Source organism: Geomonas sp., from assembly GCF_035254065.1.
In the GTDB taxonomy this organism is placed as follows: Bacteria; Desulfobacterota; Desulfuromonadia; order Geobacterales; family Geobacteraceae; genus Geomonas.
In genome coordinates, this window is the sequence record NZ_DATFBA010000167.1 from 1 (window position 1) to 45,493 (window position 45,493).

The 45,493-nt window shown below is 62.4% G+C and carries 42 protein-coding genes; 19 read left to right on the plus strand and 23 right to left on the minus strand.

Features of this window, described 5'->3' with window-relative positions; translation table 11 throughout:
* The 8 genes from VJ604_RS07990 to VJ604_RS08025 form a co-directional block, all read left to right on the plus strand.
* Window positions 1-1,276 (plus strand): efflux RND transporter permease subunit (locus VJ604_RS07990; RefSeq protein ID WP_324081375.1); only part of this gene is annotated, 1,276 nt, incomplete at its 5' end.
* A gap of 2 nt (window positions 1,277-1,278) precedes the next feature.
* Window positions 1,279-2,706 carry an efflux transporter outer membrane subunit gene (locus VJ604_RS07995; protein ID WP_324081376.1) on the plus strand — a complete coding sequence of 476 codons (1,428 nt, stop codon included), beginning with the start codon at window positions 1,279-1,281 and terminating at the stop codon, window positions 2,704-2,706.
* A 282-nt stretch (window positions 2,707-2,988) separates the two neighbouring features.
* Entirely contained in the window at window positions 2,989-4,653 is a 1,665-nt protein-coding gene (locus VJ604_RS08000) for a 6-pyruvoyl-tetrahydropterin synthase-related protein (protein ID WP_324081377.1), read from the plus strand.
* A 95-nt stretch (window positions 4,654-4,748) separates the two neighbouring features.
* Complete coding sequence (locus VJ604_RS08005) at window positions 4,749-4,922, plus strand: hypothetical protein (protein WP_324081379.1); 174 nt, start codon at window positions 4,749-4,751, stop codon at window positions 4,920-4,922.
* 181 nt (window positions 4,923-5,103) lie between these two features.
* Window positions 5,104-5,622 carry an Hsp20/alpha crystallin family protein gene (locus tag VJ604_RS08010; RefSeq protein ID WP_324081380.1) on the plus strand — a complete coding sequence of 173 codons (519 nt, stop codon included), beginning with the start codon at window positions 5,104-5,106 and terminating at the stop codon, window positions 5,620-5,622.
* Window positions 5,623-6,148: 526 nt separating this feature from the next.
* Window positions 6,149-8,335, plus strand: coding sequence for a polyphosphate kinase 1 (gene ppk1, locus VJ604_RS08015; protein ID WP_414652401.1), 2,187 nt, complete (start codon window positions 6,149-6,151; stop codon window positions 8,333-8,335).
* 112 nt (window positions 8,336-8,447) lie between these two features.
* Window positions 8,448-8,726 carry a hypothetical protein gene (locus VJ604_RS08020; protein WP_324081382.1) on the plus strand — a complete coding sequence of 93 codons (279 nt, stop codon included), beginning with the start codon at window positions 8,448-8,450 and terminating at the stop codon, window positions 8,724-8,726.
* A gap of 367 nt (window positions 8,727-9,093) precedes the next feature.
* Window positions 9,094-10,533, plus strand: a complete 1,440-nt coding sequence (locus tag VJ604_RS08025; RefSeq protein WP_324081383.1) for an SH3 domain-containing protein — start codon at window positions 9,094-9,096, stop codon at window positions 10,531-10,533.
* 240 nt (window positions 10,534-10,773) lie between these two features.
* On the opposite strand, the gene hcp is transcribed toward VJ604_RS08025, so the two are convergent.
* Window positions 10,774-12,399, minus strand: a complete 1,626-nt coding sequence (hcp, locus tag VJ604_RS08030; protein WP_324081384.1) for a hydroxylamine reductase — start codon at window positions 12,397-12,399, stop codon at window positions 10,774-10,776.
* Window positions 12,400-12,936: 537 nt separating this feature from the next.
* On the opposite strand from hcp, the gene VJ604_RS08035 reads away from it, so the two are divergent.
* Window positions 12,937-14,295, plus strand: coding sequence for a TAXI family TRAP transporter solute-binding subunit (locus VJ604_RS08035; RefSeq protein WP_324081385.1), 1,359 nt, complete (start codon window positions 12,937-12,939; stop codon window positions 14,293-14,295).
* 27 nt (window positions 14,296-14,322) lie between these two features.
* Here the strand turns inward: VJ604_RS08035 and VJ604_RS08040 are convergent, their stop codons facing one another.
* Together VJ604_RS08040 and VJ604_RS08045 are read right to left on the minus strand one after the other, a co-directional pair.
* Complete coding sequence (locus VJ604_RS08040; RefSeq protein WP_324081387.1) at window positions 14,323-14,595, minus strand: hypothetical protein; 273 nt, start codon at window positions 14,593-14,595, stop codon at window positions 14,323-14,325.
* A gap of 77 nt (window positions 14,596-14,672) precedes the next feature.
* Complete coding sequence (locus tag VJ604_RS08045) at window positions 14,673-15,908, minus strand: MFS transporter (protein WP_324081389.1); 1,236 nt, start codon at window positions 15,906-15,908, stop codon at window positions 14,673-14,675.
* Between the two features lie 112 nt (window positions 15,909-16,020).
* Here VJ604_RS08045 and VJ604_RS08050 point away from each other — a divergent pair, with 112 nt between their 5' ends.
* The gene (locus VJ604_RS08050; protein WP_324081392.1) at window positions 16,021-16,905 is read left to right on the plus strand and encodes a LysR family transcriptional regulator; all 885 of its coding nucleotides are present in this window, start codon (window positions 16,021-16,023) and stop codon (window positions 16,903-16,905) included.
* A gap of 34 nt (window positions 16,906-16,939) precedes the next feature.
* Here the strand turns inward: VJ604_RS08050 and VJ604_RS08055 are convergent, their stop codons facing one another.
* The 9 genes from VJ604_RS08055 to VJ604_RS08095 all read right to left on the minus strand — a co-directional run bounded on the left by VJ604_RS08055 (window position 16,940) and on the right by VJ604_RS08095 (window position 24,898).
* Window positions 16,940-17,506: a CheB methylesterase domain-containing protein gene (locus VJ604_RS08055; protein ID WP_324081394.1), complete on the minus strand. Its 567-nt coding sequence runs from the start codon at window positions 17,504-17,506 to the stop codon at window positions 16,940-16,942.
* Complete coding sequence (locus tag VJ604_RS08060; RefSeq protein WP_324081396.1) at window positions 17,503-17,889, minus strand: response regulator; 387 nt, start codon at window positions 17,887-17,889, stop codon at window positions 17,503-17,505. Before VJ604_RS08060 ends, VJ604_RS08055 begins: the two co-directional genes overlap by 4 nt.
* A complete protein-coding gene (locus VJ604_RS08065; protein WP_324081398.1) occupies window positions 17,886-18,485 on the minus strand; it encodes a histidine kinase in 600 nt (199 codons plus the stop codon). Before VJ604_RS08065 ends, VJ604_RS08060 begins: the two co-directional genes overlap by 4 nt.
* A 5-nt stretch (window positions 18,486-18,490) precedes the next feature.
* A complete protein-coding gene (locus tag VJ604_RS08070) occupies window positions 18,491-19,354 on the minus strand; it encodes a CheR family methyltransferase (protein WP_324081400.1) in 864 nt (287 codons plus the stop codon).
* The gene (locus tag VJ604_RS08075) at window positions 19,339-21,096 is read right to left on the minus strand and encodes a methyl-accepting chemotaxis protein (RefSeq protein ID WP_324081402.1); all 1,758 of its coding nucleotides are present in this window, start codon (window positions 21,094-21,096) and stop codon (window positions 19,339-19,341) included. Before VJ604_RS08075 ends, VJ604_RS08070 begins: the two co-directional genes overlap by 16 nt.
* Before the next feature lie 28 nt (window positions 21,097-21,124).
* Window positions 21,125-21,613, minus strand: coding sequence for a chemotaxis protein CheW (locus VJ604_RS08080; RefSeq protein WP_324081405.1), 489 nt, complete (start codon window positions 21,611-21,613; stop codon window positions 21,125-21,127).
* Window positions 21,614-21,634: 21 nt separating this feature from the next.
* Entirely contained in the window at window positions 21,635-23,731 is a 2,097-nt protein-coding gene (locus VJ604_RS08085) for a chemotaxis protein CheW (protein WP_324081407.1), read from the minus strand.
* The gene (locus VJ604_RS08090) at window positions 23,728-24,066 is read right to left on the minus strand and encodes an STAS domain-containing protein (protein WP_324081409.1); all 339 of its coding nucleotides are present in this window, start codon (window positions 24,064-24,066) and stop codon (window positions 23,728-23,730) included. Before VJ604_RS08090 ends, VJ604_RS08085 begins: the two co-directional genes overlap by 4 nt.
* Before the next feature lie 247 nt (window positions 24,067-24,313).
* The gene (locus VJ604_RS08095) at window positions 24,314-24,898 is read right to left on the minus strand and encodes a hypothetical protein (protein WP_324081411.1); all 585 of its coding nucleotides are present in this window, start codon (window positions 24,896-24,898) and stop codon (window positions 24,314-24,316) included.
* A 10-nt stretch (window positions 24,899-24,908) separates the two neighbouring features.
* On the opposite strand from VJ604_RS08095, the gene VJ604_RS08100 reads away from it, so the two are divergent.
* Together VJ604_RS08100 and VJ604_RS08105 are read left to right on the plus strand one after the other, a co-directional pair.
* The gene (locus tag VJ604_RS08100; RefSeq protein WP_324081413.1) at window positions 24,909-25,031 is read left to right on the plus strand and encodes a hypothetical protein; all 123 of its coding nucleotides are present in this window, start codon (window positions 24,909-24,911) and stop codon (window positions 25,029-25,031) included.
* A gap of 549 nt (window positions 25,032-25,580) precedes the next feature.
* A complete protein-coding gene (locus tag VJ604_RS08105) occupies window positions 25,581-25,868 on the plus strand; it encodes a hypothetical protein (RefSeq protein ID WP_324081415.1) in 288 nt (95 codons plus the stop codon).
* A gap of 39 nt (window positions 25,869-25,907) precedes the next feature.
* Here VJ604_RS08105 and VJ604_RS08110 read toward each other — a convergent pair whose 3' ends face one another.
* From VJ604_RS08110 to VJ604_RS08155, 10 genes are all read right to left on the minus strand, one after another.
* Window positions 25,908-27,497, minus strand: coding sequence for a hypothetical protein (locus VJ604_RS08110; protein WP_324081417.1), 1,590 nt, complete (start codon window positions 27,495-27,497; stop codon window positions 25,908-25,910).
* Between the two features lie 80 nt (window positions 27,498-27,577).
* Entirely contained in the window at window positions 27,578-27,919 is a 342-nt protein-coding gene (locus VJ604_RS08115) for a DUF192 domain-containing protein (RefSeq protein ID WP_324081419.1), read from the minus strand.
* A gap of 223 nt (window positions 27,920-28,142) precedes the next feature.
* Window positions 28,143-29,051 carry a type II secretion system F family protein gene (locus tag VJ604_RS08120; RefSeq protein ID WP_324081421.1) on the minus strand — a complete coding sequence of 303 codons (909 nt, stop codon included), beginning with the start codon at window positions 29,049-29,051 and terminating at the stop codon, window positions 28,143-28,145.
* Window positions 29,052-29,060: 9 nt separating this feature from the next.
* Window positions 29,061-30,023, minus strand: a complete 963-nt coding sequence (locus VJ604_RS08125) for a type II secretion system F family protein (protein ID WP_324081423.1) — start codon at window positions 30,021-30,023, stop codon at window positions 29,061-29,063.
* A 10-nt stretch (window positions 30,024-30,033) separates the two neighbouring features.
* Entirely contained in the window at window positions 30,034-31,344 is a 1,311-nt protein-coding gene (locus VJ604_RS08130) for a TadA family conjugal transfer-associated ATPase (RefSeq protein WP_324081425.1), read from the minus strand.
* Window positions 31,345-31,438: 94 nt separating this feature from the next.
* Complete coding sequence (locus tag VJ604_RS08135; RefSeq protein ID WP_324081427.1) at window positions 31,439-32,563, minus strand: CpaE/TadZ family protein; 1,125 nt, start codon at window positions 32,561-32,563, stop codon at window positions 31,439-31,441.
* A gap of 55 nt (window positions 32,564-32,618) precedes the next feature.
* Window positions 32,619-34,010, minus strand: coding sequence for a type II and III secretion system protein family protein (locus VJ604_RS08140; protein ID WP_324081430.1), 1,392 nt, complete (start codon window positions 34,008-34,010; stop codon window positions 32,619-32,621).
* A 35-nt stretch (window positions 34,011-34,045) separates the two neighbouring features.
* A complete protein-coding gene (cpaB, locus tag VJ604_RS08145; protein ID WP_324081432.1) occupies window positions 34,046-34,951 on the minus strand; it encodes a Flp pilus assembly protein CpaB in 906 nt (301 codons plus the stop codon).
* Between the two features lie 258 nt (window positions 34,952-35,209).
* Entirely contained in the window at window positions 35,210-35,395 is a 186-nt protein-coding gene (locus tag VJ604_RS08150; protein ID WP_324081434.1) for a Flp family type IVb pilin, read from the minus strand.
* A gap of 115 nt (window positions 35,396-35,510) precedes the next feature.
* The gene (locus tag VJ604_RS08155; protein ID WP_324081436.1) at window positions 35,511-35,693 is read right to left on the minus strand and encodes a Flp family type IVb pilin; all 183 of its coding nucleotides are present in this window, start codon (window positions 35,691-35,693) and stop codon (window positions 35,511-35,513) included.
* Window positions 35,694-36,118: 425 nt separating this feature from the next.
* Here VJ604_RS08155 and VJ604_RS08160 point away from each other — a divergent pair, with 425 nt between their 5' ends.
* The 3 genes from VJ604_RS08160 to VJ604_RS08170 are packed head-to-tail and all read left to right on the plus strand — an operon-like array spanning window position 36,119 to window position 39,037.
* Entirely contained in the window at window positions 36,119-37,369 is a 1,251-nt protein-coding gene (locus VJ604_RS08160; protein ID WP_324081438.1) for a DUF8689 domain-containing protein, read from the plus strand.
* A 12-nt stretch (window positions 37,370-37,381) separates the two neighbouring features.
* A complete protein-coding gene (locus VJ604_RS08165) occupies window positions 37,382-37,918 on the plus strand; it encodes a TadE family protein (RefSeq protein WP_324081441.1) in 537 nt (178 codons plus the stop codon).
* Window positions 37,919-37,948: 30 nt separating this feature from the next.
* Window positions 37,949-39,037: a pilus assembly protein TadG-related protein gene (locus VJ604_RS08170; RefSeq protein WP_324081443.1), complete on the plus strand. Its 1,089-nt coding sequence runs from the start codon at window positions 37,949-37,951 to the stop codon at window positions 39,035-39,037.
* Between the two features lie 40 nt (window positions 39,038-39,077).
* Here the strand turns inward: VJ604_RS08170 and VJ604_RS08175 are convergent, their stop codons facing one another.
* Window positions 39,078-41,300 carry a thioredoxin domain-containing protein gene (locus VJ604_RS08175; RefSeq protein ID WP_324081445.1) on the minus strand — a complete coding sequence of 741 codons (2,223 nt, stop codon included), beginning with the start codon at window positions 41,298-41,300 and terminating at the stop codon, window positions 39,078-39,080.
* Between the two features lie 335 nt (window positions 41,301-41,635).
* On the opposite strand from VJ604_RS08175, the gene VJ604_RS08180 reads away from it, so the two are divergent.
* The 4 genes from VJ604_RS08180 to hisG all read left to right on the plus strand — a co-directional run bounded on the left by VJ604_RS08180 (window position 41,636) and on the right by hisG (window position 45,120).
* Window positions 41,636-42,355, plus strand: a complete 720-nt coding sequence (locus VJ604_RS08180) for a Crp/Fnr family transcriptional regulator (RefSeq protein ID WP_324081447.1) — start codon at window positions 41,636-41,638, stop codon at window positions 42,353-42,355.
* 59 nt (window positions 42,356-42,414) lie between these two features.
* The gene (locus VJ604_RS08185; protein WP_324081448.1) at window positions 42,415-43,599 is read left to right on the plus strand and encodes an AAA family ATPase; all 1,185 of its coding nucleotides are present in this window, start codon (window positions 42,415-42,417) and stop codon (window positions 43,597-43,599) included.
* Between the two features lie 177 nt (window positions 43,600-43,776).
* Window positions 43,777-44,154, plus strand: coding sequence for a phosphoribosyl-AMP cyclohydrolase (gene hisI, locus VJ604_RS08190; RefSeq protein ID WP_324081450.1), 378 nt, complete (start codon window positions 43,777-43,779; stop codon window positions 44,152-44,154).
* A gap of 90 nt (window positions 44,155-44,244) precedes the next feature.
* Window positions 44,245-45,120 (plus strand): ATP phosphoribosyltransferase, encoded by an 876-nt coding sequence (hisG, locus tag VJ604_RS08195; RefSeq protein WP_324081452.1) that lies wholly within the window; start codon window positions 44,245-44,247, stop codon window positions 45,118-45,120.
* The last annotated feature ends 373 nt before the right edge of the window (window positions 45,121-45,493 follow it).

Consider the following 45,493-nt stretch of genomic DNA (forward strand, 5'->3'; position numbering starts at 1 on the left):
CCTGCGCACCAAGGCGGTGGTGGGAAGGGCGATGGGGGCCTTCTCCAAGTTCAGGGACGGCCTCGCCTTCGCCTTCGCGCCCCCCGCGGTGGTCGAGCTCGGTCAGGCCAACGGCTTCGACTTCCAGCTGCAGGACAGGGGCGCCGTCGGCCACGCCAAGCTGATGGAGGCCAGGAACCAGCTGTTGGGCATGGCCATGAAGAACCCCAAGCTGGTTGGCGTGCGACCTAACGGCCAGGACGACTCCCCCGAGTTCAAACTCGACATCGACGACGTCAGGGCTGGCGCCCTCGGGGTCTCCCTGGACGACGTCAACAACGCCCTCTCCAGCGGCTGGGGTAGTTCCTTCGTCAACAACTTCATCCAGAACGGCCGCGTCAAGAAGGTCTACCTGCAGTCCGACGCCCAGCACCGCATGGTGCCTGAGGACATCAACCGCTGGTACGTCCGCAACAACCTGGGCGCCATGGTCCCCTTCTCGGCCTTTGCCACCGCCCACTGGCGCTACGCCTCTCCGCGCCTGGAGCGCTACAACGGCATCCCGTCGGTGGAGATCATGGGGCAGGCCGCTCCCGGGGTGAGCACCGGCGAGGCCATGGCCGAGCTGGAGAAGATGGCGGCCAAGCTGCCGCCGGGGATCGGCTACGAATGGACCGGCCTCTCCTACGAGGAGAAGAACGCAGGGGCGCAGGCGCCGGCCCTCTATGCCATCTCGCTGCTGGTGGTGTTCCTGAGCGTGGCGGCCCTCTACGAGAGCTGGACCATCCCCTTCGTCAACCTGCTCATGCTGCCGCTTGGCCTGGTGGGCGCGGTGGCCGCGGTCAAGTTCCGCATGCTGCCCAACGACGTCTACCTGCAGATCGGCCTCTTGACCACGGTCGGCCTCTCCACCAAGAATGCCATCCTGATCATCCAGTTCATCAAGGAGCAGATGCACCAGGGGCTGGGGCTGATGGAGGCGACCAAGGCGGCGGTCAGGATCAGGCTGCGTCCGGTCATCATGACCTCGCTCGCCTTCTTCTTCGGCACCCTGCCGCTCGCCCTCACCAAAGGGGCCGGCGCCGGTGCCCAGAACGCCATCGGTACCGCGGTCACCGGCGGCCTCTTGTCGGCGACCTTCATCGACCTGATCTTCATCCCCTTCTTCTTCGTGCTGGTCTCCCGGATCTTCGCCAAGAAGGCGCCCGCTCTCCAACCGGCCCAGGCCGGACATGCGGAGGGGGGTGCGGGAGAAGGAACGGCGAAACCAGCGGTATCCGCCTCGGAGGTTAACTAGCTATGAATCGTAGAGTAGCTCTCTCGCTCGCCATGGGTGCGGTGCTGGCCGTGACCGGCTGCACCATGGCGCCTAAATACACCCGGCCGGCGCTCCCGACACCGAGCGCCTTCCCCACCGGCGCGGCCTACCAGGGGACCGCCGCGCAGGGCCCGGCCCTGGGGGACATCGCCTGGCAGGAGTTCTTCGTGGACCAAAACCTGCGCAAGGTCATCGAGCTCGCCCTGAAGAACAACCGCGACCTGCGGGTGGCCACCCTCAACATCGAGCGCTCGCAGGCCCTGTACCGGGTCCAGCGCGCCGCCCTTTTCCCGGCGGTGAACGCTAATGCCTCTTACGCCGCGCAGCGGCTGCCGCGCACCATCTCCGGCAACGGGAAGCCGGCGGTCACCCACGCCTACAACCTGGGGGTGGGGGTGAGCTCCTACGAGGTCGACCTGTTCGGGCGGGTGCGCAGCCTGAACGAGCAGGCGCTCCAGCAGTACTTCGCCACCGAGCAGGCGCAGCGTGCGGTGCAGATCAGCCTGGTGGCCGAGGTGGCCAACAACTACCTGATCCTGGCCGCCGACCGTGAGCGGCTGAAGATCGCCCAGGACACCCTGGCCGCTCAGGAGGCCTCCTACGAGCTGACCAAGAGCCGCTTTAACATGGGGGTCGCCACCGCACTCGACTTGAGCCGTGCCGCGACCACCGTGGAATCGGCGCGGGTGGACATCGGTCAGTACACCGAGCAGATCGCGGCAGACATCAACGCCCTCGAGCTGGTGGCCGGCTCTCCCGTGCCGACCGAACTGCTGCCCAACGGCCTCACCGCGGTAACCGCGCTGAAAGAGGTGGCGCCGGGGCTTCCTTCCGAACTGCTCGCCCGGCGTCCCGACGTGCTGCAGGCGGAAAACCTCCTGAGAGGGGCCAACGCCAACATCGGTGCCGCCCGCGCAGCCTTCTTCCCCCGCATCACGCTGACCACCGCCATCGGTACCTCCAGCAACGAGCTGGTAGGCCTCTTCTCCGGCGGTTCCGGGGCCTGGTCGTTCCTGCCGCAGATCAGCGTGCCGATCTTCAACGGCGGCCAGAACCGGGCCAACCTGAAGGTGGCCGAGGTCGACACCAGCATCGCGGTGGCCGAGTACGAGAAGGCCATCCAGGTCGCCTTCCGCGAGGTGGCCGACGCCCTGGCGCGCTACGGAACCGTGGGCGGCCGGCTGACCTCGCAGCAGGCACTGGTCGATTCCAGCGCCGAGAGCTACCGTCTCTCCAGCGCCCGCTTCAGCGGCGGGGTCGACAACTACCTCTCCGTGCTGGACGCCCAGCGCTCGCTGTACACGGCCCAGCAGGGCCTGGTCACCCTGCGCCTCTCCAAGCTCGCCAACATGGTCAACCTCTACAAGGTGCTGGGTGGCGGCGCCGAGCCGGTAAAAGAGGGGATGTAGCCGAAACACCACAGGTCGTTCAGAAAGCAAAAAGGGAGCGGGGATATGGATCCTGCTCCCTTTTTCTTTCGAAACCTCTTCGCCGTGCTCTCCTTGCACCAATCCAACCCCATGCCAGCACTCCCTCCCCCTCCGGCGGAGGGTCGGGGTGAGGGAAGCCCCGCATCTTCGCAGACGTGCCGCTCGTCCCGCCTTCCTTTTTGTTTCAGCCACCAGCTGTTCTCGCCGATAATTTAATACTATTAATCTTGTCAGGGGTGATCACTGTTGACTGGTGAGATAATGAGAAAGCCGTCCCACCTCTACCTCTGTCTCCTCTTCATGGTAACTGCGCTGCTGGCGGCGAAGCAGTTCCTGGTCGGAGGCTACTACTGCGTAATACTCCTCGACGATACCCGCGTCTATGTGGGGTGGGCCCGCCAGTTCCTGCAGGGACTGGGGGAAGGGGTGTTCTATCCGCGCTGGCTCCCGGACGAATGTAACGGCTATGGCAGCCCCACCTTTCTGCTCTACCCGCCTCTTTTCTTTTATGCGACCGCAGCGATGGCCGAATTGACCGGGTCACTGCTGGTGGGGATGAACCTGGTCCGGTGGCTGTCGCTTTTCCTCACCGTCGCCGGCGTCTTCTGCCTCTTGAGGGAGATCTTTACGACCAGAAGCGCATTCATGGCCGCGCTCTGCTACCTCCTTTTTCCGCTCACCATCTTGCAGCAGTACATCTGCGGCTCTTTCGCCGCTACGGTCTCCACCGTCTGGTACGCACCGCTGCTCCTCCAGCTTTTGCGCCACCACCGTGGCCGGAAGGCTTCTCCGCTCATATGGGGTGGTCTCTGTTATGGAGGGCTACTGCTCACCCACCTGATCAACGCCTACATGTTCGTTTTGGTCATGGCCGCTCTGCTCCTGGCCCTGGCGCTCGTAGCCAGGCGACCCGCCGAGCTTTGGGCCCTGCCGGTGGTGGTCGGTTTAGGTGCCCTGGTCTCCGCCGCCTACCTGCTGCCGGTTGCCTTCGAACGAAGCCACCTGCAGGTAAGCGCCTTCGTCACCCAGGGCCCCGGCTTTCTCTACAGCTACTTCTTCTTTTACCCCAACCGCCTCCACCTCATACCTCCCCACGTCATCAAATTCTGGCAGGGGTTCCATCGCATGTACCTGGTGTACGAACTGCTGCTGGTCGCTGTACTGGCCTGCTCGCTGCTTCGGCTGGTACGAAGCCGTGCGAGGCAGTTGTCGACGGAGAAGGCCGCTTCGCTGACCGCCGCCTTTCTGGCAGTGGCGCTGCTTACCATGTATCCGACGGTCGGGGCTTCGGAGTGGATGTGGCGCAGCATTCCGTTTTTCAACTACATCCAGTTCCCGTACCGCTGGGTGCCGCTTACCGCCCTGCTCTGCACACCGGCTGCCGCCTGGCTGTGGGCTAAGCAGGAGGAGGCTCTGCCGGCAGCCAACTTTGTCAAGGCGGCGACAGTGACCGTCCTGGCCATGGCTGCTGTTGACCTCTGTTACATATGGGAGGCACGTGGGGTGACGGAGGCCGAGCTGAGCGCCCAGACATCGCCATCGCCGCGCGAGCACATGCCGGCAGGGGCGGCGGTGGCAGGACTGTTGTCTTCTGGAAAGGCCGAGGTGACGGCGGGAAGGGGCTCGGCCTCGGTGGTGCGCTGGCAGTCCACCCGCAGGGAAGTGGCGGTCATCGCCGACGGGGCTGTCACCATCAGGTTACGCACCTTCTACTTCCCCGGCTGGCGGAGCTACCTCGATGGCAGCCCCGCCGCCGTTGGCATCGAGCCCGGCTCCGGCGCATTGCTGGCGCAGGTGCCGCCCGGCAGGCACCGCCTCGAACTGGTCTTCGAGGACACCCCGGCCAGGAAGCTCGGCAAGGCGCTCTCGCTGGCTTCTCTGCCGGCGCTGGCCGTCTTGCTGCTGATATTTCGCCGCCCGCGATAGCCAGGCCGGGTCCGACCGATTTCGGCTGACTGCGGTATCATAATAACTGTTTCAGCGAGCCACCGGCAGCTGCCCCGCGGGGCGAGGAGGTCGACATGGATGACGACGAACTGGCGAGGCGGACGAACCCGCTGATAATGGTGCTCGAGCGGCGCAAGGAGGAGAAGGAGTGGAACTCGGCCGAGGTGATGCGGATACTCAGGAAGAGGGCTGCCAAGAGGAGGCAGGGGGAAACGGCGGAGTCCGCTGGGATCAAGGAAAAGGAATAGTGTCTTTCATGAGGAATGGCACCACCGATGCGGTGCCCTTTTTTGTTGGGAGGGAAGGGCAGCAGCTCGCGCAGCCCCTGTAGACCAGCCTTCGGCAGGCAGGCCGCAGACCTGTTGACTAGATATAGTTAATTGAATTATCATAAAAAGTGTAGGAAGGAATGAAGTCGGGAGGTGCCTTATGTTTGAAAAGAACGAAAAAAGCATCCTGGAAGGGCAGCAAGGTCAACAGAGCAGCCAGCTGCAGCAGACCCGGGGGAGCCGTGGGGCTGTTTCTCCGTTCGCGCAGATGGATCGCCTCTTTGACGAGATGTTCAAACGGCCGTTCTTCTCGCTCTGGTCTCCGCACATCAGTGGCGAGACTTCCGAGCGTCTCTACGTCCCGGTGGACATCTACGAAGACGGCGAGTCGGTGATCGTCAAAGCCGAGATACCTGGCATGAGGAAAGAAGACCTCAACGTCCAGCTGACCCCTGACAGCATCACCATCTCGGGCGAGAAAACCACCCAGAACAAGGTGCAGGAAGGGAACTACTACCGGTGCGAAACCTCTTCCGGTTCCTTCAGCCGGACCTGCCAGCTGCCGGTGGAAACCCTTTCCGACAAGGCTCGGGCCACCTTCAAAGACGGCATCCTGGAAGTGAGGATTCCGAAGAGCGAAGAGGCTGCCAAGCGCGTCAGGAAGCTGAACATCGAGTAACGCGCGAGAAAAACAGAATAAGCAGTAACGGCTTTGTGCCGGTCATCAATGGCTGCGGCGGTTGTCGCGGCCATTGTTTATTTATTTGAGAACGGCATGTTGAGTATCCAACGCCGACCTATCAAGCTCTCAACGGATGCCGACTATAGGTTTCCTCGCAATTCCCATTGTCACATGGCTGTAACTTGCGAGGGAGCGGAAAGTAGTGTAATCATTATATATGTCAAATCTGTCGGAGATTTCCGTGATAGCCAAGAAAACCGCGTTGTCGGAAGGTTCACACCACGAGCTCACCGCTGTAGCTCCTCCCAGGGAATACGAAATCTTTGCCGTGGCCGAACCGGCAGACTCGCCCGTCCAGGCTGCCTCGCATGCTGCGCCGGAGGTGGGAGTATCCCAACCTGCGCATCCGTCGCAGCCGCCGCTTCCCGCCAGCGTAAGCACGGCCGACGAAGTGGTCCCTCATCCGCATCGGGACAGGAAGGGTAAGGCCAAGGCTGCCAAGGAGAAATCAGCCAAGGCTCCGGTGAAGCCGAAGATCTTGAAGGGGGCCGAGAAAGCAGCCAAGGCCGCCACCGCGAAACACAAGGAGTCGGTGGCGGAGGAGGCATGTCCCTTCGACCTCACCGACAGCGAATGGTTTCTGAACAGGGAGCTTACCTGGCTGGAATTCAACCGGCGCGTGCTGCACGAGGCGGTCGACGAGCGGACGCCGCTTCTGGAGCGGCTCAAGTTTATCGCCATCGTCAGCTCCAACCTCGACGAATTCGTGATGAAGAGGATCGGCGGCCTCAAGCAGCAGATCGGCGCCGGCATGCACGACCTGACGCTGGACGGGCGCACCCCCCGCCAGCAGGTGCTCGAGTCCCAGATGGTGCTGCGCGACATCAATGCCCATATCAAGGAGGCGTTCAGCAAGGTGCGGGCGCTTCTGGAGCAGAAGGGCATCATCATCGAGAGCTACCAGACCCTCACCGCCAAGCAGAAGAAGCAGTTGAGGGAGCACTACTACGACAACATCTACCCGCTCCTGACACCGCAATCCATCGATCCCGCCCACCCCTTCCCCTTCATCTCCAACCTGTCGCTGAACCTGCTGGTCACCCTGCGCTACCCCAAATCCCGGGAGCTCTCGCTGGCCCGCGTGAAGGTGCCGGTCGGCCTCGGTTCTCCCCGCTTCATCCGGATCGGGAAGGCGGATCACTTCATCCCCTTGGAAGAGGTGATGATGAACAACCTGGACATGCTCTTCCCGGGGATGACCATCGTCTCCTGCGAGATCTTCAGGGTGACCCGCAACGCCAACACCGAGAAGGACGAGGAGGAGGCGGACGACCTGATGGCGATGATCGAGTCCGAGCTCAAGGAGCGCAAGTTCGCGCCGATCGTGCGCCTGGAGGTCGCGGCCGGCATGGAGCCGATGCATCGTGGACGTCTGGCCGCCGAACTGGAGCTGGACGAGGAAAACGACGTCTTCGAGGTCTCCGGGATGCTCGCCAAACGCGACCTGTTCGAGATCGCGCGCCTGGACTACCCGCGCCTGCACGACCCCGCCCACCATCCGATCGACCACCCGCAGCTCCTCTCCACCCGCAACATCTTCCACATCATCCGTGATGCTGACGCCATCCTGTTGCAGCACCCCTACGTCTCCTTCTCCACCACTGTGGAGCGGTTCCTGCGGGAGGCGGCGGAGGATCCCAAGGTGCGGGCGATCAAGATGACCCTGTATCGGACCTCGAGCCAGAGCAGGATCATCGACGCGCTTTTGCAGGCTGCCCAGAACGGCAAGCAGGTGGCGGTGGTGGTGGAACTGAAGGCGCGCTTCGACGAGGCGACCAACATCAGGCTGGCCGAGCAGATGGAGGAGGCCGGTATCCACGTCACCTACGGGGTGGTGGGGCTAAAGACCCACTGCAAGGTGATCCTGGTCGTGCGCCAGGATTTCCAGGGCTTAAGGCGCTACGTGCACATCGGCACCGGTAACTACCATGCGGAGACCGCTCGCATCTACAGCGATCTGGGGCTGATCACCTGCGACCAGACCATCGCCCAGGACGTCACCGAGCTCTTCAACTACCTGACCACCGGCTTCACCGCCAAGCGTAACTACCAGTCGCTGATGCCAGCCCCCAAGTTCCTCAAAAAGGGGCTATTGACGCGGATCGAGCGCGAGATTGCCCTCCATAAGGAGGCCGGTGGCGGGCTGATCAAGTTCAAGATGAACGCCCTGGAGGACGGTGACATCGTCAAGGCGCTCTACAAGGCGTCCATGGCAGGGGTCAAGATCGACCTGTACGTGCGCGACACCTGCACGCTACGCCCAGGGATACCGGGGCTCTCCGAGAATATCCGGGTGGTCAGCGTGGTCGGGCGTTTTCTGGAACATGCCAGGATCTACTACTTCAGAAATGGCGGGGCAGAGGAGTTCTTCATCGCCTCGGCCGATGCTATGAAGCGGAACCTGGAGGCCCGGGTTGAGATCCTCTGCCCGGTTACCCAGCCGGAGCTGACCCGCGAGGTCTGGAGCATCTTCGAGTGCTTTGACGCCGACCACCGTTCCGCCTGGGACATGCAGTCAAACGGCAGCTACGTGCAGCGCCGCCCCGCGGAAGGGGAAAGCGGGGAAGGGTCCCACCAGATGCTGATCGCGCTGGCCCAGAAGCGGCTCAAGGAGTCGCTCAAGAAGCAGGTTAAAATCAAGCTGTTATGACCGTCTCGGAGTTTGATAAAGGGTGACACTGCCAGCCAAAAGCGCTAGCATAACCATTGGACCTGCGTACGAAGGACCAGCCTCCGTAGATCCGCACAAGGAGGTGACCAAGATGCCCGACACGAAAACCACCTGCGTTTGCACCGGCGATCATGAGCATCATATCTGCTACCTGCACAGCAAAGGTGAGGTCGCGGAGGTTGAGAGGCTGACCGACAACCCGACCGTTACCTGCGCGATCTGCCTGGTGAACGCCAACTCGCCCGATAACGTCTGTTCTCCCACCACCCTTGGCGGCGGCTTCAAGTACTCCGACATGCAGGACAGCAAGAAGATCCTCTGTGACAGTGTGATCGTCCAGTCGGCCGCCGAGCCTAAAGAGAAGGAGTAGATTAAAAGCCGCCTTTCGCCGCGGCTTTTTCTTTGTCGGCCCCCCACCTCATACCTCTTTCAGCGTTTTACCGTCACTGCGAAGTCAGCGAAAGTAAATCCTTCACCTCGATCCCGCCGTGCCGTTGGCCGTTCCATCGCCTCTATCCCCCTCTTCCAGCTCTCCCTCTCCCGGAGGGAGAGGGGACTGTTGGCTGCTCACGACGCCTCTCCAGTGACCACAGGAGGGGGCGCGTGGCGCTGGCCGGAAGAATGCGGCTGATCAGCTATACTTTTGTATGGCGACAATCACTCACGGTAATGCACCTGACCGGCTCCGCCCTTCGGTAAGAGGGGCGGCCCCAGCGGAAGGGTGCTTCGGAGATACCATGTTCCCCTCACCCGTTTCCTCCCTTGGCAGAAAGCTCGTAATATCTTGGCTTGCCCTGGCGCTCGGCGCCTGCTCCCATACACCTCCGGAGGTCCTCGCCCCCCCCCTTCCGGGGCTCACCGAGACCGCCCCCCTATTCCTCCCGGAGCCCGTCTGCGAGGAGGCGCCACCTCCTGGCAAGGGAACGGAGCGTGACCTCGAGGACCTGTCGCGCATCCCGCAAAGGATTGAGGAATTGCCGGCGCTGTCTGGTGGCGGCGTCGCCCTTGCCGAAACCTGCCAGCAGCGCCTGCTGGACCAGTTCCAGCGCGAGTTCTACAAACCGTGGACCCGGATGGTCCCCCTCCTCAACCCGCAGGAGGCGAAATCGTTCATGATCAACGAGGCGAAGGCGCGCTGGAACGGCGTGAACAAGCGCAGGGTCCCCCACGAGTTCCTGCAAAAGCTGCTTGATAACTGCGCGCTGGACTCGTTTCCTTCCCGCAACGCCGCCGCCATCGCGGTGGCTCCCGGTCACCTGCGGGGGCTGCCGACGCCTCAGCCACTCTACAACACCTGGGAAGATGCCCCCTTCGACATGCTCGCCTTTCCCCAGCTGAAGCTCAACGAGCCGCTGCGGGTGCTGCACATCTCCCGCGACGGGGCCTGGTACTTCGTAGAGAGCGCCTCTTCCAGTGGCTGGGTGGAGACCCGTGACGTCGCCTTCGTCGACCAGGCCTTGATCGACGAGTGGATCCGCACACCGAAGGTGGTCATCCTCCGGGACGATCTCGCCATCGCGGACGGCAAGGGGATCGCTACCTCCCGCGTCAAGCTGGGCACCATCCTCCCTATCTCCGGAGAGGGGGAAGGTCATTGGACGTTGCGGATAGCGTCGGCGGGGGAAGGTGGCAAGGCGGAGATACGGTCGGTACAGATCGCGGGGGATTCTGCGGCACGGTTTCCTCTTACCTTTGACAATCGGACCGTCGCCCAGGTCGGGGACTCACTGCTCGGCCAGCCCTATGGATGGGGGGAGCTCTACGACCTGAGGGACTGCTCGGCGCTGTTGCGGGATTTCTTCATGCCCTTCGGCATCTGGCTGCCGCGCACCTCCGGGGACCAGATCGCCTCCACCGGCCATCCTGTGCGCTTCAACCACGCCTCTGCACAGGCGAGGGCGGAGCTGATCAAGGCGAAGGGGCTTCCCTTCCTGACGCTCCTTTACAAGCCGGGGCATATCATGCTTTACGTGGGGGTGGACAAGGATGGGCAGCCCTTGGTGTACCATGCCTCCTGGTCGATACGGGTGAAGGATGGCAACGGTGGCAGGACGCTGGTAACCGGGGTCTCCGCGATCACCACCCTTGAACTGGGCAAGGAGCTTGGGCTGGTGCCGGGCTGGTCGCTTTTGGAGAAGATCACCGAGATGGGGAGCGTAACCGATCGCTGCAGGTAAGCTTTCTCCCCTCGCCCGACGGGAGAGGGGCCGGGGGTGAGGGTGGCCCCGCATCTGCGTGGAAGCTTCCCTCACCCCAGCCCTCTCCCGGCGGGAGAGGGAGTGTCGGACAAGTTTGAGAAAGAATAAAAAGAGGGCAAAGAAAAAGGCGGACCCGGTTACCCGGATCCGCCTTCTTGTTGCTACTGCCTGTTTCTTGCTCCCGCTGACCCGCTTTTCCCGGTCAGGAGGTAGCGGCTGTTAGCCGAGGATCTGCTTGAGGTCGCCTTCGGCGGTGCCGATCGGGCCGATGTTGAAGTTCTCGACCAGGAAGTTCAGCACGTTCGGGGTGATGAAGGCCGGCAGGCTCGGTCCCAGCTTGATGTTCTTCACGCCGAGGTGGAGCAGGGTCAGCAGGATCGCCACTGCCTTCTGCTCGTACCAGGAGAGGATGAAGGAGAGCGGCAGGTCGTTGACGCCGCAGCCGAAGGCGCCGGCCAGGGCGACCGCGATCTGGATGGCCGAGTAGGCGTCGTTGCACTGCCCGATGTCCAGCAGGCGCGGGATGCCGCCGATGTCGCCGAATTCGAGCTTGTTGAAGCGGAACTTGCCGCAGGCCAGGGTCAGGATCACGCAGTCCTTGGGTACCTGCTCGGCGAACTCGGTGTAGTAGTTACGGCCGCTCTTGGCGCCGTCGCAGCCGCCGATCAGGAAGAAGTGACGGATGGCGCCGGACTTGACACCGTCGATGACCTTGTCGGCCACGCCGAGTACCGCGTTGTGCCCGAAGCCGGTGAGGATCTCCTGGCCCGGGTTCTCTTCGAAGCCCGGCAGTTCCAGGGCCTTGTTGACTACGGCGGAGAAGTCGAAGCCGTCGATGTGCTTGACGTCCGGCCACTGGACCAGACCCCAGGTGAACAGGCGATCTTTGTAGCTCTCGGCGGGACGCTGGATGCAGTTGGTGTTGAAGATGATGGCGCCCGGGAAGTTGACGAATTCCTTGGCCTGATCCTGCCATGCGCCGCCGAAGTTGCCGGCCAGGTGCGAGTACTTCTTGAGGCCCGGGTAGCCGTGGGCCGGCAGCATCTCGCCGTGGGTGTAGACGTTGATCCCTTTACCTTCGGTCTGCTTCAGGAGTTCCTCAAGCATGCGCAGGTCGTGGCCGGAAACCAGGATCGCCTTGCCGGCCTTGGTGCCGAGCTGCACCGGGGTCGGTACCGGGTGCCCGAAGCTGTCGGTGTTGGCCTTGTCGAGCAGCGCCATGGTGGTGAGGTTGGTCTTGCCGCACTCCATCGCCAGGCCGACGAAGTCCATCAGCCCCAGGCTCTTGTCGAGGGTGGCTGCCAGCGCCTTGTGGGTGTAGGCGTAAATCTCGTCGTCTTCGTGGCCGATGACCAGGGCGTGGTGGGCGTAGGCCGCGTATCCCTTGATGCCGTAGATGATGATCTCCTGGACGCTCTTCACGTCCGGGTCGATGGAGGAATCCTTCACGCCGTGCTGCTCGCCCAGAGCGACCAGTTCAGCGGTGCTCCCTGCGTTGAAGGGCTTGGCCGCCTCGGGTACCGGGCCGGTGTAGGTGCCGCCGTTTGCCTTCTCGAAGAGCGCCTGGGCGCGGTCGCGCTGCTTGGCCGCCTCGCGTACCAGCTTGGCGATCTCCTCGGCGTCGAAGTCGACGTTGGTGACGGTGGTGAAGAGGCCGTCCAGCATGAAGCGGTCGATCTCGGTGTCCTTGGCGCCTTTGGCGCGGGCTTTGTCAGCCCAGAAGGCGATACCTTTCATCGCGTAGACCAGGAGGTCCTGCAGGGCAGCTACATCCGGTTTCTTGCCGCAGACGCCGACCTTGGAGCACCCGCCGTTGGCGGCCTGTTCACACTGAAAGCAAAACATATCCATTTTTTCCCCCTGTACTGTGTTGGTGGTAGTTGCGTTATCGTTCGATTTCGAAAATCCGAGCCAGCTTTTTACCGTTTTGATCATTGAACTCTCCGTGCTGCCCACTGCGGGGCATTATTTTTTCACTAACTGATGTTCTTACGTAATTGGTTCCCCCCTTGATAAAGGGGGGACAGGGGGGATTGCATTTTTTCCGCTTCTCCCGCCGTTCGATGGTGCAACCTTACCTCGGTCCCTTCACAGCTGCCTTGACCTAAGTCATAAAATCGTACAATCTGTGCATCCGGATCTTTTTTGTCGGAAGGTGCGGTGACGATGGCTCATAGGATGAGATAACCGCTGGTGGGAGTCGCCCTGTCATTACCGTCCGCCATGGGTTCCCTCCCCTTCAAGGGGAGGGACAGGGTGAGGATGGGGGGCGCGTAAGCGTGCTGACAAGCTCGGCCACATTTATTAAAATTAGAGCTGGTGAGGGGATACCTGCCGGGGCTGCATCTATAGGCAGGAAGTTGAGGAAAGGTAGGTGTCGACGTGGATCACTCTGAACGGATCAGAAAGCTTTCGCACTTGAGGCCGCTATCGCGGCTGACCGGGATCTCACTGAGGGACTTGCTGGTGAGCGTCCTCCCGCTGGTGCTACTCACCGCGGCCGTCATCTGGCTCGCCTTCTGGTACGTCCAGCCGGCGCCCCCCAAGAACATCACCATCTCGGCAGGCCCGCCGGGCAGCCTCTTCATGACCCACGCCGAGAAGTACCGCAAGATCCTGGCCAGAGACGGCGTCAACCTGAGGGTGATCCCCTCGCAAGGGTCGCTGGACAACCTGCAACGCCTGCTGAATCCCAACCTGAGGGTGGATCTCGCCTTCGTGCAGGGAGGGGTGGCGACCGGCATGGACGTGAGCAGCCTCGTTTCCCTGGGAAGCGTATTTCACGAGCCGCTGCTCATCTTCTACCGCAGTCCGGAGCCGGTTACCCTGCTCTCCGGCTTTGCGGGGAAGAAACTTGCCATCGCGCCGGAAGGAAGCGGTACCCACATGCTCGCCCTCATCCTGCTCAAGGCCAACGGTATCGAACCGGGCGGTCCCACCGAACTCTTCAGCCTCGGGGGGATGGATGCGGCGAAGGCCCTGCTGGAGGGGAGGGTGGACGCTGCCTTCCTGATGGGTGATTCAGCCACCCCGCCCCTCATGAAACAGCTGTTGTGGACCCCCGGCATCCGGCTCTTCGATTTCCAGCAGAGCGCCGGCTACTCACGGAAGTTCCCGTACCTGCTCGACCTGGACCTCCCCATGGGGGTGTTCGACTTCGGCAAGAACATGCCCCCCCAGGACATCCACCTGATCGGGCCGACGGTGGAGCTGGTCGCCCGCAACAAACTGCACCCGGCCCTTTCCGACCTGCTGATCGAGGCGGCCCGCGAGGTGCACAGCCGGCCGACCCTCTTGCAGAAGGCGAACGAGTTTCCCGCCCCTCTTGAGCATGAGTTCATCGTGAGCCCGGACGCCAAGCGGTTCTACAACTCCGGCAAATCGTTCCTGTATCGCCGGCTCCCCTTCTGGCTGGCGACCCTGGTGGACCGGACGCTGGTGGTCTTCGTGCCGATCGTGGTGTTGCTGATCCCTGGGCTGAAGGTGCTCCCCGCCATCTACCGGTGGCGCATCAAGTCACGCATCTACCGCTGGTACGGCGCGCTGATCGCCATCGAGCGCGACATCCTGGCCCATCCCTCCAATGAGGAGCGGGCCGAGTTGCTGGCCAGGCTGGACGAGATCGAGGCGCAGGTGAACAAGATGAAGATGCCGCTGGCCTACGCCGAGCAGTTCTACGTGCTGCGCGACCACATCAAGTTCGTGAGCGACCGGTACCGGGAAAATGCGGAGGCGCGCTGAGGGAAGGGGTTAAAGCCTAGCGGGGAATCAGTTGTTGATGGTGCCGATCATGGCGCGGTAGATGTCCGGGCGGATGACGAACTGGACGGTGGACGGCGTGGCGGTGCCGAAGGAGACCGCCTGATCGCCGCCGATGGATGAATTGAGGGAGAAGATAGGGCGCAGGTTCAAACCGAGCTGCTTGAGTTCCGCTTCGAAAACCGGCCCGTGGATGGTGGCGAACTCCGCCAGCCGCTCCCAGATCGGCAGCATCTCTACGGGGATTGAAATACCATTGGCAAGGTGTACAAGGTCAGGCATGTCTGCTCCTGGTGTCGATATACCTGACATATCGACCCAGGGCTTCGAAACTTAAATCCCGCGTGTGCCCTGCCCGTTCAGCTGCGGGCCGCTTCCATGCTCGCCACGGTGCTTCCCGCCTCCGCCAAAGCCGGTTCCGAAAGCCCCGCAAGTCTCCACCCAAGCAAGCTCGCCATCGCCAGCAGCGCCGTTATCAGCAGGATCACCCCGTGCCATCCCAGGGAGGACCAGAACACCCCTCCCACCGTACCGGAAATGCTGGAGCCGAGATAGTAGCTGAACAGGTACAGCGAGGCCGCCTGCGCGCGGGCAGTGCGGGCCCTGGCCGCTACCCAGCTGGAGGCGATGGTGTGGGCGCCGAAGAAGCCGCAGGTAAAGAGGGCGATGCCGGCCACGATGACGGCGACCTGGCCGGAGAGGGTCACCATGGCTCCCGCTCCCATGGTCCCCAGGCAGAGGTAGAGCATCCGGCTGCGGCCGTAGCGCTCAACCTGGCGTCCGATCGCGGAGGAGCTGAAGGACCCGGCCAGGTAGACCAGGAAGATGCAGCTTACCGCGGTGTGGCTGAAGGAGTAGGGGGCGGCCAGCAGCCGGAAGGTGATGTAGTTGTAGAGCGTCACGAAGCCGCCCATGCAGAAGAAGGAGATGCCGTACAGGCAGAGCAGCCCCGGGTCCTTGAGTTGCCTGAGCAGGGAGCTGAACAGGTAGCCCACCGCGAAGGGACGCCGCTGCGGGTTCGAGGAGGGGGGAAGAGCCTTGGCGAAGTAGAGGCTCAGTGCCAGGCAGAAGGCGCCGATCACCCCCAAGGCGATGCGCCAGGAGAAGTATTGAGTGACGGTTGCCGTGAAGATGCGGCCGGTCATCCCCCCGATGGCGTTGCCGCTGATGTAGAGGCCGATGGCGGAGCTAAGGGCTGAGGGCTCGATCTCCTCGCTCAAGTAGGCCATGGCGATGGCGGGGAGTCCCGCCAGCGCTATCCCCTGCAAGAGGCGCAGGGCCAGCAGTGACAGGAACGTGTGGGTGCAGGCGGTCATCAGCGCCAGCAGCGAGGTGATTACCAGCGAGCAGACCATGACCCGCTTGCGGCCGACGGTTTCGGAGATGCTGCCGGCAAAGAGCATGGCGACGGCGAGCGCGCAGGTCGCCACCGAGAGCGGCAGGCTGCCCAGGGCTGCGTGCAGCCGAAACTCCGCGGCGAAGACCGGCAGCAGCGGCTGCAGGTCGTACAGGGTGATGAAGGTGACGAAGCCGGCGGCAAAGAAGGCCAGGTTCACCTGCACATATCTTCGTGTTCCCCTTCTGATCGGACCCATCTTGTTCTCCCGAACATTGCCTCAGCGATGATGGAATCTTATCCCTTGTTTCACGATAATAAAAATATATAATTGTTATGTTATCGATAACATCAATTGATGGAGAGGCGGCATGGATGTACGACAATTGAGGTACTTCCTGGAAGTGGCCAGGGTGAGCAGTTTCACCAAGGCGGCGGAGGGTCTGCGCATCGCCCAGCCGGCGGTCAGCATGGCGGTCAAAAAGCTGGAGGAGGAACTGGACCTGGTTCTTTTCAACCGGCAGGACAAGAAGGTGTCGCTAACCGCGGAAGGTGAGATTTTCGTCTCCCATGCCCGCCGCATCATCGACGACGTGAAGGCTGCCGAGCTGGAGATGGGGGAGCTGAAGGGGCTCGCCAGCGGTGAGGTGAGGATCGGCATCCCCCCCATGATTTCCGCCTATTTCTTCCCGGATATCATCAGGGATTTTCACCTGAGGTACCCGCAGTTGCGTCTCACCGTGTTCGGCGAGGGGGCGGCGCATATCCAGCGGATGGTCGGGCTGGGGGAACTTGACATGGGGGTGGTGGCCGGGGAGAGCTTCCCCGACACCCTTGAGGTACGGCACCTGTTGCGGGAGGAGGTGGTGATCTGCGTGCCGCTCGATCATCCCTTCGCGAAGCGGGAAAGGGTGAGCGTGGCCGAGTTCGTCGAGCAGCCGCTGGTCTTTTACAAGGAGGGGTACTTCATCAGGGAGTTCTTCCTGGAGGCGGTCAAGGGATGTGGCGCCACCCCCAACATCATCTTCGAGACCAACCTCTTCTCGCTGGTGAAGTCGCTGGTGAGAAACGGCACCGGCATCTCGACCTTTCTCAGGATGGTGGTGGCGGCCGATAGCGACCTGGCGGCGATCTCCTTCGACCCTCCCCTCTACCTGGATCTGCTGATCGCCTGGAAGCGGCACGTCTACCTATCCCGCGCCAACCGCGCCTTCGTGGAGTTCCTGCTGGAGAGGGCGGAGGAGGGGAGGGGGTAGGCTAGGGGGCTGGGGCTAGCGGCTAGCGGCGCCGCTACCTCAGCAGCTCGACCAGCTTGTCGGCCATCCTGGCGGGCGGCAGCACGAAATCGATCGCACCGGTCTCCACCGCGGCCTTGGGCATGCCGTAGATAGTCGAGGACGCCTCATCCTGGGCAAAGGTCACACCGCCTATCTTCTTCATGTGCAGTATCCCTTCCGCACCATCCTTGCCCATGCCGGTCATGATAGCGCCGATCAGTTTGCCGCCATTGAACGACCTCCCCAGGGAGAGCATGGTGACGTCCACCGACGGCTGCACGTAGTTCACCCGCGGCCCATCGCACAGCTTTACCCGCTGGTTCCCCTCCAACTGCAGGTGAAGGCCTCCCGGTGCCAGATAGACGTGTCCACCCTTCAGCCGCTCTCCGTGCTGCGCCAGGGCCACCGGCATGTTGGCCGCCGCGTCCAGTCCCATCGCGATCCGGTAGTCCATCTCCGGAGTGATGTGGAGCACCACCAGGAAGGCCGCCGGCAGCCGGGGGAGACGGCTGAAGAGGTCCTTCAGCGTGAAGGGCCCCCCGGTCGAGATCCCTATGACCACCAGGTTCCTGCCGTTCATGCGCGAAGGGCGTCCAGCAGAAGCAGGTAGTACCTGAGCGATTCGATGAGCTGGTCGGGGCCGAAGGGCTTGCTCATGTAGTCGGTCACGTACTCCTGGATCCCCTCCATCTTCAGGTCGGGTTCTCCGATGCCGGTCAGCATCACGATGACGTTGCCGGGATAGAGGCCGCGCTCCACCATCTCGCGGATGGTGTCCCAGCCGTCCATCCCCGACATCATCACGTCCATCAGGATGACCCCCCTGAAGCCAGCTTCCAGCTGCCGGAGGCATGCCGCGCCCGACTCCGCCGGGACGATGGTGAAGGAGGTCGACTGGCAGGCGACTTCGACCGACTTGCGGATGAACTCGTTGTCGTCGACGATCATTATGCTGTTGTTCATTTTTTCCCTTCCTTTCCTGTCCAAAGCACCCCAGGGGCACTCGCCCGCATCTCCTCCACCGGCAGCTTGAGCAACCGTTTCACCAGGGCGCGTCCCTCGGCCGGATAGAAGACGACCTTGCGCGGCCAGCATCCCCCCAGGTCGGAGGCCGTGACTGGGATCCGCTGCCGGGCGAGCTGTTCGGTCGCGAAGACGGCGTTCTTTTCCCCGATGTCCGACATGCCGGCCATCACCCTGCCCCCCCCGAACAGCTTGGCCTTCAGCCTCACCCTGACCGCCCCCAACTCCTCCAGCTGCTGCAGCAGCCGACGAATCGCACAGCTGCCGTAACGGGTGCAGTTCGAGGTGCTGCAATCGCCGGTGCATTTTCCGGCCTTCATACCCTGCTGCAGTTCCGGCAGCATGAAGTGGTTCATGCCGCCGATGCCGCTGCCGGGATCGAACAGGCAGACCGCGACGCAGGAGCCCAGCACGGTGGCGATGGCGGTGCCGTCGGCGGTGGCGAAGAATTCCCCCGGCAGCAACTTCACCGAGACCTCGGTTATCTCCCGGTCCAGGCTGCGCTCCTTTTTGGCCGCGCTTTGCTTGTTGAGCATGGCGCTCACTTCCTCAGGGTGTAAGCCGTGTTGCCGCAGCTTTTGAAGAGCGTCTGGCTGCCGTGCAGGCTCTCGGAATGCCCCACGAAGAGCAGCCCCTCCGGCTTGAGGCGGGAGGCCAGCCGCTGTAGGATCCCGTGCTGGGTCTCCCGGTCGAAATAGATCATCACGTTGCGGCAGAAGATGTAGTCGAAGCGCTCCGGTATCGGCCAGGACTCGCTCTGCAGGTTGACCCGCTCGAAGCTCACCAGCCGCTTGAGTTCGTCCTTCACCCTCCCCAGTCCCTCCTGGCGCCCGGCTCCCTTCAGGAAGAACCGTCGGAGAAGCCCCGCCGGCACCTTCTGCAACTGGTCCAGCGGGTACACCCCCTGGCGGGCGCGCGCCAGCACGGTGGTGTCGATGTCGGTGGCCAGGATGCGCAGGGGAGTCTCCTCACCCAGCGCCTGCCGTGCCGCCATCGCGATGGAGTAGGGCTCCTGCCCGGTGGAGCAGCCGCAGCTCCAGATGGTCACCGCTCGCCCCGCTGGCTGGCGGGCCAGGCGCTCTCCCAGAAGCTTGAAGTGGTGCGGCTCCCGAAAGAAGGAGGTCAGGTTGGTGGTGAGCGCGTTGATGAAGGCTTCCAGCTCCGGCTCGCCGGCTGCTTCCACCAGCTTCAGGTACTCGGTGAAGCTGGAAAGTCCCAGCGCCCGCAACCGGCGCGCCAGGCGGCTGTACACCATGTCCTTTTTGTGGGGCGCGAGGGCTATCCCCGCCTTCCGGTAGATGAGCCCCCTGACCCGGGCGAACTCGGTGTCGCTGAAGGAAAAGCCTTGCCCGGGACTCCCGTCCCCGGTGTATGTCTGCGCTTCCCGGCTTAGAATTCTTTCCACTCGTCGAGGTCCAAGTCCACTGCCGCGGCGCTGCGGGTCACGGGACTAGCCGAGGCACCGTCGGCCACCGACGGCCTCGTTGCCGCCTTGCGGGGCGCTATCACGCTTTGGGTGAGCTTGCGTTTTTCGGCGCTCCGCCGTGGCGCCTGCTGCGGCCGGGAGCCCTGCTGGGGCTGTGCGGCCGCCTGCTCAAGGCGGAAACGGGCCACCACCTCGACGAGCTGCTGGGCCTGCTCTTCCAGCGACTCGGCGGCGGCCGCCGCCTCTTCCACCAGCGCCGCGTTCTGCTGGGTGACGTCGTCCATCTGGGTAATGGCGTTGTTGACCTGCTCGATGCCGGTGGACTGCTCCACGGAAGCGGCCGAGATCTCCGCCATGATGTCGGTGACCTGCCTGATGCTGGTCACGATCTCCTCGGTGGTGCGTCCGGCCTCCTCCACCAGCCGACTGCCGTCCTGCACCTTGCCGACCGAGTCCTCGATGAGAGACTTGATCTCCTTGGCCGCCGCGGCGCTCCGCTGAGCGAGGCTTCTCACCTCGGAGGCGACCACTGCGAAGCCTCTACCCTGCTCGCCGGCCCGGGCCGCCTCCACCGCCGCGTTGAGGGCGAGGATGTTGGTCTGGAAGGCGATGCCGTCGATGACGCCGATGATGTCGGAGATCTTGCGGGAGCTGTCGGTGATCGACTCCATGGTCCGCACCACCCGGCCGATCACCTCGCCCCCCCGGACCGCCACGCCGCTCGCCTTGATGGCCAGCTGGTTGGCGGCCTGCGCGTTGTCGGCATTCTGGCGGACCGTCGAGGTGAGCTCTTCCATGCTGGAGGCGGTCTCCTGCAGGGCGGTCGCCTGCTCCTCGGTCCGCTGCGAGAGGTCGGCGTTGCCCGCCGCGATCTGCTCGGTGGCGGTGGCGATCGATTCCGCCCCGTTTCTCACCTCCCCCACGATGCGGGCGAGCCCGTCATTCATCTCCTTGAGGGAGCCCAGCAGTTCACCGGTCTCGTCGGCGCTCGCCACCTCCAGTTGGGCGGTGAGGTCGCCGGAGGCGATGCGCTGAGAGGCGCCGATCGCCTGGTCGAGGGCCAGCTTGATCTTCCTCGCCACCAGCCAGGCGAAGGCGAAGATGACCAGCGACAGCAGGATGGTGCCGCCGATCACCTGCCACTTCATCTTGTTCATCTCGCTTTGCACGTCGTCCACGTAGATGCCGCTGCCGACCACCCAGCCCCACTCCTTCATCAGCTTCACGTAGGAGATCTTGGGTACCGGTTGATTGGAGCCGGGCTTGGCCCACTGGTACGCTACTTCCCCTTCACCCTTCTCCTTGCAGACGTTGACGCACTCTACGAAGATCCGCTTGCCGGCCGGGTCCTTGGTCTCAGACTGCGACTTGCCGACCATTTCCGGCTTCATCGGATGCATCAGCATCTTCGCGTCCAGGTCGTTGATCCAGAAGTACTCGCTGCCGTGGTACCTGAGGTCGCGGAGCTCTTCCAAGGCGCTCTTCTGCGCCTGCTCCACGGTCAGCTTGCCGTCTTTCACGTCGGAGAGCCTGTCCTGCAGGATGGAGTAGGCCACCTCCACCACCCCCCTGGTGGCCGCGATCTTCTCCCCCATCAGCTGCTTTTCCATGTAGGGGAGCACGTAGAACAGGACCCCCAGCACGATCAGTGTCACCGTGGTGATGGAGATGCTGAGTATCTTGGTGAGGATCTTCCAGTCTTTGAAGCCAGTGATTTTCATCGTTTGCACCTTTCTCTCGTAATGTCCGTCAGTGGCGGGTGGCGTCGGCTGCCTGCAGGTCGTCGCCCCCCACCAGTTTCTCCATGTCGATCAGGATCAGCATCTCCTCGTTGACCGTCGCGATGCCGGCCAGGTAGCAGGTATCGACCGCTCCCCCGAGTTCCGGCGCCGGCTGCACGCCATCGTCCGACAGCGCGACCACGTCCGAGACGCTGTCCACCACCACGCCGATCACCTTCCCCAACAGGTTCAGCACGATCACCACGGTGAATTCGTGGTAGGTCGCCTCGCCCACCCCCAGCTTCAGGCGCAGGTCCAGGATCGGGACGATCACCCCCCGCAGGTTGATCACCCCCTTCACGTGCTCGGGGGCGTGGGCGATGCGGGTCACGGCGTCGTATCCCCTGATCTCCTGCACCATCAGGATGTCTATGGCGTAGCTTTCGCTCCCCAGCCTGAAGGTCAGGTACTGGCAGGCGGCAGCGGTTTCCGTCTTGCTTGTGGCTTGGGCTTCCATCTTTATCTATCTCCGTTTGCTTCAGTTGCCTCTTTTGTGCATCACTAACAGCTCGGCCGCCTCCAGGATCAGGGCCACCCGCCCGTCCCCCAGGATGGTCGCGCCGGCGCTCCCCTCCACCTTCCTGAAGTTGGCCTCCAGGCTCTTCACCACCACCTGCTGCTCGTCCAAAAGCACGTCCGCCAGCAGCGCGACCCGCTCTTCCTCCACCTCGACCAGCACCAGGATCCCCCGCTGCGGGAGGGGTTGAGCCCCCTCTACCTCCAGGAGACGATGCAGCCGGAGGATGGGGAGGTACTCTCCCCGCACCTGGACCATTTCCCTGCCGTTCAGGCTCTTCAACTGCTCCGGTTTGGGCTGCAGCGACTCGACGATCACGTTAAGCGGCACGATGAACCTCTCCGCGCCCACCGCGACCGAAAGTCCTTCCACGATGGCCAGGGTGAGCGGCAGGCTGATGGAGACCCTGGTCCCGCGCCCCGCCCGGCTGGCAATCTGCACCCTCCCTCCCAGGGCCTGGACATTCTTCAGCACCACGTCCATCCCCACCCCGCGGCCGGAGAGGTCGGTGACCGACTCGGCGGTCGAGAAGCCCGGCATGAAGATGAGCTGCCAGACCTCCTCATCCCTCATATCGTCGCTGCAGGAGATGCCGCGCTCGACGGCCTTGGCCATGATGCGGTCACGGTCGAGTCCGGCGCCGTCATCGATCACCTCAATGACCACCCTTCCCCCCTGCTGGGAGGCGGCCAGTTCCAGGGTGCCTGAGGCAGGCTTGCCGCTGGCTAGCCGCTTCTCCGCCGTTTCCAGCCCGTGGTCCAGCGCGTTTCTCACCAGGTGCGAGAGCGGGTCTGCCACCTTCTCGATTAGCCCCTTGTCCAGTTCGGTGCTGTCTCCGCTGCTTTTGAACTGGACGCTTTTGCCGAGCTTCGCCGCTATCTCCCGTACCATGCGGGGGAAGCGGTTGAACACGATGCCGATCGGGACCAGCCGGATCGACATCACGCTTCCCTGCAGGTCGCGAGTGTTCTTCTCCAACAAGGCGACGCAGCGTTGCAGCGGTTCGTGCAGGACCGGGTCGAGGCAGGCGGAAAACTGGGTCAGCATGGCCTGGGTGATCAGCAACTCCCCAACCTGGTTAACCAACTGGTCGACCTTGGCGAGGTTGACCCGGATCGACCCCTCGCTCTCCCCCGAACGGGGAGCCGGTGCCGCGCTGACGGTTTGCGCTGTCGCGGCGGCTGAAGCGGCAGGCGTCGTCGCTTCGGGGGCAGGGGAGTGCAGCTCCCCGGTAGCAGAGATGTCCGGGGCGTCCTGCGGCGCTGCCGCTATGCTGATAGGAGCTTTGTGGACCGGTAACGCAGCGTCGCCGAGCCTCTCGATGGCGAGCTGGTCGGGGTCGGCGGCGAACATGAAGACGTCGTAGAAATCGTCGCGGCTAGCGGAAGATACCAGGGTGAAATGCCAGCGGGTGATGCAGCTCTCCGCCTGGAATCTCTCCAATTCCGGCAGCTCCACCAGCTCCGCGCGGCATTCGAACTCACCGCTCTCCGCCAACTCGGCGAGCTCCCGAATCAGGCAATCGACTCTGATCCCTCTGGAGAAGATGTCCGGGGGCGGCGTGAAGATGATGCGGTAACGGGAGAGCGGGGATTCCGCCGGGAGCGCAGCGGGAAGGTAGGAGGGTAACGTCTCTTCGGCAAAGGTGAAGCCGTCCTGCTCGATGGCCTGCTGCAGTCTCTTCCGCACCAGCTCGGCTGCTTCCGGACTGGCCGCCGTCCCTGCGCGGTGTGACGCGACCTGCATCGAGATTACGTCGCCCGCTTCAAGCAGCAGGTCGGTCAGGGAGGGGAAGAACGGGATCTCCCGGTTCCGAAGCCGGTCCAGCAAGGATTCCATGACGTGGGTAACGACCGTCATGTCGTCAAAGCCGAAGATGCCGGCGCCACCCTTGATGGAATGGGCGGCGCGGAAGATGGCATTGAGCTCCTCCTGATCCGGCTCCCTGTCCCGCAGTCCCACCAGGATCTCTTCCACCTGGGCAAGGTGTTCGGCGCACTCCTCGAAAAAGACCTGGTCAAAACGTCTGAGGTCGATGCTGTTTCCCGCCGGCGTCATCGCGCTTCATCTCCTGTCGGTTCCCCACCGGCGAGGACGTCGTCATAACCAAGGAGCACGAGTTTTTCCCTCAGCTCCCCGGGCATATCCTGGAGGCGGGGAGTGACGCCCTGGCGTCCCAGGCCCATCAGGAAAAGGGCCAGTAACTGGCAGCCGCAGGCGTCGATGTCTGTCATCCTCGCCAGATCCAGTTCGACCTGGCATTCCGGTTGCGGGCTTTGGAGAAGTTGCGCGAGTGCATCCGCCAGCTGCTTTCTATGGCGATCGACGTTTTCCAGCACCCAGTCCCCCTCCAGAAGGAAGCGGTGGCTGGTGCTCCCTGTAGCTGCTGGCATCTCTTTTCCTTTTCGGCGGGCACTTGCCTGCCTCGTCCAATATAAGCTAAACCCTTCATCGGAAAGGAGAGTCGGGACTTTAGTGATATTATTTCCCGCTGAGGAATAATGAATTTACCGACAAAAGCAGGGAGGGTGGCTGTGAAGGAACCGGCAAGGTTTTAGCGACATGCTTGGATGGAGAGACCCGGATCCCCCGGGCCAGATCGAACTTGGTAGGGTCGAATGATGGCGTGCCGTCTGTGAGCTACTGGTTGTACTCCTTCCACTGCATCCCGGTACGGGTGTTGAACTTGGTTGTGCTCTCGGCGTCCCTCACGATCGCGGTGAAAGCGGAGTCGTCCTCCCAGACGATGGCATCCGGCATGAGGATCCTGGTCAGCACGCTCCGCTCGTTGACGGTGCGGGTGCCGAGGGTGGCGGTTCTCCCCCTGGACCCTTTTTCGAAAAAGGTGACCGTGAAGGTCGCGCTGGCCGGTTCTCCGTTCTCAGCCTCTACCATGAAGAGGTAGATCCCTTCCCGCGCGGTCTCGATGACGGCCTCCCGCTTTCCTTCGCCCGTCTGGGCGATGAGGGGTACGACCTTTTCCTGGCGGCGGGCCTCCCCCCGGCTCTGCGCCTTGTTGCGCCGCGCCTTGGGATACTCCCTGAAGCTCACCGAGAGCTTGACGTTGCCGGCGCCGACCATGACCAGCTTCAGATCGCCGTGCAGGGAGGGAAGGGAGGTGCCCCTCGCTTCGGGGTAAGGAGCACTGCTGACGGGCGGGGCGGTTGTGCGGTGGTGAACGACATACTCCTGTGCGTTTGGACGCGGCACTGCCTGCTGAGGCATAGGAGCAGGCGTGCTGCTGGACACCGACGCCGCTTCCGTCTGCGAGGAGGCTGCCGTTTTCCGGAGAGTGGTTTCTGCCGCTTTGTGCGTGGACTTTTGCTGCGCCACGGAAGCGGGACGGGGTGCCGGCTGAGAAACCGGCGCAGTGGTATGGTTTTGGGCGATCGGACGGTGCTGCGTCGACGGGGTTGAGGACGAGGGGGTGGCGGCCGGTGGAACAGGAATGGCCACAGGCGGCTGCGGGACACCGATGGTCGGATTGGCTGCGTTCGCCGCCTTGCTGGGGATGGCTGCTGCGCCTTGGCTGGAAGCGGAGGTAATCTGAATGGCCTGCTGGACGTCTGCCGTCCCCGCTATCACTTTTGGTTGGATTTCGGTGATTTCGAACCGGCTCGGGCTTTCTGCGGCTGGCAGGGGCGTGATGGCCGCCGCCGGTCGTGAGGGTGCCGCGCCGGCCCGCTCCGTTGGTGGGAGGGGCTGGCTCGCTGTCGGAATCGGCTTGCCTGGCGGACCCGGCTTGGCTGGCGTAAGCGGTCTGCCTATCTGAACCTGCTTGCCTATCTGAACCGGCCTGTCTGTCCGAGCCGTCCTGGCGGTCGGAAGCGGCTTGGCTGGCGAAACCGGCATCGCTGGCGAGGATCCGGCAGCGGCGACAGCCTCCAACAGTAGCGCGTCATCTGGGGTGGATTCATCGGTCGGGGAGGGGGCGGCCTCGTCTTCATCGGCAGGCGCGGTTTCCGGACTCTGCTGTTGCCCCGCCGCCCGTGAAGCTGCCGGCCTGAAAGTCGGGGTAGGCGCCGAGGCGAGAGTCGGCGGCATGGAAATCCAAAATAGGTCGAAGCGCAGTTGGGGCCCGATGGCGAAAGGAAGTGGCGGCAACGAGGTCAAGACAAACCACAGCAGGAAATGTAGCAGCAAGGAGCAGCACAGCGCTATCCCGATGCGCGAACGGTTGCTGTCGATGTGGTAACTGCTGATTTCCATTCTTCACCGCCTGCCCATGGGGTGGTCAAAGCTCCCGCTGTGTCGGAGCCGGTTCGGTTTCTGTCCGGTAACTGGCCGGTCGCACCAAACGATACTTCCTGATCAGCTCCTGGTTCTGCAAAACGTCCTTCACGAATATGGAGGCCACGTTGTCCGAGTAGATCAGCGGCCACTCCTTGCTCTTGAGGAGGAACCGTGCGAAGTCGGAGTCGGTATCGAAGATGATCCAGGTGACCCGGTATTTGTCGAGGATCTTCTCCCATCCCGGCTGAAACTTGATGACCTGGTAGTACTCCTTCATGAAGGTGGAGCCGTACATGTCGGATCTGCCGTCGAAGAAGACCTTGTAGGTAGGATAGGTGCGATAAATCAGGTAGTCGCCGATCTCGTCATTGTCGAACATGTTGCCGCTGATCTTTTCTTTCAGGAGGAATTCGGCGGCGCGGACCGCCTTGGTCTTCTCATCAAAGCCATGCCGGACCATCCCGGAGCAGGTGGCGGCCACGACCAGGCAGAGCGCCATCATCGGCCACAGGTGCCCCCTGGCGCGGGCATCGATCCCCATTATGTTCTCGGACCGCTTGCGGAAGAAGGCGGCCATTCTCCCTTCCCTCAGCTCCCCGAGCTCCCCCGCCTGGCGGGTCATGATCGGGGCCGTCACCAGCGCGAAAAGCGCGATGTACCTGGCGGAGTAGAGCGCCATGTTGGTGAAGAGAAGGACCAGCACCAGTTCCGTCACCTCCATGCGTCGCCGCCCCATGGCAAAAAGGGCGATCAGCAGCAAAAGCAGGTACTTGAAGGGGGCGAACTGGTGGAAGTCGACCGACATGAACTCCGAGATGTGGTCCATGATGTAGGTGTCGCCCACCAGCCTGAACGGGAAGAGCAGTATCCGATACCCTTGCGGGTTCAGCAGGCAGGCGGCCAGCGAGACCGCGGTGGTGAATACCAGTTGGCCTACTTTTCCCCACTGTACGCGCCGCTCGGCACCCTTTGCCCACCACGTTTTGACCAAGGTTCCGACCAGATAGGCGCCCAGCAGCAGGAATCCGCCCAGGTAGCCTCCGTGCAGGTTGACCCACAACAGCATCAGCGGAGGAAGCAGCGCCAGGCGGGTGCCCTGCTCCCGCCGCCAGTATTCCAGCAGGTCGTGGTAGACCACCATGAACAGGAAGGAAAAGACGTGCGGCCTTGCCAGCCAATGGACCTTGAAGGCAGCCAAGGCGGATATCGTGATCAGGATGGTGAGCAGGATGTCGGCCCGGTAGCTCCTCTGGAGCCTGAACAAAAGGGCGATGGTCAGCGCCAGGAGCGCCGCGAAGAAGGCGTCCACCCCGGTCAGCCCGAACCGGCTGTGGATGGCCGCCATGAGCACCTCCGAGAGCCATTCGTGGGCGGTCCAAGGGATGGGCGGAGTGTGGTAGGAGAAGAGGTCGAAGGTGGGGACGGAGCGGGTCCTCAGGATGTACTCACCGGCCCTGATGTGGTACCCGGTGTCGCCGTCTCCCAGCAGCCTGGAGGTGTTGGTGAAGAAGAGCAGCAGGAACACGGTCGTGAAGAGGAGGTCAGCCAGCGAGGGGGTGAGGGTCACTTTGCGGGTTGGCTTCGTTGTCATGGCTCACCAGGGAACGTTCACACCGGGAAGCGGCAGAGGGAGCCGTCGGCCCGGCGGATGGCAGCATTGCAAGGTGGTCCTCAGCCGAGGAGGATCTGGTCCCCGGTTACCGTCCCCGATTGCGAGACGGCTCCGGCGGGAAGCTCGATGACCTTTTTGCAGGAGAACAGCAGCGCGCTGATGCGGTTTGGCTGGAGATGCTCACCGGTCCTGATGACCCGGTTCTCGCCGTTTAGAAAGAGCACGTCGATGGGAAACCTCATGAAGAAGGTGTGCACCCCGTTGCAGGGGGTGATCAGCAGCCCTTCCCCCGCCGACAGCCCCTGCCTCCCGAGCAGCCCCCTGCTTCTGGAAAGAAAGGTGGCCGCCACGAAGAGCTGGGTGGCCAGCGGTCGGCCCGATCTCCCATTGATCGCCTTCATCTCATGAGTCCCTCAAGGTGATTGATGATCGGGTCCTGGGTGATCCTTGCCGGCCGTTCTGCTGCCGGCAAGGATCGTGCGGTTACTTCTTCCCCTGCCTCACGTAGCTCAGTGCCAGCTGCACCGAAATGACCAGCAGAATGAACGTGTTGAAGTCGATTTTCATGCGATCACCTCCTTGAGTTGCAACGGTTGGGTTGACTGCTCGTGTACCTTCGGCCGATCACTTGAAGATCCTGCCGATCTGCAGCATGGCGGGGCCCAGGATCACCACCAGCAGGGCCGGGAAGATGAAGAGGATCAGCGGGAAGATCATCTTGATGGTTGTCTTGGCGGCGGCTTCTTCCGCCATCTGTCTCCTTTTGGTCCTCAGGCTGTCCGCGTGGGTCCTCAGCGCCTGGCTGAGGCTGGTGCCGAAGCGCTCGGTCTGCGCCATCATGCTGGTGAGCGACTTGACGTCCTCGACCATGGTCCTCTCCGCCATGTCCTTCAGGGCGTCGATGCGTGGCTTGCCCGCCCTGGTCTCCATGTTGGCAATGCGGATCTCCTGGGCCAGCGCGTTGCCGTTGAACTGCGGGGTCTCGGTCGACCTCATCAGGGCGGCGTCCACGCTGAGCCCCGCCTCCACGCAGACCGTGACCAGGTCGAGGATGTCCGGCAGGGTATGGAAGATCTGCACCTGGCGGCTTCTCTTCTTGCTGTACAGCCAGTAACTGGGGAGCAGATACCCCGCGATCAGGCAGATCACCGTCACCAGCAGCGACTGGCTCGTGAAGCAGATCTGCCTGGGAACGGCGTAGATGAGCAGGTAGCAGGCGGGGATAAGGCAGGTCAAAAGGATCTTGCAGCCGAAGAAGGCGTACACCGACTCCTTGCGATAGCCGGCTGCCACCATCATCTTCATGTACTTGGAATGCTCCCGCTCCGGCAGCTTGAGCTTCTCACCGATACGGCTCAGCTTGTACGACCAGGTGCCGGACTCCACCGGCTTCTTCTGCTTGGCCGTCCGTTCGGTGGCGAGCCCCTGCAGGCGTTGCGTCAGCACGCTCCTTTTCAGCACGAAATGGTGCAGCGCCGTCAGGGAGAGCAGCAAAATGGATACGAATACCAGCGCCGTGATGAGGTAGATCATGGCCGTGTCCTATATCTGGATCCTGATGATCTTGCGTATCACCATCAAGCCGAACAGCTGCAGGGAAACCGCCAGCACCACGATGTAGATCCCCTTGGGGTCCCGAAAGAGTTCCATCTCGTAGTCCGGGTGCAGGAAGAAGAAGAAGGCGAAGGTCACCAGCGGCAGCACGCCCAGCACGTAGCCGGACATGCGCCCTTGGGCGGTGTAGACCTGGACCTGCCGGCGGATCCTCAGCCTTTCCCTGATGGTCAGGGATAGCTTGTCGAGCACCTCGGAGAGGTTGCCGCCGATCTCGGAGTTAATGGAGACCACGGTGGTGAAGAACCTGAGGTCGAGGCTGTCGATGCGGTCGTTCATGCTGGAGAGGCCGTCGGTCATCCTAAGCCCCAGTAACTGCTGGTCATAGGCGGTCTTGAACAGCTCGCCCACCGGGGCGGGGACCTCCTGCCCCACGAGCTGGATGGCGCTCGTGAAGGAGTGGCCGGCCCTTAGCGAGCGGGCGATCATGGAGAGGGCGTCCGGGAACAGCTCGGTGAACTTCTCGCGTCGCAGCTGGGCCTTGATCTTGAGGAAGAAGTCGGCGAGCAAAAGCGACAGCACGGCAGACGCGCTGCAAAAGGCGAGCGACTTGGTGATCAGCATCACCAGCGCCGAGCAGAGGATGGCCGCCGCCACCACCACGCTGACGAAGAGGGAGACGGATACCGCAAGGCCTGCCTGGTCCAGCTTGCGATCCAGGTTCTTGGTCGGCGCGAACCCGGCGAAGAACTGGTCGGCCGGCCTGGTCTCCCGGGTGATCTCCGCCCGAAGATCTTCCGGGATCGCGCTGCCGCTGCTTCTGGCCATCCGCTGCAGGCGCCGTTTCAGTTCCGTCTTGGGAGAGTTCTGCCGTTCGGCGACCGCGACCGAGACGGCGACGCAGACGCAGAAGACGGCGAGGAATGTCAATGCCGCGACCGGAATGAGCACGAGGCGCCTCCTAGTTGTCGAAGATGCCCGGGGGCAACTCGTACCCGTACACCTTGAAGCGCTGGGCGAAGAGCGGCCTGACCCCGGTGGCGCGGAACTCTCCCACCACCTTGCCGTCCTTGTCGATCCCCTTCTGCTCGAAGACCATCACGTCGTGCATGACGATGGTGTTCCCTTCCATGCCGGTGATCTCGGAGAGCTTGACGATCTTCCTGGTGCCGTCGGAGAAGCGCACCAGCTGCACCACCAGGTTGAGCGCCGAGGCGATCTGCTCCTTGATCGCCTTTTCCGGCAGGTCCAGCCCGGCCATCAGCACCATGGTCTCCAGGCGGGCCAGCGCGTCCCTGGTCGTGTTGGCGTGCACGGTGGAGAGCGAGCCGTCATGGCCGGTGTTCATCGCCTGCAGCAGGTCGAGCGCCTCGCCTCCGCGCACCTCGCCGATGATGATGCGGTCCGGGCGCATCCTGAGGGCGTTTTTCAGGAGGTCCCGCTGGGTCACCTCGCCGCGCCCCTCGATGTTGGTCGGCCTGGTCTCCAGCCTCACCACGTGCTCCTGCTTGAGATGAAGCTCCGCCGAGTCCTCGATGGTCACCACCCTCTCGGAGTGGGGGATGTAGGCGGAGAGGGCGTTCAAAAGGGTGGTCTTGCCGGTGCCGGTGCCGCCGGAGACCAGGATGTTCAGCCGGGTCTGCACCGCCCCCTCCAATAGTTCCGCCATCCGCTGGTCCAGCGCGCCATGCTTGATCAGGTCGTGCACGCCGAGCGGGTCGCGCCCGAAGCGGCGGATGGAGAGGACCGGCCCGTCCAGCGCCAAGGGGGGGATGATCACGTTGACGCGGGAGCCGTCCGGGAGCCTCGCGTCCACGTAGGGGGAGGACTCGTCGATCCTCCTCCCCACCTTGGAGACGATCCGCTCGATGATCTGCATCAGGTGCGCGTTGTCGCGGAAGCAGACGGCGGTCTTGGAGAGCTTCCCTCCCTTTTCGATGTAGACCTTGGCGTGGTTGTTCACCAGGATGTCCGAGATCTGGTAGTCGGCCAGCAGCGGCTCCAGCGGGCCCAGTCCGAAGGTCTCGTGCTGGATCTCCACGATCAGCCGGTCCCGCTCCATCTGGTTGAGCGGGATGCCCTCACCGATGATGAGGTTTTCAATCACGGCGCTGATCTCCTTGAGGACCTCGCTGTTCCCCATCAGGTCCATCTTGGAGAGGTCGATCCGGTCGATCAGCCGCCGGTGGATCCTGATCTTCATGTCCTGGAAGTAGTCGCGCTCGCTTGCCGACTGCACGCTCGGTATCTGGAAAGGATCGTTGCTCAGCATCGCTTTCTCCCTCTCTGCTTTCTGCCTCCGGACGGCGTTGCTGTTGACCGGGCCTTGGCAAAAGCCGTTCACCCTGAGCCTGTCGAAGGGCGTCTCACTGCTTCAAACGATCCGCCAGCGCCTGGATCGCCTTGCTGATGGGGGAGCGGGGGGTAAGTTTCACCACCGGGGTGCCCTTGTTGATGGAGTTCACCGCGTCCAGGTACTCGTTGGGTATCGACTGGTACACCGAGCGTGCCAGCACCTTCTCGGCATCCTTCAACTGGATGTCCGACTTGGGGTGGTAGCGGTTGATGATCAGCTTGACGGTATCCTTGCCGAACCCCTTTCTCTCCATGGCACAGAGGTAGCGCTTGGTGTTCTTGAGGGCGGGAAGGCTCAGGGTGGTGGTGAAGAGGATCTGGTCGGAGCTCTCGAAGATCGCCATGTTGCACCCCGCGAGCTGCCCCACGCAGTCCACGATCACGTAGCTGAAGATGCCGCGCAACAGCTCCAGCACCCTGCGCACCTGTTCCGGCCTGATGGAGACCGCCTCGTCTACCTCCAAAGGCTCGGTGAGCACGAAGGGGCCTGAGGGGTGGCGGGTCATTACGCTCATCAGGAAGTTGGCGTCCAGCCGTTCGGTGTTGCTGGTCACGCTGGACAGCGTGTAGGTGGGGTTCACGTTCAGGAAGGTGTTGACGTCGCCCGCCTCCAGGTTCAGGTCCACCAGGGCCACCTTGGTCCCTTCCTCCGCTAAAGCCGCCGCCAGGTTGACCGCCACCGTGGTGGTCCCCATGCCGCCGATCGGGTTGTAGACCGAGATGATCTCGCCGGCCGGCATCTCCTCGACCGGGGTGGGGAGCAGCAAGCGCCCCACCTTCTGCAGCGACTGCTTGAGCTCTTCCTGTCCGATCGGCCTTAAAAGGTACTCAACGGCGCCTGCCCGCATGATCGAGAGAAACCACTCCACGTTCTTCTCGGAGGAGCAGGCGATCACCGAGACGCGGGGGTGCTTCAAGGTGATGAACTGGACGTCCTTGATCCCCTGTTCGATGTCGTCGATCCCCAGGATCACCACATTGGGGGCGGCTTTTTGGATGACCAGGGCGCCGTCGCTGAAATTGTCCACCGACCCCGCCAGCGTGATACTGTCGGTGTAGGGTTTCAGGGTGGAGGTGATGGCATCCCTGGACTGCTTGTCCCTGTCGATGATGACTATGGAGAATTGCGAAGGCATGACCTCTAACCCCCTTGCCTGATATTCCTCCGCCGTCAACCGGCCCGCCGTTCGCTCACTTCCCCAGCGGCAGCCAGTCCAGTTCCTTCACCTTGTCCGGGTCCGGCGTGCGCTCGGTCGGTAGTTGCACGGTGCTCCCCGGGGGATTGGCTGCGACCAGCCTGGGGGTGATGACGAAGATCAGCTCCGTGCTCTTGATCTGGTCCGAGGTGGAGCGAAACAGCGCCCCCAGGATCGGGATGTCACCCATGAGCGGGATCTTGGACATGGTCTTGATCTTCTCTTCCTGGAGCAGCCCCGCCAGCACCAGGCTTTCGCCGTCACGCAGTTCCACGGAGGTCCGGACGTCGCGGGTGTCGATGATGGGGTAGCCGTTCACCGCCAGGGTGCCGGCAATGCTGCTCACCTCGGCGGGGTCGATCTTCAGGTTGATCAGGCCGTTGTCCTGCACCTCGGGCTTGAATCTCAGCTTCACCCCCACCGTCTTGTAGATGATGGAGGGGGTGGACGACCCGCCGCTGTTGGTCAGCACGCTGTAGGGTATCTCGCTTCCCGCCAGGAAGTCCCCCTCCAGTCCGCTCTTCACCAGCAGGTTCGGTTCGGCCAAGAGCTTGGCGAGCCCCTTGGTGGTGAGGGCCTGCAGCACGGCGGCGATGCCGGCCGGGAAGTAGGAGACCCCGGCCTGGAAGGTGTCGAGCGGGTTGAACCCTCCCAGACCGGAGGGGCCCGTGCCGTTGATGCCGGGGGCACCGGTCACGCTGGAGCTGGTAGTCCCGGTAAGGGTGGAGAGGATACTGCTCTTGGTGGTGGTGGCGGAAAGGGGTGCACCTATCAGGTTGGAGAACCCCTCCGCGGTGTTTCCTTTCACAAAGAAGCTGATGCCCAGGTTCTTGAGGGCGGTCTTGTCGACTTGGGCGACCTTGACCTGGAGCAGCACCTGCAGCGGCTGGTTGACGGTAATGTGGTTGACCACCTTGGCGGAATAGGCCTTGGCGATCTCCTCGGCCTTCTTGGCGGTCACCTCATTGGCGACCGTGCCGGTCAACAGCACGGTGTCCCTGGCGTACTGCACCCTGATGGCGTCGTTGGGCGAGAGTTCCCTCACCTGGGTCTCTATCAGGTCTTCGTCGCCGACCACGTTCACGGTGTAGAAGGTCGGCTCCTTGGCGTTGTCCTCCCACACCAGCAGGTTAGTGGACCCTATCTTCTTGCCGTTGATCTGCAGATAGGTGGGCTCGTAGGACTTGGGGATCTCGATGATATCGGGGTCGCTGATGGTGACGTAACGGTAGCGGACGTTTTTGTCGCCGGGGCGGAGGATGACGCTCTTGCCGACCTTCACGGTCATGGTCATGGACGCCTCGGCAAGGGCGGTTGCCGCGTTCACCAACAGCAGCAGGGAGATCAGCACGGCCAGCAGGCACACGGTCGAATGACGAAGATTCATTGGCTACCTCGGTCCAGGTAAAGGTCTGCTCGTTGTCAGTAGGGATATTGCCAGGTCACCTTTTCCGCCCCCTTGACGATCTCCAGGGTGTACAGGATCACCGGGGCGGCAGCCTTGACGATCACCCCACCCTTCACTACCCCCTTCACCCCCCCCTTCGCCGGCGCCGGCCTGGGCTGCGCTGCCTTGGCCTCCGGGGCCTTGGAGACCAGCGGCCGCTCGACCCCGGTCAGCACCTTGGAGATGGTTGCGCCCTGGGAGCCGACCTGGCCGCTATCGGCGATGTTCCTCAGCAGCATCTGCAGCGATCCCTTGCTGGCGGACAGCACGAGCTTTTCGGCATCGGTGGGGAGGAGGTCGAGGGTTACGGTGGGAACCACCACCGGTTTCCCCTCCTTCTGGTCGGTGATCTGCCCCGTCGCCAGGATGGGAACGTTCTCCAGGATGATCTTGCTGACACTCTCCTTCTCGTTGTCCGGCAGCTGCATGGTGACGATCACGTCGACCCGGTCGTTGGGGGTCAAAAAGCCCGCCACCCCGGCCACCTCGTTAACCGCCACCGTCACCGCCCGGTGCCCCTGCGGCACCACGTAGGTCATGAACCCCGCTCCCGGCGTACCGGCCTTAGGTTTCAGCTTCTGGTCGGTCACCGCGTCACCCCTGGTGATGGGGCGGATGACCACGCGCCCGACCAGCTGCTCAGGCGCATCGGCGCTGCCGGGAGGGATGCTGTCCTTGGGCCAGGAGGTGACCTTGAGCTGGCTGGCGGCGAGGGTGGTGCCGATCGGGATGTCGGCGCGGGCGACCACCAGCTTTTGAGGCTGGACCGCCTTCACGCTGCTGACCTCCTGCTGCAGGTAGCTGTAGGTGAGCCAGGCCGCGGCTCCGGCGAAAAGGAAGGCGAAGATCGAGACCAGGATGACGGTGTTGGGGCGCTTCATGTCGGGACCTCCCATCGGCTGACGTCGCTTCGCGTGCCTCGCGCCTGGCGTTGTTTGGGGGGACGGGTGCATCAGAATTGAGGCGGCAAGGCCGAAGCACCTGCTATCTTCAACCCGATGGCATTGCCGGCCATCGGCAAAGTTTTCAAGAGGAGGTGAAGAGTTCCGTCAGATTGCCGCCACGGGCGGCTTCGGTGCCCTGCCAAGAAGAGGGTCACTTCCCGGCAGGGCATGCCTTGCTGGCAGTCGCAGTTGTTGCTACTTCATGGTGTTGCTTATGGTGGTGAATGTGCTGTTCGCCGAGCTGCCGATCCCCTTGACCGCTGCAATGACCACTATCGCGATCAACACCAGAATCAACGCGTACTCCACCAGCCCCTGTCCGCTCTCATCCCTCAAGAACTCCTGCGCCTTTTCAGACATCTTCCTTAGCTGAGTTAGCATAGTCGTTTCTCCTTATTGTGGGGATTATCGAAGGATTGAAAGCTGTCCTTCGTGATTAACCTGCGCATCCACCTCGGCTAAACCACTGCTGCAGCCTCTCTCATTGGGTATTCCGTCAGGGGTTCATGGCGTTACTTATCCCGGTGAAGGTGCTGTTCGCTGAGCTGCCGACCCCCTTGATCGCGGTAATTACCACTATGGCGACCAGCACCAGTATCAACGCGTACTCAACCAGCCCTTGTCCGCGGTCATCCCGGAGTGCCTGGAGGACACCCGCTGAATCTTTTGTCTTAGTCATCTTCGCGCCCCTTGTCATAGCTTTGGATTTAACGGCCAACCGTCCCGGTGGAGAGAGAGAGCTCTCAGCCACCCCTTGCATTAGAGGGGAGTCACCTTGTCAGTCATTTCTTCAGGCTGTCATAGAGCCGTCGAGGCCATTGCCCTTCCGGTATCGCGGTCGAGGCCTCTACTCATTGGGTTCGGCAATAAGATTAAAAATCCAAAATTAATAAAAACAAATACTACGGCGGCGCTGCAAATGTGCAAGCAAAAATTTTTTGGTGTCAGCAGGTTTGAAAGAGGGAAGTATTAGTATAATCTTATACTGTTTTGCTTCCGCTGGGCGTGTCTTGCGCTGCTAATCGTTTGGTATTGCTGGGTTATTTGCTGCAGGGGGGCGTTCCGCATGTTGTGGCGGGTGCCTCGCTCAAGGGAGGAGTGGCAATGCGCACCTTTTCAGCGCCGGCGGCGCCGAGGAGCCTGGACGAGGCGGGACTGGAACGGGCCTTCGTTGAAGACCTGCTGCTCAAGCATCTCTTCTTCCTGGGCGAGTTCAAGATGAGTGACGTCTCGGAACGGGTGAAGCTCCCGGTCTCTTTGGTGGAGATCATGCTGGAGGACCTGCACAAGGAGAAGCTTCTGGAAATCAGGGGGGCGGCCAGCTACACCAAGACATCCTACGTGTTCAGGCTGACCGAAGCGGGGCGCAGGAAGGGGCAGGAGATCCTCGAGCTCTGCCGCTACGCAGGGCCTGCTCCGGTCTCCATGAAGGCGTACCGACAGAGGGTGCAGGCCCAGACGGTGAAGGGAGCCATCGACGACGAGCAGATCGTGAAAGCTGCCCTTTCCCATCTGGTGCTCAGGGAGGCGGTGGTGAGGCGGCTGGGGCCGGCGATGGTCTCGGGGCAGGCGGTCTTCATGTACGGCCCCTCCGGCAACGGGAAGACCTCCATCGCCGAGGCGATCGGGCGCGCCCTGCCGGAGCACGTCTACATCCCGTACGGCGTCGCCGTGGGGGGGCAGGTGATCAGCGTCTACGATCCCGCCTGTCACGAGGCGGTCGAAGCCCCACCGGAGGATGGCGAGCGGGACACGCGCTGGGTGCTGATCAAGCGACCGGTGATCAACGCCGGCGGGGAGCTGACCCTCAAGATGCTGGACCTGAACTTCGACGCCGTCTCCAAGTACTACGAGGCGCCGCTGCAGATGAAGGCCAACAACGGCGTCTTCATCCTGGACGACTTCGGCAGGCAGCAGGTCGAGCCGCTCAACATCCTCAACCGTTGGCTGGTGCCGCTTGAGCGCCAGGTCGATCACATGACGCTGCAGACCGGGATGAAGGTGGTGATCCCCTTCGACGTGCTGGTCATCATCTCCACCGACCTGGAACCCAAGGACCTGGTGCACGAGGCCTACCTGAGGAGGCTGCGCTACAAGATCAAGGTGGACCGGCCCAACGAGGAGGAGTACCTGACCATCTTCAAGGCCGCCTGCCAGGAGAACGGCATCGCCTTCTGCGAGGAGGTCTACAACTACTTGAACGAGCAGTGGTACGGCGCCTACGGCGTGGCGAGGAGCGCCTGCCACCCCAGGGACCTGATCAACCTGATCGTCAACGACTCCTCCTTCTACGACAAGCCTCCCCAGTTGACCGTTGAGAGCGTGAGCGAGGCGTGCGCGGATTATTTCGCGTGATCCGGCTAAGGAGTGGCTGCCGAGGTGCCACTCCGTTTTGCCGGTGATGGTAACGTGGACTGGTCGTCGCTGACCGCACAAGTAAAGGTTCGAGCCATGACACCCATAATGAAAAACCAGACAGGTCAGGTACTGGTTGAATTGGCGCTGGTACTCCCCTTCTTGGCCATGTTCGTCTTCGGCATCTTCGACTTTGGACGCTGGATGTACGGTGCAAACACGTTGAATCATGCAGCTGGCGCAGGGGCTCGGGCGGCAGCTGTCATGACCACCCCTCTTCCTACTCCGGTCACCTCTGGGCGTGTCGATGCACCGACCAACGACATGGAGCGGGCCATAAACCTAAATCTCCTCAGCAGCAAACTGACCGGCTCCGTCACCTATGACGTCCAAATCATCTACTCTGGTGGCCGTACGGTTGGACCGACCCAGGCGGGGGATCTCGTTCACGTCACGGTGCGTTGGCCGACCTTCCAACTGGTAAATCCGATGCTGAAGTCCCTGTACTCACCGACCGTGTTGGGCGAGGCTACCGTGAGGTATGAATAGATCGGCTGCTAGGCTCGGAAGGAGGTAGGTATGGGCACCAGGGGCTGTACACGACAGGACGGCGGATTTGTAATAATCGTGCTGCTGGTTTTTATGCTGGTGGCCATCTGCGCGTTCGGAGGATTGGCGATAGATGTCGGCAAGCTGTACGTGGTGAAAAGCCAGCTTAGGAACGCTGCCGATTCAGCTGCCCTGGCTGGGGCGGGTAATCTCTATCCCAGCAGCAGTGTGACCTCCCCCAACTGGGGTAACTACACCTCGGCCCTCAACGTGTTGAGGCAGAATAAGGCCGCCGGAGAGCTGCTACAAAGCGGAGATGTCCAATACGGTTGGTGGAACCTGGCCACCAACAGCTGGGAGGTTGGCAGCCCGGTCTCCGGCGGGGTAGTTCCGCTGCTGAACAGGCAGGGGTACTGCTCGGAGCCCCCTCAAGGACCATGTACCCCCACGAGCGCCTGTCCGGCGGGGGCGGTCTGCATATTCACCAACCTCGCTGCGGGCGTAACGGCGACGGTTAGCAAATCGGCTGGCATCAATGGTGGGCCTGTGCCCGCTCCTTTTGCCGGCGTGCTCGGCAGCAAGGCTTTCGAGGTGGGAATGGCGAATACTCCTTCAACCGCAGTGATCGGTCCCACCGGGGGGGTTCCCTCGGGAGTCTACCCCTTCGCCATCACCAAGGATACGGCTGACTACTGGGCCGGTCGGCTTAATCAGCCAGCGTACCTCGATCTCATCAATCATGGTGCGGACCCCTACAGAGGTCAGTGGGCCACCTTCGACGGGACCAACAACGTCCCGGTGATCGACAAGCTGTTGGCCGCCAGCAAGACTGCGTTGTCCATTGGAGTTGATAAAGTGCATATCGCTTCAGGGGAGAAGGCGGCGCTTTTCGACGATGTGAAGATTAACGCCGACGTCTTGCTGCCGGTGGTGGCTACCGACCACTTCAACTATAACGGTGATCCAGTTCTGACCGGCTTCATCGGGTTTCATATCGACTCCGTCGACACCCCCAACTTCCGCATGCGCGGCTCGTTCATCCGACTTAAAGCCCCTCCAGGCAGTCACGCTGGAGGCCCCAGTTATGGTGTGATCAGCTATCCGTACCTGGTACAGTAGCTCACGCTAAAGACCAAGAGGACAGGGGGCGGCCGTGTACTCATGACAGCTGTCGGCGCAACTCCGCCGGGTCGCTGGTCGGCATCCCGCAGCTCCGGTTCTCACAGAGATAGGCGACCGCCTGGTCGCCGTTCGCTTTCTTCTCCCTCAAAAGCGGGATCAGCCTGGCAGCCCTATCGAGTTGTTCTCCCTCGCAGAGCACCACCAAAGTCCGGTTGGGGATGAAGTGGCGCTGGAATTCCCGCAGCAGCCCCTCTGCCGCCTGCCGATCGCCGCGGGGAGCCACCACGACCACCTGCCTCGGGACATCGTTCAGGAAATCGAGCGCCAGCAGCATCTCGCTGAGCGCGGCCGGCGATGAGGAGAGACGGGAGGAAAAGGCGGCCACGGTCCGGTTCGCTTCCTCCAGATAGCGCGCCTGCTCGGTCAAGGCGTGCAGCCTCAAGAGGTTCATGATCATCACGGAGTTCCCTGACGGGACCACTCCGTCATAGGCCGGCTTTTCCCGGGCGATCAATTCTTCGTGGCGGGAGCCGGTCATGAAGTAGCCTCCCCCTTCTTGATCCTGGAATTCCCCCTCCACAATCGCGGTCAGTGACAGTGCCTGCTCGAGCCAATGGGCCTCGCCGCTCGCCTCGAAAAGGTCGATCAGTCCCCCGATCAGGAAGGCGTAGTCGTCCAGGAAGCCCTCCCCCTTGGGCTGCCCCCCCTGGTGGCTGTGGGCGAGCCTCCCCTCCGGCATCATCTTCACCAGGATAAAAGTCGCCGTCCGGCGCGCCTGATTTACCAGCTCTACATCGTCGAGCACCATACCGCCCCGGGCGAAGGCGGAGATGGCCAGCCCGTTCCAGGCGGAAAGTATCTTCTCGTCCCTGAGCGGAGGCGGCCGGCGGCTGCGCGCCTGGTACAGCATCTCGCGTGACTCTTCCAAAAGTGAGCGGACCCGCTCCTCGGGCAGGCCTGCCCCCCGGGCAAGCTCCGGTATGCTCTTCACCTTGTGCAGAATGCTGCGTCCCTCGAAATTGCCTTCTTCCGTCATCCCGTACAGCCCCGCCACCAGTTGGCCTCGCTCCCTTCCCAGGACGTCGGTGAGCTCCTCCGGGGTCCAGGTGAAGAAGTAACCCTCCTCCATCTTGCCGTTTGCGGCCCTGCTGTCGGCGTCGGTGGCGGCGTAGAAGGCCCCTTCCGGCGCTGCCATGTCCCGCATCAGGTAGCGCAGCGTCTCCTTGGCCACCGCTGCCAGGTCGGGTCCTCCCAGCTGCTGATATCCCTCCAGGTAGCTGATGGTCAGAAGGGCGTTGTCGTAGAGCATCTTCTCGAAGTGCGGGATCAGCCACTGCTGATCGGTCGCGTAGCGGTGGAAGCCGCCCCCCACTTGGTCGTAGATGCCGCCTGCCGCCATCTGCCGCAGGGTGAGCGCCGCCATGGCGGTCAACTCGCGGTCCTTGTTGCGGCGTGCCGACCTGAACAGCAAGCGAAGCGGCAGCGAAGAGGGGAACTTGGGCGCTCCCTGCAGGCCGCCGTTCACCATGTCGAACGCCGGGCGCAGGCTGCGGACCGCCTGGTCCGGCAAGCTGCCGGAGAGCGACGCCTCGCCACTTTCCGGCGCCAGCATCGAGCGCACCGCCTCGCTCAGCTGCTCCCCCGCCCGGGCGATCCGCTGCCGGTCCGCACGATACGCCTCCAGGAGTCTCTGCAGCAGGGTGAGAAAACCCATCCCCCGGCTGTGGTCGAAGGGAGGGAAGTAGGTGCCGCCGTAAAAGGGAAGCCGGTCCGGGGTCAAGAAGACGTTGAGCGGCCAGCCCCCCTGCGAGCCCATGGCGTGCAGGGAGGTCATGTAGACGGAGTCCACGTCGGGACGTTCCTCCCGGTCGACCTTCACGGCGATGAAGTTCTCATTCAGGAAGCGGGCGATCTCCTCGTCCTCGAAGCTCTCCTCCTCCATCACGTGGCACCAGTGGCAGGTGGCGTAGCCGATGCTCACCAGCAGCGGCCTGTCCAGCCTGCGGGCGAGATCGAAAGGCTCGTCGCCCCAGGCGAACCAGTTCACCGGGTTGTGGGCGTGCTGCAGAAGGTAGGGGCTCGTCTCCAGGAAGAGCCGGTTGGTGTATCTGGCGAAGCCGTCCGGCAGCAGGTGCCGGGTGCGGGGGTGGTAGCTGCTTCCACGCCGGAGCCGGGCCTCCTCGAACCGCTCCCGAGGGGGAGCCGGCAGGTCGGCGCAGCCGGGAAGCTCTAGGTACCTGTCCTCAACAGATCTGTCCATAGCTTAATTCTCCAAGTCGGCCGTCTCCCCTGCTCGCAGCCCTGCGACGGACCTGCCGGGGCGTTGGCTGACTTGATTATAGCAGAGCCCGCCCTTGGCCAGCGATCCCTTCTGTCCAGCTCCGAGAGCCCCCGCTCCGGAAGGGGGCCCGCCAGGAGCTGGGCTGATGCAAAAGGTGCGGACGAAGCCAGCGTGGGGGGGTGGAGAGGTACGGTGGCGTTGGGGCGTGAGCGTTGGGCGTGCGGAAGAAAATAGCGACCGCAAGCGGTGCTTGGACAAAATAATCTGTTAAATTTTATTAATCATTTATCTCTGCAGTTCGTGAAGGAGCGTCAGTGGCCACACCCAACCATCAAAAAGGAAACCTTGAGCACGTGCATGGAAGGCTGTTGCGCTCGATTCCCCTTTTCTCCAGTCTCGACGACGCCGAGTTCAAAGAGGTGCAAAGCAGGATTGTGGACAGGCGCTTCCACAAGAACCGGGTCGTCCTGATGGAGGAAGATACCGCCAACTATATCTACATCGTTTACAGCGGAAAGGTGCGGGTGGTTCACCTGGGGACCGACGGCAGCGAGCGGATCCTGGCTGTCCACAAGAGAGGGGACATCTTCGGCGAGATGGCGGTGCTGGACGCCAAGACCGCGCCGGCGACCGTGATAGCCATGGAAGAGAGCGAGATAGGGCTCCTCTCCAAGGAGAATTTCCAGAATTACCTGCTCAAAAACGAGAAGGTACTCCTGCAACTGGTCGACATCCTCTGCCGGCGCCTGCGCGAGGCCCAACTGGTCCTGAAGGCGATCGCGCTGCCGGACGCCGAGCTCAGGCTCCGCTCGATCCTCAATCACCTGAGCCTTCTGCACGGCGTAAGGGACGACCGGGGGGTGGTGATCACCTTGCGACTCACCCACAAGGAGCTGGCGGGCTACACCTCGGTCTCACGGGAGACGGTGACCAGGCTCCTGCACAGGTTGGCCGATGAAGGGGACCTGGAGATGCTGGAAAACAAGACCATCCTCCTCAAGCGGGGGTTCAGTGACAAGTTGCAGATGCTGTGACCACCCGGTGAGCAGGCGCAGGTGATCCGGTACCAGTTGCCGGAAAAGGAGCGTGAGCCATGTATCTGAATTTTTACAATCTCAACAAGGAACCGTTTCAGATCACTCCCGATCCCTCCTTTCTCTTTCTGAGCCCGGGACACAAGGGGGCGCTTGCCTCCATCATCTACGGGGTCGAGAAGAAGAAAGGGTTCATCCTGATCCTGGGCGCGGTCGGCGTCGGCAAGACCACCATCCTCAGGGCGTACCTGGAGAAGGTCGACCGGGAAAAACTGACCACCATCTACCTGTTCAACTCCAATATCTCCTATGCCAACCTCTTGAAGTACCTGCTGAGGGAGGTGGGTCTGGTTCCTGAGTCGGACGAGGTTCCCGACATGGTGCACCAGTTCCACCAGGCGCTGATGAAAGAGTACGAGAAGGGAAAAACCATACTCCTCTTGATCGACGAGGCGCAGAACATGCCGGTCGACACCCTGGAGAACCTCCGCATGCTCTCCAACCTGGAGACCGACAGCGAGAAACTGATCCAGGTGATCTTCAGCGCCCAGACCGAATTCGAGAAGACCCTGAACCTCGAGGAGCTGCAGCAGCTGAAGCAGAGGATAGCCGTGAAGGCGGTAATCAACCCGCTGACCCACGAGGAAGGGCTCAGTTACATCCAGCACAGGCTGAAAACGGCGGCCAACGACGACGGAGCGATCTTCACCCCGGCCGCCCTCAGGGAGCTGGTCCGGAGCGCGAAGGGGATCCCCAGGGTCATCAACGTCCTGTGCGACAACAGCCTGATCACCGCCTTCGGCTACGGCAAGAGACCGGTCGATGTCAGGGTGGTGAGGGAAATAACCGGCAACTTCGGGATCCGCGGGCAAAGCTACCTCCCCTGGGTGGTAGGCGTCCTGGCGATGTTCGCGGTCGCCTTGGGGGGGGTGGGGATCAAGCACCGGCACCTCCTGAGCACCCCCAAGGCCACTGCCGTCGCACTTCCGCAGGCGAAGAGGACGGTGCAGGTCAAGCCCGCCAGCCAGGTCGTAAAGCCGGGGCAGCCGCTGCCGGCGGCCGGCACCGCCTACGCCCAGCGGGTGGTGACCAAGGGGGACACCCTGGCCAAGCTGATCGTTGATGTCTACGGCCACGTGAACCCCAAGATGATCAAGATGGTGAAGAAAGCGAACTACATGGAGAACGAAGACCTCATCATAGAGGGGACCAGGATCGTTTTCCCGGACCTGAGCAAGCAGTGAGCTAAAGGGGAACAGAGGGATCCCTTTCGCAGGGCGCCGGCAGCTCCGGATCATCACGGATGGTCCTGGATCTGCCGGTTTTTTCGTTGGTGTTAACTATTGACACCGGGGCCTTGGCCGGTGTATGAAAAGTTACTTTTTTTTCCCCAATCCAAGGCGCGCAAGGACTGAGAGACTATGATCAAGATCGATTTCGAAAAGATGGGTGGACTGATCCCGGCCGTTATCCAGGACAACGAGAGCGGAGAGGTCCTGATGGTGGCCTTCATGGACGAGAAGACCCTGAACCTCACCCTGGAGAGCGGCAAGACCTGGTTCTTCAGCCGTACCCGCAACAAGTACTGGATGAAGGGTGAGGAGTCCGGCAACACGCAGGAAGTGGTGGAGGTGTTGACCGACTGCGATGCCGACACCGTGGTGATCAAGGTGAAGCAGAACGGTCCGGCCGCCTGCCACACGGGCAACCGGAGCTGCTTCTACGTGAGATACGAGAACGGCAGCTGGGTGGAGCACTCCAACCCGCTGTTCGACCCTTCGCAGGTCTACAAAAAATAACGGCTATTTACCCCATCCTCACCCCAACCCTCCCCTTGAAGGGGAGGGGGAAAATCCAGAGCGGGATCAAACAGAGAAAGAGGGCATGCAATGGAAAATGTACTGAAGCTGGGGGTCCCCAAGGGGAGCCTGGAACAGGCCACCGTGGAGCTGTTCAAGAAGGCGGGTTGGCAGATATCGATCTCGTCCAGGAGCTATTTCCCGGGGATCGACGACGAGGAGCTCAAGTGCTCCCTGATACGCCCGCAGGAGATGGGGAAGTACGTGGAGCGCGGCACCATCGACGTCGGCATCGCCGGCCGCGACTGGGTGCGCGAGAACGACTCCGACGTGGTGGAAGTCTGCGACATGGTCTACTCCAAGGTCTCCCGTCGCCCCGCCCGCTGGGTGCTGGTGGTGAACGGCGACTCCAAGGTGCAGGGGCCGGAGGATCTGCACGGCGCCACCATCTCCACCGAGCTGGTCGGCTTCACCAAGCGCTACTTCGCCGAGAGAGGCATCCCGGTGAACGTCGAGTTCTCCTGGGGCGCCACCGAGGCCAAGGTGGTCGAGGGTCTGTGCGACGCCATCGTCGAGGTGACCGAGACCGGTTCCACCATCAAGGCCAACGGGCTGAGGATCGTCTGCGAGCTGATGGAGTCGGTGCCGGTGATGATCGCCAACAAGGCCGCTTGGGCCGATCCCTGGAAGCGCGCGAAGATCCAGCAGATCGCGACGCTGTTGCAGTCCGCCCTGCGGGCCGAGGGGATGGTCGGCCTGAAGATGAACGCTCCGGGGTCCAAGGTCGCGGCCATCACCGAGATCCTCCCCAGCCTGAACAACCCGACCGTCTCCAACCTCTACAACTCCGACTGGGTCTCCATCGAGAGCATCATGCACGAGAAGGAAGTCCGCCGCATCGTCCCCGAGCTGATCAAGCAGGGGGCCGAGGGGATCGTGGAGTACTCGCTCAACAAGATCATCTAGAAATAGCGTAGAAGCTTTGCAGCGCACAGGCGCCGAGAGCGCAGAGGTGAACCGTATGGTCCCTCTGCGGGCTCGGCGCCTTCCTTTTTCTCCCTCAGACCATCCCCAAGATCACTTTCCCCCCTCAAAATGGCAGAGCTCCCTGCCCAAACCGGCCCTTCTCCGAGAGGTGCCGGTTTTTTGTATTCGGCTGTCCGAATCCTGACACCGAAGCCACGAGTAAAACATTAACAAAAACAAATAATTGGTAGCTTTCCAAAAAGGTTGCCCACAACTGGTGTCAAGAACGGACGAAAAACGGATTCAGCAATGGATCTGCCGGTTCAGTTAATCTATTTGAAAACAGGTAGATAGCGTTCAGTGGGTGCCTTTG

Bases quoted from the DNA above. Each gene is read 5' to 3' on its own strand.
- VJ604_RS07995 (WP_324081376.1), top strand. From the start codon at position 1,279: ATGAATCGTAGAGTAGCTCTCTCGCTCGCCATGGGTGCGGTGCTGGCC.
- VJ604_RS08000 (WP_324081377.1), top strand. From the start codon at position 2,989: ATGAGAAAGCCGTCCCACCTCTACCTCTGTCTCCTCTTCATGGTAACT.
- VJ604_RS08005 (WP_324081379.1), top strand. From the start codon at position 4,749: ATGGATGACGACGAACTGGCGAGGCGGACGAACCCGCTGATAATGGTG.
- VJ604_RS08010 (WP_324081380.1), top strand. From the start codon at position 5,104: ATGTTTGAAAAGAACGAAAAAAGCATCCTGGAAGGGCAGCAAGGTCAA.
- VJ604_RS08020 (WP_324081382.1), top strand. From the start codon at position 8,448: ATGCCCGACACGAAAACCACCTGCGTTTGCACCGGCGATCATGAGCAT.
- VJ604_RS08025 (WP_324081383.1), top strand. From the start codon at position 9,094: ATGTTCCCCTCACCCGTTTCCTCCCTTGGCAGAAAGCTCGTAATATCT.
- hcp (WP_324081384.1), bottom strand. From the start codon at position 12,399: ATGTTTTGCTTTCAGTGTGAACAGGCCGCCAACGGCGGGTGCTCCAAG.
- VJ604_RS08040 (WP_324081387.1), bottom strand. From the start codon at position 14,595: ATGCCTGACCTTGTACACCTTGCCAATGGTATTTCAATCCCCGTAGAG.
- VJ604_RS08045 (WP_324081389.1), bottom strand. From the start codon at position 15,908: ATGGGTCCGATCAGAAGGGGAACACGAAGATATGTGCAGGTGAACCTG.
- VJ604_RS08050 (WP_324081392.1), top strand. From the start codon at position 16,021: ATGGATGTACGACAATTGAGGTACTTCCTGGAAGTGGCCAGGGTGAGC.
- VJ604_RS08055 (WP_324081394.1), bottom strand. From the start codon at position 17,506: ATGAACGGCAGGAACCTGGTGGTCATAGGGATCTCGACCGGGGGGCCC.
- VJ604_RS08060 (WP_324081396.1), bottom strand. From the start codon at position 17,889: ATGAACAACAGCATAATGATCGTCGACGACAACGAGTTCATCCGCAAG.
- VJ604_RS08065 (WP_324081398.1), bottom strand. From the start codon at position 18,485: ATGCTCAACAAGCAAAGCGCGGCCAAAAAGGAGCGCAGCCTGGACCGG.
- VJ604_RS08075 (WP_324081402.1), bottom strand. From the start codon at position 21,096: ATGAAAATCACTGGCTTCAAAGACTGGAAGATCCTCACCAAGATACTC.
- VJ604_RS08080 (WP_324081405.1), bottom strand. From the start codon at position 21,613: ATGGAAGCCCAAGCCACAAGCAAGACGGAAACCGCTGCCGCCTGCCAG.
- VJ604_RS08085 (WP_324081407.1), bottom strand. From the start codon at position 23,731: ATGACGCCGGCGGGAAACAGCATCGACCTCAGACGTTTTGACCAGGTC.
- VJ604_RS08090 (WP_324081409.1), bottom strand. From the start codon at position 24,066: ATGCCAGCAGCTACAGGGAGCACCAGCCACCGCTTCCTTCTGGAGGGG.
- VJ604_RS08095 (WP_324081411.1), bottom strand. From the start codon at position 24,898: ATGCCTCAGCAGGCAGTGCCGCGTCCAAACGCACAGGAGTATGTCGTT.
- VJ604_RS08110 (WP_324081417.1), bottom strand. From the start codon at position 27,497: ATGACAACGAAGCCAACCCGCAAAGTGACCCTCACCCCCTCGCTGGCT.
- VJ604_RS08115 (WP_324081419.1), bottom strand. From the start codon at position 27,919: ATGAAGGCGATCAATGGGAGATCGGGCCGACCGCTGGCCACCCAGCTC.
- VJ604_RS08120 (WP_324081421.1), bottom strand. From the start codon at position 29,051: ATGATCTACCTCATCACGGCGCTGGTATTCGTATCCATTTTGCTGCTC.
- VJ604_RS08130 (WP_324081425.1), bottom strand. From the start codon at position 31,344: ATGCTGAGCAACGATCCTTTCCAGATACCGAGCGTGCAGTCGGCAAGC.
- VJ604_RS08135 (WP_324081427.1), bottom strand. From the start codon at position 32,563: ATGCCTTCGCAATTCTCCATAGTCATCATCGACAGGGACAAGCAGTCC.
- VJ604_RS08140 (WP_324081430.1), bottom strand. From the start codon at position 34,010: ATGAATCTTCGTCATTCGACCGTGTGCCTGCTGGCCGTGCTGATCTCC.
- cpaB (WP_324081432.1), bottom strand. From the start codon at position 34,951: ATGAAGCGCCCCAACACCGTCATCCTGGTCTCGATCTTCGCCTTCCTT.
- VJ604_RS08150 (WP_324081434.1), bottom strand. From the start codon at position 35,395: ATGCTAACTCAGCTAAGGAAGATGTCTGAAAAGGCGCAGGAGTTCTTG.
- VJ604_RS08155 (WP_324081436.1), bottom strand. From the start codon at position 35,693: ATGACTAAGACAAAAGATTCAGCGGGTGTCCTCCAGGCACTCCGGGAT.
- VJ604_RS08160 (WP_324081438.1), top strand. From the start codon at position 36,119: ATGCGCACCTTTTCAGCGCCGGCGGCGCCGAGGAGCCTGGACGAGGCG.
- VJ604_RS08170 (WP_324081443.1), top strand. From the start codon at position 37,949: ATGGGCACCAGGGGCTGTACACGACAGGACGGCGGATTTGTAATAATC.
- VJ604_RS08175 (WP_324081445.1), bottom strand. From the start codon at position 41,300: ATGGACAGATCTGTTGAGGACAGGTACCTAGAGCTTCCCGGCTGCGCC.
- VJ604_RS08185 (WP_324081448.1), top strand. From the start codon at position 42,415: ATGTATCTGAATTTTTACAATCTCAACAAGGAACCGTTTCAGATCACT.
- hisI (WP_324081450.1), top strand. From the start codon at position 43,777: ATGATCAAGATCGATTTCGAAAAGATGGGTGGACTGATCCCGGCCGTT.
- hisG (WP_324081452.1), top strand. From the start codon at position 44,245: ATGGAAAATGTACTGAAGCTGGGGGTCCCCAAGGGGAGCCTGGAACAG.